Source organism: Stenotrophomonas sp. CC22-02 (assembly GCF_004365115.1).
Classification (GTDB): domain Bacteria; phylum Pseudomonadota; class Gammaproteobacteria; order Xanthomonadales; family Xanthomonadaceae; genus Stenotrophomonas; species Stenotrophomonas forensis.
This window is the reverse complement of sequence record NZ_SOCO01000001.1, coordinates 395,586-453,256: the sequence shown is the minus strand read 5'-3', so window position 1 is coordinate 453,256 and position 57,671 is coordinate 395,586. Positions and strand designations below refer to the sequence as shown.

The window sequence follows — 57,671 nt, the reverse complement described above, 5'->3', positions numbered from 1 at the left end:
ACATGGAGTGGTATGGCGCATTCGGCCTGATGGTGACCCTGGTCTGGCTGTACATCGAATTCCTGCGCCTGCTGTCGAAGATCCAGCAGCGCTGAGCCCCACCATGCCGTAAACGACAAAGGGCGCCCCGGTGGCGCCCTTTTCCTTTCACGCTTCAGCGCGCCAGCAGCGCTGGAAGCGACGAGGCCAGCAGCGCAATACCCGACGCGGTCAGCAGGCTCAGCACGACCTGGCGGAAGCGCGCCTCGCTGATGCCGATGTACACCCGCGCGCCCAGCAGGGCCGGCACCAGCATGGCCGGTGCCACGATGGCGAAGTACGGCAGCATCTGCCGGTTCACCAGACCACTGCCGACATAGGTGGCCATGGTCACCGCCAGCATCGCCAGGTTGAAGTTCTGGATCACCGCGCGCTGCTCATCCTTGCCGAAACCACGCAGCGTGCTCCACAAGGTCGGCACGGGCCCGGCGAAGCCTCCGATGCCGCTGAGCACCCCACCGGCCATGCCGGCGATCGCATCACCCAAGCGACCGCCGACGCGGATCGGCGGCAACGACCGCGCCATCAGCATCACCGGGCACCACAGCGCCAGGAAGCCCCCCAGCAGCGCCTTGAACCACTCCATGTCCAGCTGCGGCAGCACCATCACGCCCAGCGGAATGCCCGCAAGACCGCCCAGCACGAACGGCAGCAGCAGACGCAGGTTGAATCCGCGGCGCACGGTGAACACCGCGACCAGCTGGCCGACCAGTGCGCCGAACACCGACAGCGTCGCCGCCAGCCGTGGCTCCAGCCCCCACGCCCAGAACGACATCGCCACCATGCCGAACGCGAATCCCGACAGGCCCTGCACGAATCCGGCGACGATCGCGCCGAGCGCGACCAGCAGATAGACCGACTCCATCACCACCTCGGTTGCAGTTGCACGGCTACCCTGCCGCACCACTCTGCGCAGCGTAGTGCGCTGCGAGATGCTCGACCAGCGCACGCACCTTCGGCGCCAGTGCACGCGCATGCGGATACAGCGCGAAGTAGCGGCGCTGTCCGGCATGCCAGGCCGGCAGCACACGAATCAGCCGGCCGCTACGCAGGTCTTCCTGCACGGTCAGCGCAGTGAACAGACTGATACCCATGCCGGCCAGCGCGGCGGCGTACAGTGCCGGCGTGGCATCCACACGCAGGCGCTGCCCGGCCTCGATGCTCGCGGTGGCACCGCGCGGCCCGTGCAGCTGCCAGGGCGGCATCGCCGGTGTGGGACTGAAACCCAGCAGCAGGTGCTGCGCGAGATCCGACGCCTGCCGGGGCAGGCCGTGGCGCGCCAGGTAGCCAGGTGCGGCCACCAGGATGCGTGGGCAGCTGGCCAGCTCGCGCGCAACCAGCTGGCTGTCAGGCAATGACGGTGCGATGCGCAGTGCAAGATCGAACCCTCCGCCCACCACATCGACCAGCTGATCGTCGGCGGAAAGATCCAGCGCCACCTGCGGGTAGCGCTGCAGGAACGTCGGCAGCCAATGCGGCAGCTCCTGGCTGGCCACCACCTGCGGCACGCTGATCCGCACGGTGCCGCTGGGTTGGGCCTGTCCGGCACGCGCCTGCTCATCCGCTTCCTGCAGGCGATCGAGCAAGGATGCCGCCTCGCGGTAGTAGCCACGCCCGGCCTCGGTCAATGACAGGCGGCGGCTGTTGCGGTCCAGCAGGCGTACCTGCAGGTGTTCTTCCAGCTGCCGCAGTTGCCGCGACATGGCCGAATGGGTCGTCCCCAATCGCTCGGCGGCAGCGGTGAAGCTGCCCGCATCGACGATGGCACGCAGCGCGCGCAGGGCGGCGAATTGATCCATCGGCGGGCGGCTCCGGTTGGCAGGACCCGCGATGTGCGGGCCCTGCCAGCTTATCAAGCGCCGTCGCCGGCCTTGCGCACCGGCAGCGCCAGGATCGCGTCAGTGGTCATGACATCGCCGAAGGTGTCCTCGATCTGGGCAAGCGCGGCCTCATGCAGCGCGCGATGGCCGATGCGCTGGCCACCGGCCAGGTCCAGGTCGCGACTGGCCGTTGCATCGGACGACACGATCACCCGGTAGCCACGCGGTGCCGCTGCGGCATCGCGGGCGGCGCCGGCCACGCAGGCGTGGGTCTGCAGGCCGGTGACGATCAGGGTGTCGATGCCCGACTGCTTCAGCATCGTGTCGAGCACTGCAGCGGAGCCACCAGCGAACACGCTGACGTTGTCCTTCTGCACCACGGTCTCGCCGGCCCGCGGCTGCATGTCGCGATGGAAGGCGGCATTGACACTGCCCTGCGCGAACAGCGGCGCACCCGCCGGCAGCACATGCTGCACGTGGATGACGCGGATGCCATTGGCATCGGCGAAGTCGATCAGGCGGCGCGTCTGGCGCAGCGCGGCCACGCCCTCAGGGATGACCATGCGGCCACCGGCAAAGCCCGGCGCAGCCTTGGCATCGAAATATTCGTTCTGGAAGTCGATCACCAGCACGGCGGTCTTGGCCGCATCCAGTGAAGCGGCGACCGGGGCGCCAGCCATGTGGCGGATGGTGGGATGGGCCGGCTCGGCGGCAGCGACCGGGACGGTGCCGGCCATGCCGATCAGGCTGGCCAAGCCAAAGGCGGTGAGGTTCATGGTCGAATTCCTGTGCAGTGGATGTGGGGCACAGGATGCGGAGCCGATGGCGCACGAACCAGCCATGCAGAAGCACATGATCTGTGCAGATAACGCACAGACCGATGGCTCGACGCTACAGAAGCGCATAAACGCAACGGGGCGCCCGAAGGCGCCCCGCTGTGGGTCCAACCGAGGCTTGCCGGTCGCTTACAGGCGGCTGGCGATGGCCTGGGCGAAGCTCATGGTGGTACCGGTGCCACCCAGGTCGCCGGTCAGCGAGTCCTTGGCTTCCATGGTGGCCACGATGGCCTTGCGCAGGCGCTCGGCATTTTCCGGCTGGCCGACGTGGTCCAGCATCTGCGCGGCTGCCAGCAGCAGTGCGCACGGATTGGCCTTGCCCTGGCCGGCGATGTCCGGTGCAGTACCGTGCACGGCTTCGAAGATCGCCGCGTCCTTGCCGATGTTGGCACCCGGGGCCAGGCCCAGGCCGCCGACCAGGCCAGCGCACAGGTCGGAGATGATGTCGCCGAACAGGTTGGTGGTGACGATCACGTCGAACTGTTCCGGACGCATCACCAGCTGCATGCAGCAGTTGTCGACGATCATTTCCTGGAACTCGATCTCCGGATACTGCGCGGCCACTTCGCGGGCGACGTTCAGGAACAGGCCCGAGGTCGACTTGATGATATTGGCCTTGTGCACGGCGGTGACCTTCTTGCGGCCGGTGCTCTTGGCCAGCTCGAAGGCGTAGCGCACGATGCGCTCGGATCCCTTGCGGGTGATGCGGGTGCCGGAGAAGGCGGTCTCGCCATCGGCCGACACTTCCTGGCCTTCGGCCAGGTAGGCACCTTCGGTGTTCTCGCGAACGGTGATCAGGTCAACGTTGTCGAAACGCGACTTGGTGTTCGGGAAGGTGTGGGCCGGACGCACGTTGGCGTACAGGTCGAAGTGGCGGCGCAGGCTGACGTTGATCGAGGTGAAGCCACCACCGACCGGGGTGGTCAGCGGGCTCTTCAGCGCCACCTTGTTGCGCGCGATCGATTCCAGGGTCACCGCCGGCATCAGGTCACCGTGCTTTTCCAGGGCCACCAGGCCGGCATCGGCGTCTTCGTACTCCAGGCCAGTCTTGAGCTGGTCGAGCACGAACAGGGTGGCGTCCATGATTTCCGGGCCAATGCCGTCGCCGCGGATGACCGTAATTTTCTGCGTCATTGATCGATGTTCCGAACAGGGGGAAAAACGCCGTCCGGACGTGCCCGGAAACGCCGGCGCAAAGGAAGTTTCACCGGCAATTATGCCTGAGCCGGGGCCGAGGTCCCAAATAGACCATGGTCCCAGTGCCCGGCTCAGGCAGAATTGCCCGCGCATCCCACCTTATCCCCGCGCCTGTCGGCGCGCCCCCTTGAACAACAAGGGGGCTCCTGGGTTGTTGGATCGCGGGGAAGGCCCTTCGCGGGTGCGGTAGTGCCGGCCGCTGGCCGGCAACCCCGGCCATGTCGGGTTCAGGCGATGCCGGCCAGGGCCGGCACTTCCTCAGTGCTCGTGCGCTGCCGGGGCGGCGGCGCCGCCTTCGAGCTGGTCGAGGAAATCGACCGCGCGGCGCAGGTGCGGGATCACGATCGAGCCGCCCACCACCAGGCCGACCGAGAAGGTCTCGAAGAACTCCTCGCGGGTCACCCCGGCGTCCTTGCACTGGGCCACGTGGTAGCTGATGCAGTCGTCGCAGCGCAGCACCATCGAGGCCACCAGGCCCAGCAGCTCCTTGGTCTTCACGTCCAGCGCGCCGGCCTGGTAGGTCTGCGTGTCCAGCGCGAAGAAGCGGCGCACCACCTGGTTCGGTTCGCCCAGGATGCGCTCGTTCATGCGCTTGCGGAAGTCGGTGAACTCGGCGATGCGGTCCTTGCTGCCGTCGTCGGCCGCGCTCATGCCTGGCCCTGCCCGGCCAGCAGCGGCTCGAGCTTGCCTTCACGGTGCAGGGCCATCATGTCGTCGTAGCCGCCGACATGGACGTCGCCGACGAAGATCTGCGGCACGCTGGTGCGGCGGGTCAGCGCCACCATCTTCTCGCGCTCGGCCGGGTCCAGGTCGATGCGGACCTCGGTCCACTGCTGGCCCTTGCTCTTCAGGAAGTTCTTGGCGGCCACGCAGTACGGGCAGACGGCGGTGGAATAGATGGTGATGGCGGGGGCACCGCCGGCGGTCTGGGCTGTCACGGGAAACTCCACGATGGATCGACGGTCCATATATGGTACCGGTGCGCTGGAATTTCCACGCCACGGCCGCAACACTGTGGATTAACGAATGGTTGCCCCCTGCCCTGCCACGCTGGGCGCGCCCTGCCCGAGGACCACCTGCTTGCGAGCCCTGCTGCTGACTACCGCCATCACCCTGGCCCTGGCCATGCCGCTGGCCCAGGCCCAGGAGAAGCTGCCCGACATCGGCTCCTCGGCCGGCGAGCTGCTGACCCCGGCGCGCCAGGCCGAGTACGGCGCGATGATGCTGCGCGAGCTGCGCAACTACGGCTATCTGCTGGACGACCCGCTGGTCAACGACTGGCTGCAGACCATGGGCACCCGGCTCGGCTCGAACAGCGACCAGCCACGCCAGCCGTACACGTTCTTCGTGATGAAGGACCGCCAGATCAACGCCTTCGCCACGCTGGGCGGCTACATCGGGGTCAATGCCGGCCTGGTGCTGACCGCCGAGCGCGAAGACGAAGTGGCCGCGGTGCTGTCGCACGAAATCGCCCATGTCACCCAGCAGCACGTTCTGCGCGGGGTCGAGCGCGCCCAGCGCGACCAGATCCCGATCCTGCTGGGCATGCTGGCGGCGGTGGTGGCCGCCCAGGCCAGCAACAGCACGTCGTCGGGCAACGCGACCATGGCCGCGATCAGCTCGGGCATGGGCCTGATGCAGCAGCGGCAGATCAACTACACCCGGTCCAATGAATCCGAGGCCGACCGCCTTGGCATCCGCACCCTGGCCCGCAGCGGCTACGACGTGGACGCCATGGCCGGCTTCTTCGAGCGGATGGCGGCGGCGATGCGTGGCAACGAAGGCGGCTACAGCGTGCCGGAGTTCCTGCGTACCCACCCGGTCAACATCACCCGCATCAGCGAGGCCAAGGCCCGCGCCGAACAGATGAAGAAGGACACCGTACTTCTCACCACCAGCACCCCCAGCGGCGAACGCAGGGAGCGGGTGGACCCGGCCGACCCCAGCCTGGCCGAGCCGCTGCTGCGCGGCAACAACCCGCTGCTGCCCAGCAGCGTGCTGCGCATCCCGATGGGCCAGCTCAGCCGCGGTGCCAGCGGCGACTTCGACTGGGCACGCGAACGCCTGCGGGTGCTCAGCGCCGACTCCACCGCTGAGCTGGAGCGCGAATACGCCGACATGGCCAAGCGCCAGAAGGATGGCCTGAACGACGCCCAGCGCTATGGCCAGGCCCTGGCCGTCATGCGCGGTGGCCGCGCCGGTGCCGGGCAGGCCCGGCAGACCCTGGCCGCCCTGCTGCAGACCCGCCCGGACAACCTGTGGCTGGCGCTGGGGCTGGGCGAGGCCGAATCGCGCGCCGGCCAGGCCGCCCAGGCCAACAGCCGTTTCGAACAGTTGCTGCGCGAGCACCCCAACAGCCGCCCGGTGGCCCTGACCTATGCCGAGATCCTGAACGAACAGGGCAGCCGCGAGGCCGGCCAGCGCGCGCAGGCCATGCTGCGGCCGCTGCTGTCGCAAAGCGGTAACGATCCGGTCTTCCAGCAGCGATACGCCCGCGCCAGCGAGCTGGCCGGTGACAGCGTGCGCGCCAGTGAGGCCTATGCCGAGGCCGCCTTCCTCAGTGGCCGCCCCGAGCAGTCGCTGATGCAGCTGCAGGCCCTCAAGCGCAACCCGGCGCTGGACTATGTCGGCCGGGCACGGGTGGATGCGCGTATCGAGGCGATCACCCCCACCGTGCTGGAACTGCGCCGCCAGGGCGTGCAGGACCCGGACCTGGACCGCCGCTGAGCGCTGCATGACCGGCCGATGGCAATCCAGGCCGGTTCCGGCCAGGTAGTCACAAACATGTCATCAAACCGTAGTCTACTGGCACCACTCCAGTAACCGAGCCCTACGGTGTTCTCGTGCAGAAACGCATCCTGATCGTCGATGACGAGCCCGCGATCCGTGAAATGGTCGCCTTCGCCCTGCGCAAGGGCGATTACGAACCGGTCCACGCCGGCGATGCCCGCGAGGCGCAGACGGCCATCGCCGACCGCGTGCCGGACCTGATCCTGCTGGACTGGATGCTGCCCGGCACCAGCGGCCTGGATCTGGCCCGCCGCTGGCGCAAGGAAACGCTGACCCGCGAGGTGCCGATCATCATGCTGACCGCCCGCGGCGAAGAGAATGACCGCGTCGGTGGCCTTGAAGCCGGTGTCGACGACTACGTGGTCAAGCCGTTCTCGGCGCGCGAGCTGCTGGCCCGCATCCGTGCGGTGATGCGCCGCGCCCGCGAGGACGACGAGGACGGCAGCGTGGCGGTCGGCCCGATCCGCATCGATGGCGCCGCCCATCGCGTGTTCGCCAACGACCAGCCGGTGCCGATCGGCCCGACCGAATACCGCCTGCTGCACTTCTTCATGACCCACCCCGAGCGCGTCTACACCCGCGCCCAGCTGCTGGACCATGTCTGGGGCGGCAGCGTGTACGTGGAGGAGCGCACCATCGACGTGCACATCCGCCGCCTGCGCAAGACGCTGGAACCGTTCAACGCCGAGAACATGGTGCAGACCGTGCGCGGCGCCGGCTACCGCTTCTCTACCGCAACCTGAGTCTCGTCGTGCCGGCGCCGCGCACCCGCGGGTGCCGGTGCCGGCAACTCTGCTATAACCCTCGGTTCACCCCAGTGAACCGCCGCACCTCAACGACGAGATCGCAATGCCCCGCCACATCCGCTCTGCCTGGTTGAAGACCCTGGCCACCGTCGCCGCGGTACTGCTGTTCGCCGGATTGGTGGGGTGGTTCTCGGGCCATCTGTGGCTGTGCATCGCACTGGGCGCGCTGGCTACCCTGGCCTGGCATTACTGGCGCCTGCGCAGCGTGCTGCGCCGCCTGACCGCACGCCAGCGCTGGGACACCGCCGACGAAGGCACCGGCGTCTGGAACGAACTGGACCGCCTGCTGTACCGCAACCAGGTGGAAATGCGCGTACGCAAGCGCCGCCTGCTGGACATGCTGCGCAGTTACCGCGCTGCGGCCGCCGCACTGCCCGATGCGGTGGTGGTGCTGGACCGCAACAGCCAGCGCGTGCAGTGGTTCAACGAAGCCGCCACCGCCCTGCTTGGCCTGCACCACCCGGGTGACCTCGGCGAGGCGCTGGTCGAACGGCTGCAGCCGATGCCGCTGGCCCACTGGCTGGCCGGTGGCCGCAATGCCGAGCCGATCCTCGACGTACCTTCGCCGGTCGACCCGGCAATCCGCCTCAACCTGCGCCTGATTCCCTATTCGTCGGACTACTGGCTGCTGATCGCCCGCGACGTCAGCAAGCTGCTGCGCCTGGAACAGGTCCGCCGCGACTTCGTGGCCAACGTTTCACACGAACTGCGCACGCCGCTCACCGTGGTCCACGGCTATCTGGACATGATGGACCCGGACGATTTCCCCGGCACCGGGCCGATGCTGGAGGAAATGCGCAAGCAGAGCCAGCGCATGGCCCAGCTGGTGGAAGACCTGCTGACCCTGTCGCGGCTGGAATCGCAGGAACACAGCGAGGACGAGACCGTGGCCATGCAGCCGATGCTGGCCACCCTGCGCCGCGAAGCCGAAGCACACAGCCAGGGCCGCCACCAGATCAGTATCGATGACCTGGCTGGCGTGGACCTGCAGGGCTCGACCAAGGAACTGCACAGCGCGTTTTCCAACCTGGTCACCAATGCGGTGCGCTACACCCCGGCCGGTGGCCGCATCGCCGTCGAGTTCCGCCGCGAAGGCGATGGCGCGGTGCTGGCGGTGCGCGATTCCGGCTACGGCATCCCGGCCACGCATCTGCCGCGCCTGACCGAACGTTTCTACCGCGTCTCCAGCAGCCGCTCCCGCGAAAGCGGCGGCACCGGCCTGGGCCTGTCCATCGTCAAGCACATCCTCGGCCTGCACCACGCACGGCTGGAGATTGAAAGCGAGGTCGGCAAGGGCTCGGTGTTCTCCTGCCATTTCGATGCAGACCACGTGCGCCCGCGTGAGTCCGCCCCCCTGACTTCCATCGAAGAATGACGCCATGAGCAGCCTCGGATCCCTCCCCCTCCCCGTGAGCCCGGACAACGATCCGCTGCGTGATCCGGCGCTCTACATCAACCGCGAACTGTCGCAGCTGGATTTCAATTTCCGCGTGCTGGCGCAGGCCATGGACCCGCAGGTACCGCTGCTGGAGCGCCTGCGCTTCATGTGCATCTCCTGCACCAACCTCGATGAATTCTTCGAGATCCGCGCCGCTGCCGTGCGCCATGCGCAGGAGTTCGGCCTGCCGCCGGCGCCGGATGGCATGAGCCCGCAGACCATCCTCACCGCCATCCATGACCGCGCCGCCGAACTGGTGGACCAGCAGTACCGCTGCTGGAACCAGACCCTGCGCCCGGCGCTGGCGGAAGCCGGCATCGGCGTGCTCGGCCGCCACTCCTGGAACCACCGCCAGAAGCGCTGGCTGCGCGCGTACTTCCGCAACGAGATCATGCCGGTGCTGTCGCCGCTGGGCCTGGACCCGGTGCATCCGTTCCCGAAGATCCTCAACAAATCGCTGAACATCGTGGTGGTGCTGAAGGGCACCGATGCGTTCGGCCGCGCCGGCCACCTGGCCATCGTGCGCGCGCCGCGCTCGCTGCCGCGCATCATCCAGCTGCCCGAAAAGCTTGGCGGCCCGCAGAACTTCGTGTTCCTGTCCTCGGTGCTGTCGACCTTCGTCGATGAACTGTTCCCGGGCATGGAAGTGCTGGGTGCCTACCAGTTCCGCGTCACCCGCAATTCCGAGCTGGTGGTGGACGAGGAAGAGGTGGAGAACCTGGCGCTGGCACTGCGTGACGAGCTGGTCGACCGCGGCTACCGGCCGGCGGTGCGGCTGGAGATCGCCCATGACATGCCGCGCGACATCGTGCGCACCCTGCTGCAGAATTTCGGCTTGACCGAAAATGCCGTGTACCGCATTGATGGTCCGGTCAATCTGAACCGCATCATCCAGCTGTACGACCTGATCGCGCAGCCGGACCTGAAGTACCCGTCGATGACCCCGCGCACGCTGCGCGACAGCGATGGCATCTTCGAGACCGTCGCACGCCAGGACCTGCTGCTGCATCACCCCTTCGATGCCTTCACCGCGGTGCTGGACCTGATCCGGCAGGCGGCGGTGGATCCGAACGTGCTGGCGATCAAGCAGACCCTGTACCGCACCGGCAAGGATTCGCTGATCGTCGACGCACTGATCCAGGCCGCGCGCAACGGCAAGGATGTGACCGTGGTGGTCGAGCTGCGTGCGCGCTTCGACGAAGAGGCCAACCTGGGCCTGGCTGATCGCCTGCAGGAAGCCGGCGTGCAGGTGGTGTACGGCGTGGTCGGCTACAAGACCCACGCCAAGATGCTGCTGATCGTTCGCCGCGAGGGCCGCAAGCTGCGCCGCTATGTGCACCTGGGCACCGGCAACTACCACAGCGGCACCGCCCGTGCTTACACCGACATCAGCCTGATCACCGCCGATGCGGACATCGGCAACGATGTGCACCTGTTGTTCCAGCAGCTGTCCGGCCTGGCGTCGAAGATGAAGCTCAAGCGCCTGCTGCAGTCGCCCTTCACCCTGCACACCGGCATCCTCGGCCGTATCGAGCGCGAAACCCGCATCGCCGCCGCGGGCCGTCCGGCGCGGATCATCGCCAAGATGAACGCACTGAACGAACCGCAGGTGGTGCGCACGCTGTACGCCGCCTCGCAGGCCGGCGTGCAGATCGACCTGATCATCCGTGGCGCCTGCACCCTGCGCCCGGGCGTGCCGGGTGTCTCGGACAACATCCGCGTGCGCTCGATCGTCGGTCGATTCCTTGAACACAGCCGCGTCTACTGGTTCGGCAACGATGGTGCGCCGGAGATGTACTGCGCCAGCGCGGACTGGCTGGAACGCAACCTGCTGCGCCGGGTCGAGACCTGCTTCCCGATCCTCGATCCGGAACTGGCCAAGCGGGTGTACCGCGAAGTGCTGCAGAACTACCTGGATGACAACCTCAATGCCTGGGAACTGGACGCCGAGGGCATCTACCACAAGCGTGCACCGGCCCACGACGAAACCCCGCATTCTGCGCAGATGGCATTGATGCAGGGGCTGTAACCCGGTGTGTCGACCCAGGTCGACACCCACCAACAGCCGCAGAAATCTGTCGAAGGCGGGGTGGGTCCGGTTGAGGGGGTGTGAGCGGCATGGATGCCGCGACCAAGCCCCCAAGGACGGGTTTACGGCGTCCCCCTCAACCGGACCCACCCCGCCATCCCACGGATAGCCCGCTTTTGCTTTTGCTTTTGCTTTTGCTTTTGCCGTTAATTCGGCAGGTGAAGGGCCCAGCCCTGCCGCACTCCCCCCTACAAAATGTGAAGGCCGCGCGGTGACGAGCACACCGCCCCTTCGGCTAACATTCGTCCATGCCGCATACCACCACGACTCCGCCCGCATTGCAGGATGGCGACCTGCTGGCCGCCATCGACCTTGGCTCCAATAGTTTCCACATGGTCATCGCGCGCTACACGCTCGGCCAGCTGCGGGTGATCGACCGCCTGCGCGAGACGGTGCGGATGGCCGACGGGCTGGATGGCAAGGGCGGACTCTCCGCAGCGGCCCGCCAGCGTGCGCTGGAGTGCCTGGCCCGCTTCGGCCAGCGCATCCGCAACGTGCCACCGCACCGGGTGCGCGCACTGGCCACCAACACCGTGCGCCAGCTGCGCTCGCCGCAGTCGTTCCTGGTCCCGGCCGAGACCGCTTTGGGGCACGCCATCGAAGTGGTCAGCGGTCGCGAAGAAGCGCGCCTGATCTACCTCGGTGTCGCCCATGCACAACCGCCCAAGCCGGGCGAGCGCCGGCTGGTGATCGACATCGGCGGCGGTTCCACCGAGTTCATCATCGGCATGGGCATGCAGACCCTGGAGCGCGAAAGCCTGCAGGCCGGCTGCATCGCCAGCACCCGCCGATTTTTCCCCGGCGGCAAGCTGAGCAAGAAGCGCTGGAAGGACGCGCTGGCCGAGATCGGCCGCGAGTTCCAGCCCTTCGCCAGCAAGTACCGCGCGCTGGGCTGGCAGGAAGCATTGGGTTCTTCAGGCACGCACAAGGCGATCAGCGAGATCTGCGCGACGATGAAGCTGAGCAAGGGCGCGATCACCGCCGAAGCCCTGCCACAGCTGCGCGACGAACTGCTGAAAGCCAAGAAGATCGACGACATCCAGTTGCCGGGCCTGTCCAGCGACCGGCGCCCGATCATCGCCGGCGGCATCCTGGTGCTGGAAGCGGCCTTCCAGGCCCTGGGCCTGCAGAAGCTGCTGGTCAGCAAGGCGGCGATGCGCGAAGGCATCCTGTATGACATCGTCGGCCGTGCCGGCGAGAACGATCTGCGTGACGAGTCGGTGGCTGCGCTCAGCCAGCGCTATGGCATCGACATGGCGCAGGCCGACCGCGTGCAGGAGACCGCACTGTCACTGCTGGAGCAGGTGCAGGAGCAGTGGAAACTGGATGCCGACGATGCCCGCATGCTGGGCTGGGCCGCACGCCTGCACGAGCTGGGCCTGATGATCGCGCACAGCGGTTACCACGTGCACGGCAGCTACGTGCTGGAACACTCGGACATCGCTGGTTTCTCGCGGCAGGAACAGCAGATGCTGGCCGCGCTGGTGCGCAGCCACCGCCGCAGCATCACCAAGACCGCCTTCGATGCCCTGCCCGAGCGCCTGCTGCTGACCGCACGCCGGCTGGCCGCCCTGTTGCGCCTGGCGGTGCTGCTCAACCGCGCGCACGAGGACGCCCCGCTGCCAGCGCTGGAACTGACTGCCGACGACAACCGGCTGTCGCTGATCGTGCCGCAGGCATTCATCGATGCCCGCCCGTTGCTGCGCGCCGACCTGATCGGCGAGACCGACGGCATCGCCGGGCTGGGCATCCAGTTCCGTCCGTTCGTGGCCTGATCCCCCCGGGACGACGCTCGTCCCGCGCGCCAATTCGCGCTGCGTCGCAACATCGCATCCCCTGGATGCGACGGGTATTGCCGTCGCAAGTCCCGGTTTTTCCTCACATATCCGTCACGCCGATGACATGGGAGGAAATATTTCGACATAGACCCTTTACAACCTCTTAACTATCGAGACTAGTATCGGAACACCGGCGCAGTTCGGCTGGGCCATTGGATGCCTTCCTTGGGTATCTCCGTACGTCTTTGAGAGAGAGAGAACGTAATGACTTCACGTACCGTGTTGGGCAAGGCGATTGCCCACGCCCTGGTGACGACCACCGCTCTGGCCGCCGTGCCGGCGTTCGCCCAGGATGCCGGCAGCGCCTCGCCGACCAATCTGGATCGCATCGAGATCACCGGTTCGCGCATCCGCCAGGTCGATGTGGAAACCGCCCAGCCGGTGCTGGCGCTGACCCGCGTCGAGATCGAACGCCAGGGCTTCAGCTCGGTGGCCGACATCCTGCAGAACGTCACCGCGATGGGCAGCCCGGCCATCAGCCGCGCCAATGCGCTGAGCGCGGGCGAAAACACCGGCGGCACCTACATCGACATGCGCAACCTGGGCGCGCAGCGCACCCTGGTGCTGGTCAACGGCAAGCGTCTGGGCATCAGCACCTCGGGCCTGCAGGACGTGTCCTCGCTGCCGGTGTCGGCGGTGGAGCGCATCGAAGTGCTGAAGGATGGCGCTTCGGCCATCTACGGTTCCGACGCGATGGCCGGCGTGGTCAACATCATCACCCGTTCCAACGTCAACGGCGTGACCGCCAACGTCTACCACGGCCAGTACAGCGAAGGCGACGGCGCCCGTGACCGCTTCGACGTGGTCGGCGGCTGGAGCAATGATCGCGTGTCGCTGACCCTGGCACTGGAACACTCCGAGGAAAAGAGCGTCTGGGCCAAGGACCGCTGGTTCAGCAAGTACGGCGTGAGCGACCGCCACCCGAACGATCCCTCCAACTGGACCACGCTGAGCCAGTGGGGCCAGTTCACCGGCCTGAAGGGTGGCCCGGGCTGCACCAACACCAGCCAGGGTTGCGGCTACTCGCTCAACCGCGGCGCTGACCCGACCAACCCGGCCAACTACCACCTGACCGACGCGACCCCGTTCACCGGCGACGTCAGCAACGCCAACGAGCAGATGCACGTGATGTATCCGCTCAAGCGTGATTCGGTGTACTTCGACGGCCGCTTCAAGATTACCGACCAGGTCAACCTGCGCACCGAATTCGGCTACAACAAGCGTTCGGCCGAGCGCCAGATCGCAGGCTACCCCCTGCAGTCCAGCTCGGTGTCGATCTCGGGTGACCCGACCGCCACCGGCCTGATGTCCAAGGACAGCTATTTCAATCCGTTCGGCAACCAGCACGGTTATGCCAAGCCAACCGACGTGGCCTGGAACCGCCGTACCTGGGAAATCCCGCGTGTAAGCACCAGCGAACTGAAGACCTACCGTGCGGTCGTGTCGCTGGATGGCACCTTCGAGATCGGTCAGCGCTACTTCGACTGGGATGTGGGCTACCAGTACAACCGCAACGAGCTGACCGCCACCGCTACCGGCAACCTGCACAAGAAGCGCGTGCGTGACGCCGTGGGTCCGTCGTTCCTGGATCCGGCCACCGGCAAGGTGGTCTGTGGCCGTCCGGGTGCGGTGATCGACGGCTGCATGCCGTGGAACCCGCTGGTGCCGTACGGCAAGACCGATCCCAACGGACTGACCGGCAATGAAGCCCTGATGGCCTGGCTGTTCCCGGCCGAGCGGACCACCGGCCGGACCACCACCAAGAACGCATTCGCCAACCTGTCCGGCAGCATCATGACCCTGCCGGCCGGCGACCTGGGCTTCGCCTTCGGCGTGGAAAGCCGCAAGGAAGACGGGCGCTACACCCCCGACGCCCTGGCCCAGACCGGCGCCACCACCAACCTGGCCGCAGGCCCGACCGGTGGCAGCTACAACGTGAAGGAAGCCTACCTGGAACTCAGCGTGCCGGTGCTGGCCGATCTGCCCGGTGCGCGTGAGCTGAGCTTCAGTGCCGCCACCCGCTATTCCAAGTACAACACCTTCGGCAACACGCTCAACAGCAAGTTCGGCTTCAAGTGGAAGCCGATCGACCAGCTGCTGGTCCGCGGTACCTGGGCCGAAGGCTTCCGCGCACCGACCATCAACGACCTGTACGGTGGCGGTTCGGAAACCTTCGCGCAGTTCAGCGACCCGTGCGACACCGTGTTCGGCTCGGCCAAGGGCAGTGCTGAAGTCCGCTCGCGCTGTGCACGTGACATCGCCAATGCTGCCAACTTCCGCCAGCTGAAGCAGGGCAATGTCCCGGTGACCACGGCGCAGGATGCAACCCCGACGCCGTTCGTGTCCGGTTCCAATCCGCTGCTGGTTCCGGAAACCTCGACCAGCAAGACGCTGGGCCTGGTGTGGAGCCCGACCTTCATCAGCAACTTCAACGTCGCGCTGGACTGGTGGAAGATCCGCATCGACAACACCATCGTCGGTGACAGCCCGAACCAGATCCTGAAGGATTGCTACGAGCAGGGCATCGAAGCACGCTGCAGCCGCTTCACCCGCGACCCGTCCAACGGCATCGTCACCGGCCTGAAGTTCGGCAACCGCAACGCCGGCTTCGCCGAGACCGAAGGTTACGACCTGGATGTCAGCTACCGCGTCGACACCGGCTACGGCAAGCTGAGCGCTGGCTGGACCAGCACCTATGTAAGCAAGAACGTCTATCGCTCCACCAACGATGTCCGCGATGCGATCACGCCGATCAACGGCGTTGCAAACACCATCGGCACCGCCACCAGCCTCGCCTTCCGCGTGCGCTCGAACCTGGTGCTGGGCTGGGATGTGGGCGACTTCGGCGTCAGCTGGACGGCGCGCTACTACTCCGGGGTGAAGGAGCGCTGCGCCAATGCCAGCCTGTATCCGGACGAATGCTCGGATCCGACCTTCCTGGCGCCGTGGCTGAAGGCGCCGACCGCCTACAACGAGCGCGGTGCAGTGACCTTCCACGATGTGCAGTTCCGCTACAACCTGCCGTGGGACGCCACCGTGTCGGTGGGCGCCAACAACGTGTTCGGCAAGGAAGCCCCGGTGATGTACAGCAAGCCGAACTCGTCGTTCTCCTACTACGGTGGCTACGACATCGGACGCTTCATGTACATGAAGTACCAGCAGCGCTTCTGATCCATCGCGCTGTCATCTGCAACAGGAACCACGGCCCCTCGGGGCCGTGGTTTTTTCTTGCCCACGGGGGCCGGCACCGGCGTCATCTGGCGGTCGCAAAGCCGTCATGTCCACTACATCGCCATGGCCGAGCATGCCGGAAACCCGGAGGCCCGCCATGCGCTATGCCATCGTCACCGAGACCTATCCGCCGGAAGTGAACGGCGTTGCCCTCACCGTGCAGGGCCTGGAGCAGGGACTGCGTGATTCCGGGCATGAAATCGACCTGGTCCGGCCACGCCAGGCCAGCGAAGCACTGGACTCGGCACCGGGCACCCTGCTGGTGCCGGGCGCCGCGCTGCCCCGCTACCCCGGCCTGCGCTTTGGCCTGCCGGCGCCGATCCGGCTGGGCCGCCATTGGCAGCAACAGCGTCCAGACGCCGTCTACGTCGCTACCGAAGGCCCGCTGGGCTGGTCTGCACTGCGTACCGCACGCCGTCTCGGCATCCCGGTCGCCAGTGGCTTCCACACGCGCTTCGACGAGTACCTGCCCGACTACGGCGTGGCCTGGCTGCAGGCCGCCGCGATGCGCTGGATGCGTCGCTTCCACAATCAGGCCGATGCCACCCTGGTGCCCACCCGCGAGCTTCAGCAGTTCCTTGGCGAACAGGGTTTCGAGCGCGTGCGCCTGCTGGCGCGCGCGGTCGACAGCCAGCAGTTCGATCCAGGCAGGCGCGACCCGGCACTGCGCGAGGAATGGGGCGTGGACGGCAACGGCCTGGTGGCGATCTACGTTGGCCGCATCGCCGCGGAAAAGAACCTTGGCCTGGCTGTAAAAGCGTTCCGCAAGCTGCAGCAGATCCGGCCGAAGGCACGCTTCGTGTGGGTGGGCGATGGCCCTGCACGCGAGAAGCTGGCGCACGAGAATCCCGACTTCATCTTCTGCGGCATCCAGCGAGGCGAAGCGCTTGCACGGCATTTCGCCAGCGGTGACCTGTTCCTGTTCCCCAGCCGCAGCGAGACCTTCGGCAACGTGACTCTGGAAAGCATGGCCAGTGGTGTAGCCACCGTGGCCTTCGATTATGGCGCCGCGCGCGAGTACCTGCGCAACGGCGAGAATGGCGCTGCAGTGGACAATGACGAGCAGTTCATCGAGGCTGCCGTGCGGATGGCGGCCGATGATGCACAACGCCAGATGCTGGGCAGCACAGCCGCGCGCGCGATGAAGCGCCTGCATCCACAGCAGGTGGTCGCGGAATTCGATGCGCTGCTGGCCGAACTGGCCCACTCGCGGAGGAGCGGCCATGCGCACCACGCGGCTTGAACTGCTGGCCGACCGCGAAGCGCGCCTGTGCCGGCGCGCCAACCACTACTGCCGGCGCCGCCGCGTGCGTCGCCTGTTCTCGGTCATCAGCCGCCTCGGCGATGGCGTGTTCTGGTACGTGCTGATGGGCGCGCTGGTGCTGCTGGATGGCTTCGATGGCCTGCGCGCGTCGGTGCACATGGCGGCCACCGGGCTGGCCGCGCTGCTGCTGTACAAGGGCCTCAAGCGCTGGACCCGGCGCCCGCGCCCGTATGCGGCCGACCTGCGCATCCGCGCCTGGGTGGCGCCGCTGGACGAGTTCAGCTTCCCCTCCGGCCACACCCTGCACGCGGTGTCGTTCACCATTGTGGCGCTGGCCTACTACCCGTGGCTGGCGCCGCTGCTGGTGCCGTTCACCGCTGGCGTTGCGCTGTCGCGGGTGGTGCTCGGCCTGCATTACCCCAGCGACGTGCTGGCCGCGACGGGCATCGCAGTGCTGCTGGCGTCGGCCAGCCTGGCCTGGCTGCCGCTGCCGGTGTGACGGCCGCCGCCGGGCATGGCCCGGCGCTACCGTCATCGTGGATGGCCTAGAATGCAGGCATGACCACGCTGTTCATTTCCGACCTGCACCTGGACCCCAGCCGTCCGGAGATCACCGACCTGTTCCTGCGCTTCCTGCGCGAGCAGGCGCCCGGCGCTGATGCCCTGTACATCCTCGGCGACCTGTTCGAAGCCTGGATCGGCGACGACACGCCCTCGCCTGCCGCCGACGCGGTGGCCGATGCGCTGAAGGTGCTGTCCGACAGCGGCGTGCCGGTGTACTTCATCCGCGGCAACCGTGATTTCCTGCTCGGCGAGGACTACGCACGCCGTGCCGGCCTGCGCATCCTGCCCGACCCGTGCATGATCGAGCTGTACGGCCGCCCGGTGCTGCTGCAGCACGGTGATCTGCTGTGCACCGATGACATCCCCTACCAGCAATTCCGTGCGCAGACGCGCGACCCTGCCTTTCAGGCGCAGTTCCTGTCACAGCCGCTGGCGGCACGCATCGCTTTCGCGCAGAAGGCCCGCGACGCCAGCCAGGCGCGCCAGTCCGAGATGAAGCAGGACGACCGTGCGCAGTTCGAGTCGGTGACCGACGTGGCCCCTGCCGAAGTCGAGGCCACCTTCGTCCGCCACGGGGTGGACACCATGATCCATGGCCATACCCACCGCCCGGCAATCCACACGCTGCAGGCCGGTGGACGCGGCTGTACCCGCATCGTTCTGGGTGACTGGTACGAACAGGGTTCGGTGCTGCGCGTGGATGCCGACGGCTGGTCGCTGGATACCCTGGCGCGCGGCTGATAACCACGGCGCGGGAATCCGCGGCCGCGCAAGGCGACCGCGGACAGTACGGACTCAGCGGAAGGCCGCGATGGTGGCCTTGGTGTTGACCAGCACGCGCTGGTTGTCGGCGGTGCTGGCATTGCCCATCGGGATGCCGTTGTAGCTGATGTTGGGGTTGGACCAGTAGTTCAGGCGCGGGCAGCTGCGGGTGCAGTTGTAGGCCATGATCGTGCGCCAGCCGGTGCCGGTGGCCGGCTCGTAGCGGTAGCCGTGGCCATAGGCATAGGGCGAGGTGCTCGAGTCGGTGGCGATGTCATGCCGCGCACTCTGCAGATGGCCGATCTCGTGTGCGAACGAGTAGTAGCCGGTCGCGCAATCCCAGTACACCGCCGCGAACGCGGTCGATGCCGTCGAGCCGATACCCGAGGCCAGGCCGCAGTAGGCGGTGTTGTTGATCAGCAGCACGCCCACATCGGCGGCGGTGGTGTTGCGACTGGTGTGGATGCTGTCCATGTAGCCATCGCTGGTGCCACGGAAGCGCGCCAGGTCGGTATCAAAGCTGCCCGACTCGGTGTAGCTGGTGGTCTCGTAACCGGCCAGCTGCATGGTGATGCCGACGTTGCTGTTGACGTAGCCCTGGTTGGATTCGGCCACCGCCAGCTGCACCAGCGACTGCATGTTGCCGCCGTAGGCCGCCACCGCGGCATTGGTCGCCACCACCAGGACACGGATCGTCGCGGGACTACCGGACGAGGCCTGCGCGATGCCGATGCGATCGTTGTCGCCCATCGGGATCTTCGGCAGCTGATTGTAGTCAGCCGGATGATCGGCCGGCATCCGCGACTCATCCACCTCCACCAGCACATGGCGGTTGCCCAGCGGGCGCAACCGGTACAGCTTGCCGTCCTTGCGGATCGAACCGGTGATGGTGTTGCCCGAGCGCACCAGGATCAGCGAGTTGCCAGGATCGTCCTGTCCGTTGGAGGTCGCCGCGGTCAGCTTGTCCGAAGGCGAGCGGAACTGGCCGTACCAGATGCTGCCACCATCGGGCAGCGCCTCGAGCTTGCTGCGCACGGCCTGCACGCGCTGGCCAAGCAGCTCGAACTCCAGTTGCGGCTGCGCAGTGGCCGCTGCGTCGACACGGACTTCCTGCACCGTCGCAGTGGACGGGGTGGCCAGCAGCTTGCCCAGCGCGGGCTCACTGTTTGCCGATGCGCGGCTGATGACCGTCACCGGCTCGAACAACGGTGCCGCATGCGCGGCCGCTGCCACCGACAAACCCAACACCAGGCCACCTGCCGCTTTGCCAATCGATCTGGACAACATTGCGTCGCTCCTTGAATGATGTGAACAGCGTTGATGCAGCACGCCCGGGTTTGCCGGGTCTGGCCATATGGCCTGCGCGGGTCGTGTGAATTCAATAGTTGATGCGAATGAAAATCAGGAATTGTGATCAACCGCATCTGCGTTCAGTCAGGTCAAAAGCGTCACTGCACATCGTAAACACACTCTTTTCGCGCTACTTTGACGCAGCCACGACGGGGAATGCACATGGCACGATCGCAGGACACGGACGAAGATGTCGGCTTGCTGCGGATCGGCCTGTTCTTCGATGGCACCCGTAACAATGCTCACAACCTGGCCCGCGGCCGGCCGCAGCAACCGCATCCACGCCCGGTGCAGCTGCGCGCGGATGATGATTCGACCTACCAGAGCCGGCTGACCAGCAGCTACGACAACGGTGAGACCAACATCGCCCGGCTGCAGCAGCTGTATCCGGACAGCCGCCGCGATGCCGTGGCCATGCCCTCGCTGTCGATCTATGTGGAAGGGGTCGGCACCCGCGATGATGCCGATGACGATCTGATCGGGCTGGCCTTCGGCATCGGTGCCAGCGGCGTGCGTGCGAAGGTGCAGCGCGCGCTGCAGGTGCTGCTGCCGGCTGCGCTTGCCGGGCTGGCCGCGCGCTGGCGACAGCCGCTGCGCCGCGTGCAGCTGGATCTGTTCGGCTTTTCGCGGGGCGCTGCCGCGGCGCGTGATATCGCCAACCAGCTGCAGGGCTGGGACGGTTCACGCTGGCGCCAGCTGCTGCAGGGGGCGGGCCTGGCCTGTGCCGCCGACTTCGCCCCCGCGGTGCCGGTCGTGCGCTTCATCGGCCTGTTCGACACCGTGGTTGCGGTCAGTGGCGGCCGCGCCGATGAACAGCCACGCCTCGCTCTGCACAGTGGCATCGCCGCGCACGTCGTGCAGCTCACCGCGCGCGACGAACATCGCCAGCACTACCCGCTGACCAGCGTGGCACCGCCGTTCACCGAGATCGCCCTGCCCGGGGTGCATGCCAACATCGGTGGCGGTTACAACCAGCTCGAGGAAGGCCCCAAGCTGCTCAGCCGACCACGGCGGCAGCAGCTGCGTCGTCCCGCCGTTGCTGACTACCAGATACCGCCGCTGGCGATGCTGCAGGCCACCACCGCCTACGCTGAAACGCAGGCCGATGCCGAGCGCTGGCGACAGCAGCTCGGCGTCGGCGACAAGGAAATCTGGGTGGATGTCTGGCACCAATGGCAGCAGCAGCGCCGGGCCGGCAGCCGCAGCGTGCTGCTGTCCCCGGTGCTGTACGTCACCGCCGCCGTAGTGCTGCGCAGGCGCATCGACTGGCGCTACCAGCTGATCGCCCTGCAGGTGATGCAGCAGCATGCGATCGATGCCGGCGTGCAATGGCGTGCGCAGGCCGCTGCGGTCCAGGGCTGGGAACTTCCCTCCGCCCTGCAGCCGATCGCGCGTCGTCTGGTGGCCGGGCAGGCACTGACCCAGACCCAGGAAGCGCTGCTGCGCCGTCGCTACCTGATGCAGTCGGCACACTGGAATTTCGATGCCCTGGGCGATACCGCACTGACCTACGCCGCCGACGCCGGCGTCAGCGAACTGCCGTATCGACCGGGCCCCGGACTGTTCTACATCAACCGGCCGACCGTGGATGGCAAGCGCGTGGTGCTGCCGAACGCATGAAAAAGGGGACGGAGGGAATTAAGTCGCTTGTGCCATAAGCGACTTAATTCCCTCCGTCCCCTTTTTCTCAGCCGGCCTGCTCGACCAGGTTGGCGAGCTCGTCGGCATCGAAGCCGGCCAGCAGGCGTGCTTCGATGTTGAACGGCCCATGCAGGTAGCCGCCCGCGTACTCCAGCAGCAGCTCCTTGAAACGCGCGCGGCTCGACACCGGCGCGTTCGCAGTGCCAGCGATACCAGCGCGATCCGGCTGCGACATGCGCGACTTCCTCGCGCAGGATCACTTCCAGCACATCGGCGGTTTCGCCATCGCCGACATTACGCAGCTTTTCGATCATGCCCGGGGTCACGTCCAGGCCGCGCGCTTCCAGCACGCGCGGCACCAGCGCCATGCGTGCCAGGCCGTCATGCGCGGTCTTCTCGCACATTTCCCACAGGCCGTTGTGCGCAGGGAAGTCAGCGTAGTCATGACCGTGCACCTGCAGACGCCCACGCAGCAGCATGAAGTGCCGCGATTCGTCGTCGGCACAACTGACCCAGTCGGCGTGGAACGCCGGCGGCAGGCCGCGGAAGCGGTACACCGCATCCCAGGCCAGGTCGATCGCGTTGAGTTCGATGTGGGCAATGGCGTGGATGAAGGCGGCACGCCCCTCCACGCCGCCCAGTCCGCGCCGCGGCACTTCACGCGGATGCACCAGCCGCAGCTGCGCTGGCCGGCCCGGCATGCGGATCGGCTCCGGCGGCGGTGCATCAGCGGCCACCTTCAGGCGGCCGGCACGGAACGCGGCGGCACATGCCTGGGTCAGCGCGACCTTGCGCAGCGGATCGGCTTCGGCCAGGCACCGCTGCGCGGCGCGCAGCAGGTCGCCTCCAACGTCGGGCACGTCCATCACGCCTGGACCTCAGGCGCGGCGCTTGTGCTTGGCGTCGTCCGAACGCAGTTGCTGGATGCGCTCGAAATAGCCCGGTTCGATGCCGGTCGGGTAATGACCGTTGAAGCAGGACGAATCGAAGTTGCGCAGCGCCGGGTTGCCTTCGCTCACCGCCGCTTCCATGTCTTCCAGATCCTGGTAGATCAGCCAGTCACAGCCCAGGTGGGCTTCGATTTCTTCCACCGTGCGGTTGTGCGCGACCAGTTCTTCGGCGGCCGGCATGTCGATGCCGTAGATGTTCGGGAAACGCACCGGCGGCGCGGCGCTGGCCAGGTAGACCTTGCGTGCACCCGCATCGCGGGCCATCTGCACGATCTGCTGGCTGGTGGTGCCGCGCACGATCGAGTCGTCCACCAGCAGCACCACGCGGTTGCGGAACTCCAGGTGGATCGGGTTGAGCTTGCGGCGCACCGACTTCACCCGCTCGCCCTGCCCCGGCATGATGAAGGTACGGCCGATGTAGCGGTTCTTGATGAAGCCTTCGCGGTACTTCACCCCGAGCACGTTGGAGATCTCCAGCGCGGCATCGCGCGAGGTATCCGGGATCGGGATGATGGTGTCGATGTCGTGGTCCGGGCGCAGTCGCAGGATCTTCTCGCCCAGCTTGATGCCCATGCGCATGCGCGCCTTGTGCACCGAGACGTTGTCGATCATCGAATCCGGTCGCGCGAAGTACACGTATTCGAAGATGCACGGGGTGTGCTCGGCCGGCTCGGCACAGATTTCCGAGAACAGCTCGCCGCGCGCGGTAATCACCAGCGCCTCGCCCGGCTGCACGTCACGCACGCGCTGGAAGCCCAGCACGTCCAGCGCCGCGGACTCGGAAGCGACGATGTACTCATCGCCCTCGGCGTGGCTGCGCTTGCCCAGCACCAGCGGACGGATGCCATGCGGATCGCGGAAGGCGACCAGGCCCAGGCCGAGCACCACGCTGACCACCGCGTAGCCGCCCTTGCAGCGGCGGTGCACGCCGGCCACCGCGCGGATCGCGGCTTCCGGGCTGAGCTGGCGCTGCGCGTCCAGTTCGAACGCGAACACGTTCAGCAGTACTTCGCTGTCCGAATCGGTGTTGACGTTGCGGCGGTCCTGCTCGAACACCTGCTGGCGCAGCGCCTCGGTATTGATCAGGTTGCCGTTGTGGGCCAGCGCGATGCCGTAGGGCGAGTTGACGTAGAACGGCTGTGCCTCGTCCATGCCTTCCGAACCGGCAGTGGGGTAGCGCACATGCGCAATGCCAACACTGCCTTCCAGGGTCGACATGGTGCGCGCATCGAACACATCGCGGACCAGGCCGGTGGCCTTCTGCACGCGCAGGCGGCTGCCGCTGGCGGTGGCGATACCCGCCGCGTCCTGGCCACGGTGCTGGAGGACGGTCAACCCGTCATACAACTGCCCGGCGACGTTCTGGTTGCCGACGATTCCGACGATGCCACACATGGTGCGAGGTCTCCGCTGGGCTGTGCCCAGTTACAAGGAAGGTGGCCGTACCTGGCCGCGGTGGTCGCCGCGCCCGCGGTCGACATTGGCCGGATCGCCCGGCTCGATACTGTCCGGCAGTGCAGGAGCGTCCGGGCGCACTTCGGCCGGATCGTGGGAATCGCCCTGTTCCGCTTTCGCAGGCCGCAGCCATCCGCTGCCTGCCACTACCTGGTTGAGGATGCCATTATCGCCTGCCTCGCCCGGCTTTCCCAACCCGGCGCCGGCGTTCTTCCCCAACTCCATCAATGCAGATGGGGACAGCGCCTCGGTCGGCAAGGCCCTGGGCAGCAGATCGGCGCCCGGAACCTGCCAGTGCGGCAGCTTGCTGTTCATCCAGGCCACGGTCGGGTTCAGCAGCGGCCGGACCGCCGAGCGCTGCCAGGAGGGTTCGGCGGTCAGCGGGGTGAAGCCGCCCAGTAGCAGAAGGATCGCAGCGATCAGGCCGCCACGCACCACGCCCAGTACCCCACCCAGCAGGCGGTCCAGGCTGGTCAGCATGCTGCGCTGGACCAGGGCCTTGATGATCATGCCGATCACCGCCACCACGATCATCACGCCGATGCCGACCCCCAGGTAGCCGCCGACGAAGTGTTCGCCGCCCGGGGCGGCCGGCGCCGCCCACCAGTGGGCCGCGTCATTGCCGAAGGCAAAGGCGGCCCATGCGGCCAGCAGCCACGACAGGGTACCGATGACGATCCCGACGAAGCCGCGCAGCATCCCCAGCAGGGTCGAGGCGGCGATCACGATCAGCAGGACCACGTCGATCATGGCGCCCCGCTCCTTCGGCGGCGCTGGCAACGGGCCTGCGCGGGGGTCATGGGTGCGGTCGGACCATGCCCGCCACACCCACCTTGGCAGCGACCTGCGCCTTCAGCTGCTCGGCATCGGCGCGGTTGGCCACCGGCCCGACGCGGACGCGATGCAGGGTGCCCTTTTCGGTGCGCACCTGCTCGACGAAGGCACTGAAGCCGGCGGCGCGGACCTTGTCGCGCAGCGCGTTGGCATCGTTGGCCTGGCCGAACGCACCCAGCTGCACGGCAAAGCCGACGCCGCTGGCAGCAGGTGCCGCCGGTGTGGCCGGGGCTGTCGCCGGCTTGCTGGTCGTCGCCTCGGGCTTCGGCTCGGGTTTGGCTTCCGGCTTCGCCGCCTCGGGCTTCGGCGCCGGCTTCGGCGGTTCCGGCTTGGCTGCCGGAGTCGTGGTGGCGGTCGGCGTGCTCGGCGGCAGGCTCTCGCTGCGCACCGGGTTGCCATTGGCCGACGGCGCAGTGGCTGCGGCCGGTGTGCTGGCACTCGGTGCAACCGGGGCCGGGGTCGCGGCGATCGCGGCACTGTTGGCTGCAGGCGCATCCAGGGCAATGACTTCGGCCTTGACGTCGGCGCGGATCTTCACCGCCTGCAGGCGTGCCGCCTCGGCCTGGGCGCGGTCCGCATACGGCCCGACGCGCACGCGCCACGCCTGACGGCCGTTGATGGTGGCCGTCTCGGCGAAGCCCGGCAGCTGCGAGCGCTTCAGGTAGGCAATCACCGCATCGGCGTCGGCCTTGCTGCCGTAGGCGCCGAAGGTGACCGCATAGTTGCCGGCGGCAACCGTCGGCGAGGTGTCCACGGTCGGCGGTGACGCGGGCGTTGCAGCGTCCTGCAACGGCCTGGCCTGGCCGGTCTGCAGCCCGGTGGCGCCGCCTGCCGGAGCGACCAGCGGCAGCTCGCGGGTTTCGAACTGGCCATCGGCCGGCGCATTGGGCGCGGCGATCGGCACATTGGCGACACCGCTGTCAGGTGCCGGCCCCTTGACCAGCATCGGCAGGAAAATCACGGCCAGCGCCACCAGCACGATGGCACCAATCAGACGCTGTTTCAGGGGCGTATCCACGTGAGGCAGGCAACTGTCCGGAGATTGCCATGGATTATACGGGTGCCGGACCGGACGGCGTCGGCGTTGGCTGAACGCAGATCAGGCGTCGCTGTTCAACCAGTGCAGGGCGGCCGCAGCGGTATGGAAGGAGCCGAACACCAGCACGCGGTCGCCACGTCCGGCCTGCGCCAGCACCTGTGCCAGCGCCTGCTCGACGCTGCCGGCCCGTGCTGCCGTGGCGGCCACGGTACCGGCAAGGCGCGCCTGCAGCTGGGCAGCATCCTGCCCACGCGGGCCATCCAGCCCGGCCAGGGTCCACTCGCCCACCACGTCCTGCAGGGCCTGCACCACGCCCACTGCGTCCTTGTCCTGCAGCGCGGCGTATACCGCCAGGGTGCGCCCGGGGGATACCTCGGCCTTCAATGCGCGCGCCAACTGGCCCGCGGCCTGCGGGTTGTGGCCGACATCGACCCGGATCTGCACGCCATTCCGCTCGAAGGCCTGCATCCGGCCCGCGATGCGCGCCGCAGCGATACCGGCTGCCCAGGCGGCACGCGGCACCGGCTTGTCCAGCGCGCGCAGCGCGGCGATGGCGGCGCCGGCGTTGGCCAGCTGGATCGGGCCGGCCAGGGCCGGGGTCGGCAGTTCCATGCGCATGCCGACATCACGCCAGCGCCAGCGCTGGGCATCGATCGGTTCGTAGAAGTAGTCGCTGCCGCCGCGGATCGCATTGGCACCCACCAGATAGGCACGTGCGAGCACGCTCGACGGCGGGTCGGTCTCGCCCAGGATCACCGGCTTCCAGCCGCGGATGATGCCGGCCTTCTCTGCGCCGATCGCTTCGCGATCCTCGCCCAGCCACTCGGCATGGTCGATGTCCACGGTGGTGATCACCGCGACGTCGGCATCGACGATGTTGACCGCATCGAGACGGCCACCCAGGCCCACTTCCAGCACCGCCAGATCCAGCCCGGCAGCGGCGAACAGCCACAGTGCAGCCAGCGTGCCGTACTCGAAATAGGTCAGCGTGATGTCGCCGCGCGCCGCTTCAATGGCGTTGAACGCGGCGACCAGCGCCGCATCGTCCACGTCCTGGCCGTCGATGCGCACGCGCTCGTTGTAGCGCAGCAGGTGCGGCGAGGTGTACGCGCCGACCTTCCAGCCGGCGGCACGCGCGATGGCTTCGATGAAGGCCACGGTGGAACCCTTGCCATTGGTGCCACCGACCACGATGGTGCGCTTGGCCGGCGCGTCCAGTCCCATCGCCGTGGCCACGGCGCGCACGCGCTCCAGGCCCATGTCGATGGTCGCCGGATGCTGGCGTTCAATGTAGTCCAGCCAGTCGGCCAGGGTGGTCGGGGTGTTCGTCACGGCAGCAGTTCCAGCAGAAGCAGTTGATGCGAAAGGGTGGATCAGAGGGCGCGGTGCTTGGCTTCGCCGAAGAACGGCGTGTGATGGGCGCAGTCGTTCAGGCGCACCACTTCCAGGCTGTCCAGGTCGGCGCCTTCAAGCAGGTTGAGCGTGGTCGGGGCCTGGCGGAAGGTCCACAGGCGGGAGATCGGCAGGCCCAGCACCTTGCACAGGATCACGCGGTTGACTGCGTCATGGGCGACCACCAGCAGGGTGTCGTGCTCGCCGAGCCCTTCGGTGGCGCGGGCCAGGCCGCGCCAGCTGCGTTCCAGCACCAGCCGCAGCGATTCGCCGCCGGGCATCAGCACGGTATCCGGCTCCTCGCGCCAGGCCTGCAGGCGCGACGGGTCCTTTTCGTGGATCTCGCTGGCCAGCAGCCCTTCCCATTCGCCATGGGCGATTTCCTGCAGCTCCGGCTCGGTCAGCAGCATGTCGGCGCGGGCTGCGCCAAGCGCCAGCTGCGCGGTGCGCTGCGCGCGCGACAGCGGCGAGGCGACGGCACGGGTGATGTCCACCGAGGCCAGGCGGGCACCGAGTGCCTGGGCCTGGGCTTCACCGATCGGCGAAAGCGGAATGTCGATCTGGCCCTGGTAGCGGCCTTCGGCGTTCCACGGCGTTTCGCCGTGGCGGGCAAGCAGGATGCGCATGCGTGCAAGGGGTCCTGGGGGGAGGAGGTTCCCGCGCTTCGTTCACATCCTGTGAAGTACGCGGAACACGGATGATACCCGTTCGGCGCACCGGGCCGGGCCGGGCATGAAAAAACCCCGCGACGTGGGTCGCGGGGTTTCGATGTCTCCTGGCCATTCCCGCCGAGCATGGCTCGGCGCTACAACCGGCGGTCCCCGCTCGCGCGGGGACGGCGGATCTTATTTGGCCAGGTTCAGTTCCTTCAGCAGCTCCGGTGCCGGTGCCACTTCCTGCATGATCCACTGCATGTAGCGGCTGTCGACCGCGATCATGCGGGTCATCACCGGATCGAACACCCAGTTGGAGCTGACCGATTCCCAGTTGCCGTCGAAGGCCAGGCCGACCAGCTTGCCGTTCGCATCCAGCACCGGCGAGCCGGAGTTGCCGCCGGTGATGTCCAGGTTGGACAGGAAGTTCACCGGTACCGAGCCGACGCGCTTGTCTTCCAGGCCGCCGTAGCGCTTGGCCTTGACCGCGTCGAGCAGGGCCTTGGGCGCATCGAACGGATCCACGCCGGTGTCCTTGGCGACGATGCCTTCCAGTGTGGTGAACGGGGTGTAGGCCACGCCGTCCTTGGGCGCATAGCCCATCACGTTGCCGAAGGTGATGCGCAGCGACAGGTTGGCATCCGGGTAGACGAACTCGCCCTGGCTCTTCTTGTAGTCGGCCAGTGCCTGCAGGTACAACGGACGCGCGGTCAGCGATTCGCCTTCGCGGATCTTCTTCTGCTCTTCCTGCTTCAGCAGCGATGGCATGATCGCCACCGCGTACTGGATGGCCGGATCGGTGCTGGCTTCGAACGCGGCGCGGTCGGCCTTGAACCACTTCAGGCGCGCGTCCAGGCTGCCCAGCTCGGTGCCCGACAGCTTGCTCACCAGCGCCTTCACTGCGTTGGCATCGCTGCCGCCGAGCCAGGTGTTCAGCACGTCGTTGTTGCGCTGCGCGGCCGGCAGGGCGACGTACTGGTCCAGCCAGTAGGTCTGCAGCTGCTGGTCCATCTTCGCCACATAGCGGCGATCCATCTGCTTCAGGCCACCTTCCAGGGTCGGCAGGTCGCGCTGCTGGTAGCCGACTTCACGCTCGGCATCCGGCTTGGTGCGCTCGATCGACAGGCGGTACAGGCCGATGGCGGCGCTGACCGCCGAGGTGTTGTTGAACTGGCCGACGAACAGGTCACGCTCGCGGGTCGCCTTGCTGGCGTCCAGGTGCTTGATCAGCTGCGCGTGTGCGGCCAGGGCCGGCTTGCCGGCGGCGCCCTGCTTCTTCAGCCAGGCCAGCACGGCGGCTTCTTCAGCCTGCTTCTGGCCAGCGGCGTCGATGCGCTTGAAGCCTTCCAGCTGGCCGGCATAGTTCTTGGCCACGTTGTTCATGCTGGCCGCGGTGGCGGCGTACTTCACCTTGACGTCGGCGTCGGCCTTGCCGGCCTCGTCGATCATCTTCAGCACCGCGTTGTAGTGCCTGGCGATGGTCGGGTAGGTCCAGCTGGCGGTTTCGTTGAACTCACCGGCCAGCGCGTAGCGATTGGTGCGGCCCGGATAGCCGGCCACCATCACGAAGTCGCCGGCGCCCAGCGGCTGGTCGGTGAACTTCAGGAAGTGCTTGGGCTGGTACGGCACGTTGTCGGCCGAGAACGCGGCCGGCTTGCCGTCCTTGCCAACGTAGGCGCGGTAGAACGAGAAGTCGCCGGTGTGGCGCGGCCACATCCAGTTGTCGACGTCGCCGCCGTACTTGCCGACGCTGCCCGGGGGCGCGTAGACCAGGCGCACGTCCTTGATTTCCATGTTGCGGAACAGGCGGTAGGTGTTGCCACCGGAGAAGGTGTACAGGCGGCAGCGGAAGCCTTCCTCGGCTTCACAGGCGGCGACCTGGGCCTTGTCGAAGGCGTCCAGCGCGCGGCTGCGGGCCAGCGGATCGTTGCCGGCAGCGGCAATGGCGGCCTTGGCCTGGGCGGTGACGTCGGTGATCTGGTCGAGCACGTAGACACGCGCGTTCGGGCCGGCACTCAGCTCATCGCTGTGCTTCGGGGCGTTGAAGCCGTCCTTGATCAGGTTCTTCTGCGCGGTCGAGTTCAGCTGGATCGCGCCGTAGGCACAGTGGTGGTTGGTGACCACCAGGCCCTGCGGCGAAACGAAGCTGGCGGTGCAGCCGCCAAGCGCGACCACGGCGCCCATCGGGTCGCCGGTGAGATTGGACAGCTGCTCCGGGGACAGCTTCAGGCCGGCCTTCTGCAGCGGGCCGGCGATTTCCGGCAGCTGCTGCGGCACCCACATGCCTTCAGCGGCATGGGCGACCTGGACCAGCCCAAGGCTGGCGACGATGGAGAATGCAAGCAGGTTCGAGCGCATGGAGCGGCCCCTGGTAGTGGAACCCTCGATTGTAGCCCGCCCCCCTGCCCCGCCCCGAACCCCGGAAGTCATGGGCCGGGCGCACCGGCGCCCCGGCAGCAGCCAACCCTGGTTGGCACTCACGCATCCGCCGGGCCATATGCCCGGCGAGCACAGCGGCCACGTTCGAAATACCCCCCGGCGTACGCCTTTCGTTCCGCCATTGCACCCGCAGCGCAACATGGGAAATCCGCGCGGCGCCCTATAATCCGCGCTTTCCCCCTGACGAGTTCCACCCCGATGGCGCAGCAAACGATGAAGGCCCTGGTCAAGCGCGAAGCGGCCAAGGGCATCTGGCTGGAAGAGGTTCCGGTGCCGACCCCGGGCCCGAACGAGGTGCTGATCAAGCTGGAGAAGACCGCGATCTGCGGTACCGACCTGCACATCTACCTGTGGGACGAGTGGAGCCAGCGCACCATCAAGCCGGGCCTGACCATCGGCCACGAGTTCGTCGGCCGCATCGCCGCGCTCGGCTCGGCGGTGACCGGCTATGAAATCGGCCAGCGCGTCTCGGCCGAAGGCCACATTGTCTGCGGCCACTGCCGCAACTGCCGTGGCGGTCGCCCGCACCTGTGCCCGAACACCGTCGGCATCGGCGTCAACGTCAACGGCGCCTTCGCCGAATACATGGTGATGCCGGCCAGCAACCTGTGGCCGATCCCCGACCAGATCCCGTCGGAACTGGCCGCGTTCTTCGACCCGTATGGCAACGCCGCGCACTGCGCACTGGAATTCAACGTGATCGGTGAGGACGTGCTGATCACCGGCGCGGGCCCGATCGGCATCATCGCCGCCGGCATCTGCAAGCACATCGGTGCACGCAACGTGGTGGTGACCGACGTCAACGACTTCCGCCTGAAGCTGGCCGCCGACATGGGCGCGACGCGCGTGGTCAACGTCGCCAACCAGTCGCTGAAGGACGTGATGAAGGAACTGCACATGGAGGGCTTCGACGTGGGCCTGGAAATGAGCGGCAACCCGCGTGCGTTCAACGACATGCTCGACTGCATGTACCACGGCGGCAAGATCGCCATGCTCGGCATCATGCCCAAGGGCGCCGGCTGCGACTGGGACAAGATCATCTTCAAGGGCCTGACCGTGCAGGGCATCTACGGCCGCAAGATGTACGAGACCTGGTACAAGATGACCCAGCTGGTGCTGTCCGGCTTCCCGCTCGGCAAGGTGATGACCCACCAGCTGCCGATCGACGACTTCCAGAAGGGCTTCGACCTGATGGAGCAAGGCAAGGCCGGCAAGGTGGTATTGAGCTGGAACTGATCCATCGTGCCTTCGGCACGTTGAATCAGTCCGCGCATGTTTCCTTATCCCCGCGCCGTTGGCGCGCCCCCTTGAACAACAAGGGGGCTCTCCCCCAGCCGGGATCAGGAACACTGCGGAACTGAAAAAGGCGCCCGATGGGCGCCTTTTTCGCAAAGCGTGCCAGGCAAGCCTGGCACCTACCGTAACGCCTGCGGCGTTACTTGCCGACCGCCACGGTCAGCAGCACGCGGCTGTGTGCGAGCTTGCCGGAGTTGTCGCGGCCATTGCCGTCGGTGCCGTAGTAGCCCAGGCCGACATTGAACAGGCCGAACTGGCGGCTGACGCCGACGTTCCAGTCGGTGTAGTCCTTGGCCAGGCCCTTCTCGAAGCTGCTGCGGCCGACATTGGCGTTCAGCGTGAAGTCCTGCGGCAGGCCCCACTGGCCACCGACACCGTAGTACCAGCCGTCGGTGCCGCTGTTCCACTGGTCGTTGGTGTAGGCCACGGTCAGCTTGTAGGTCTCGTCCAGCGTGGTGGTGGTGACCAGCTCGTTGTAGTTCTGGCTGCTGGCGCCGAGGTAGGTGTAGCGGTTCAGCAGCACGTCGAAGTTGACGCGCGGGGTGACGTCCACGCCGTAGCCGATCTGGTAGTCGATCTCGGTGTTCGGGTCGCCCGGTCCGAAGTCCACGCCCGAACCCCAGACACCGGCGTACAGGCCGACCGGCGAGGTGTAGGTGAAGCCCGCCTGCAGGGTCGGCTTTTCGTCGGTCTGCGACACGCCGCGGAACAGGTAGTCCGACACCGCCGTGACATTCCAGCTGTAGGGCGATTCGTTGTCCTGGGCGCTGGCGGCGAACGGCGCGAGGGTCAGGGCGGCGGCAATGGCGAGGCAGGCACGGGCGTGCTTCATGGGCGTCTCCGAGGGTGGCGGGGGCGGGAAGGGGGAGGAGGCAACCGGCGCCAGACAGGCGTGGTTCACGAATTTTTAACCCGTTTGCTATTGCGATGCAACATGTGCCGGCCGTGGCGGTGCCCTGCCCGGCCCGGTCGATGGCCATCGTTGCCCGGTAGAATCGGCGGTTTCCCCGTGCTGAGCCGTGCCCACGCCATGACCGACGCCTCCTCCGCCCTGACCCGCCACTACGCCGAGGAACTGGACGCCATCCGCGCCCAGGGCCTGTTCAAGTCCGAGCGGATCATCACCAGCCCGCAGTCGGCCGAGATCACCCTCGACGACGGCCGCAAGGTGCTGAACTTCTGCGCCAACAACTACCTGGGCCTGGCCGACCATCCGGACCTGATCCAGGCCGCCAAGGATGCACTGGATACCCACGGCTTCGGCATGGCCTCGGTGCGCTTCATCTGTGGCACCCAGGACCTGCACAAGCAGCTGGAGAAGCAGATCGCCGACTTCTTCGGCAAGCAGGACACCATCCTGTATGCGGCCTGCTTCGACGCCAACGGTGGCCTGTTCGAGCCGCTGCTCGGCGAGAACGACGCGATCATCTCCGACTCGCTGAACCATGCTTCGATCATCGACGGCGTGCGCCTGTGCAAGGCCAAGCGCTTCCGCTACGCCAACTGTGACATGGCCGACCTGGAAGCCCAGCTGCAGGCCGCCGATGCCGCCGGCTGCAAGACCAAGCTGATCACCACCGATGGTGTGTTCTCGATGGACGGCTTCATCGCGCCGCTGGACGAGATCACCGCGCTGGCGAAGAAGTACAACGCACTGGTGCACATCGACGAATGCCATGCCACCGGCTTCCTCGGCGCCACCGGCCGTGGCTCGGCCGAGGTCAAGGGCGTGCTGGAGAAGATCGACATCATCACCGGCACCCTGGGCAAGGCCATGGGCGGTGCACTGGGCGGCTTCACCTGCGCCAGCGCCGAGGTGATCGAACTGCTGCGCCAGCGCTCGCGCCCGTACCTGTTCTCCAATTCGCTGCCACCGCACGTGGTCGCCGCCGGCATCAAGGCGTTCGAGATGCTGGCCGCCGCTGACGACCTGCGCGGCACGCTGGCCGAGAACACCGCCTACTTCCGCGAGAAGATGACCGCCGCCGGCTTCGACGTGAAGCCGGGCGTGCATCCGATCAGCCCGGTGATGCTGTACGACGCGCCACTGGCACAGAAGTTCGCCGAGCGCCTGCTCGAAGAAGGCATCTATGCGATCGGCTTCTTCTTCCCGGTAGTGCCCAAGGGCCAGGCCCGCATCCGCACCCAGATCAGTGCGGCACACAGCCGCGAGCACCTGGACCGCGCGATCGATGCCTTCACCCGCATCGGCGTCGAGCTGGGCGTGATCAGGGGCTGATCATGGCCGGGGTCGGATCCCTTTCCTGCGGAAAGGGTTCCGCCCCAATCAGAGCGTGCCGACCAAGGTCGGCACCCACCGGGGCTTGAGGGCGTGCCGACCAGGGTCGGCACCCGCAGGCGTTATTTCTTTTTCTTCTTGTCCTTGGGCTGATCCTTGCTGGCCACCACCACCGGCTTGGCGGCGGCGTCCTGGCCATTGCCCTTGGCAACACGGATGCCGTTGGCCTTCATCCAAGCATCGAACTCGTCGGCGGTCATCTTCCTGTCGCCGTCGCTCATCAGGAAGCGGTAGCTGCCGCGGCCATCCAGCTCCGGGGTCTTCACTTCCACCACCGGGGTCTCGGCCGGCGTTTCCGCCTTGGCCACCTTCTTGTGGCCGCCACAGGCGGTCAGCAGCACCATCGGCAGCAGCAGGCCTGCACAGCGCAGGGTTTGGTTGAGGGTCAGGTGGTACATGGGCAGGCTCCGTTCGGGAAATTCAACAACCAGGCGCCCCCTACGCCTGGAACGGTGGCCGGCAACCGCCGGCCGCGGGCGATGGTCAGCCCGGCGCAGCGGCCCCCAGCCGCTGCTGGTCGCTGACCTCCAGAAGCCGCCATTGGCCCTTGCCGAGATCGCCGAGCACCAGCCCACCGATCGCGACCCGGACCAGGCGCAGCACCTGCAGGTCGAAGGCCGCCAACAGGCGGCGGATATGGCGGTTGCGGCCCTCGTCGAGGACCACCTCCAGCCATGCGGTCTTGTCGCCACTGCGCAGCACACGCACGGCCTGGGCGGCGAGGAACTCGCCTTCGTCCTCCACGCCTGCCTGCAGTGCCGCCAGGGTGGCGTGATCGGGCATGCCATCCACCTGCACGTGGTAGGTCTTGTCCGGCCCGCTCTGCGGGTCGGTCAGGCGCGCAGCCCACTGCGGATCATTGCTGAACAGCAGCAGCCCTTCGCTGGCCTTGTCCAACCGCCCGACCGGTGCGATCCATGGCAGGCCGGCACCATCAAAGCAGCGATACACGGTGTCGCGGCCGCGCTCATCCTGCACGGTGGTCACCACCCCGCGCGGCTTGTTGAGCATCAGGTACAGGCGTTGCGGCGCTGCCAGCGGCTGGCCGTCGACCTCGATCGGTGGCGCCGGCTGGCCAATCGGAAATTCCGGATCGCGGACGATGCGGCCGGACACCCGAACGCGGCCTTCGGCGATCCAGCGCGCGGCCTCGCTGCGCGAGCACACGCCGGCCTTGGACAGCACGCGCGCCAGGCCATGGCGCACGCCACTGGAGACATTCGGAACCGCACGCCCACGCGGTGCGTGGGAGCGGGCGGCGGGGGCGGCAGGTGGGCGGCGCGTGCGCAAGCCTCTGCTCCCCGCGGCGCTTACTTCTTGTCGACCGGCTTGGTCTCAGCCGGTGCTTCGGCCGCAGCCGGGGTGGCGGCCGGAGCCGGACGCGCCTTGACCACGCGAACACCACGCGCCTTCATCCAGGCGTCGAATTCTTCGGCGGTCATGCGCTTGCCGTTCTGGCTCATGTCGAAGCGCCACGGCGTGTTGTCGAACTCGGTCTGCGGCTTGTAGGCCGCCGGATCGTTCGGCTTCACCGCCGGCGCGCTCGGAATGGCCTTGGCGATGTTCTGGCAGCCATCGATGCGCAGACGCTGCAGCACCTGGTCCAGCGACTGCGACGGGTCGTAATTGCCGCTGAGCACGCCAGCCGGCATGCCCAGCTGGTTGCCACGGATGTACAGCTCGTCGGCCACCGGTGCGATGGTCGTGGCCGGCAGCGGCAGCGGCGAGGCGCTGGTGTTGACCGAGCAATCGACCGCAGCGTGGGCGGCGGGAACCAGGGCCAGTGCCAGGACGGCGGCCGATGCAGAGCGCAGCATGAGGGACATCCACGGAAGGAAGTGACGCGGCGAGTTTAGCAATGCCGCGTCATCTTTCAAGCGCCACTTTCAATGAATACGGCAACTCATTGGTTTTACGAACAAAATACCGACGAACGGTCGTCATCGCGGAGGAAAAGCCGGATTCCGGGCCGCAGAAACAACAAGACCCGGCCGAAGCCGGGTCCTGCTGTGTCCTACTTGCAGAGCGTCAGAACTTAGTTCTGGACGTTCAGCTCGGTACGACGGTTCTTGGCGCGACCTTCCGGGTTGTCCGAACCATCCGGGTTGGTGTTCGGAGCAATCGGACGGCTCTCGCCGTAGCCGATCGGGCCGACCAGGCGACCGGCGTCAACGCCGTTCTTGGTCAGGTAGTTGTACACGGCGGTGGCGCGACGCTCCGACAGCTTCTGGTTGTAGGCGTCGGTACCCTTCGAGTCGGTGTGACCGGCAACTTCAACGCGCAGATCCGGGTAACGCTTCAGGATCTCGGTGGCTTCGCTCAGGATCGCCACGGCGTCCGGACGCAGGTTCGACTTGTCGAAGTCGAAGTTGACGCCCTTCAGGTCGATGGAGACCGGCACCGGGCAACCGTCCGGACCGATGGTCTGACCCGGCTGCGAGTTCGGGCACTTGTCGTCGCAGTTGTTGACGCCGTCACCGTCGTCATCCAGGTCGGCGCAGCTCGGGGCAACCGGAGCCGGAGCCGGAGCAGCCGCGACCGGAGCCGGGCCCAGCGGGATCACGACGCCGACCGAAGCCAGCACGTCGCCGAACCAGCTTTCGTCGCGTGCGGCGATGCTCTGGTCGTCGAAGTCAGCGCGGTAGGCAACTTCGGCGCGGACAGCAACGCGCTTCTCGAAGGTGGTCTGCAGACCAACGCCGACCTTGGCGGCGAAGTTGCCGTCCTTACGCTTGCGCGGGCCGTTGTTGTCCAGGGCCGGGTACTGCTCTTCCGACTTCTGGTAGCCCAGGCCACCCAGGATGTACGGGTTCCAGCCGCGGCCTTCCTTGATGAAGTGGCGACGCAGGTCCAGCGAGGCGCCGTACTGCGACCAGTTCAGGTCCTTGTTCGAATCGAAGTTCGGGTTCTGATAGTTCAGCTCACCGTCCAGCGACCAGTTCGGGCTGATGAACTTACCCAGGCCCAGGGTCACGAACGGAGCGTCATTGGTCAGACGGTCGTTGTCCTGGAAGTTGAAGCCGGCCGAACCGGTCAGGTACCAGCGGTCATCGAACTCCTGCGCCGATGCAGCCTGGGCGAAAGCCAGACCACCCAGCAGCGCGGCAGTAAGGATCTTCTTGTTCATTGAGTACAGCTCCTATTTCGGGGGTATGAAACCGGTAGAGGCATGGGCCAGCACTAGTGCGTCGATGTACGACAGCCGATTCAGCACGCCACCGCCGCGAACATTATGCTCAGGCGGGTGAAGGTCATGTTAACAGTCCCGTAACATGTGAAGTATCGCGCCCGACCCTCCACCGGTCCGACGTTGAAACCCTATACAGGATGATGAAAATCCGCAAGACCCGCACGCTGCAAGGGTTTGACGGGGTTTAAGTGGCAAAAACGACATACTGTGCAAGCGGACGCGCCGCGTGGTTCAGCGCACTTGCTGAAAGGTGAGGAACCTTATGATGGGACCACGAACCCAGCCGGAGCCGAGATGAAAGCCGTCGCCCTGAGTCGTGAATCCGCCCCTTCGCTGTGCGATGTCCGCCTGCCACCACCGCTGCCTCCGCGTGGCCGCGATCTGCTGGTCCGGGTCGAAGCGGTCTCGGTCAACCCTGTCGACGGCAAGCAGCGTGCCGCCACCGATCCGGCCACGCTCGCAACGCCCCGCGTACTGGGCTGGGATGCCGCCGGCGTGGTCGAGGCGATCGGTGACGAGGCCAGCCTGTTCGCCTCCGGTGACGAGGTCTACTACGCCGGTGATGTCACTCGCCCGGGCTGCAACGCCCAGTACCAGTGGGTGGATGAACGCCTGGTCGCACGCAAACCGACCACGCTGGATTTCGCCGAAGCCGCGGCCCTGCCACTGACCACGCTCACCGCCTGGGAGTTGCTGTTCCAGCGCATGCCATTGCAGTTGGATGACCGCCGTCATGCCGGCCAGCACCTGCTGGTGATCGGCGGCGCAGGCGGCGTCGGCTCGATGGCGATCCAGCTGGCCCGCCACGCAGGCTTCGAGGTGATCGCCACAGCGTCCCGCGAAAGCTCGGTTGACTGGTGCCGGCAGATGGGCGCCCGGCATGTGATCGACCACCGGCAGGCGCTGCTCCCGCAGCTGCAGGCCTTGGGCATCGATGCGGTACAGGTCGCGCTCAACCTGGCCGACACCGACCACTACTGGGATGAGCTGGGCCAGCTGCTGGCACCGCAGGGCCACGTCGGCCTGATCGTCGAACCGCGCGGCGCGCTGCGCATCGGCGATCCCTACAAGGCCAAGTGCATCGGCATCCACTGGGAGTTCATGTTCGCGCGCGCGCGCTTCGCCACCTCCGACCGCATCGAACAGCATCGGATACTCAGCCGTGCGGCCAGCATGATCGACGCCGGTCAGCTGCGCGGCACCCTCAGCGAAACGCTGGGCAGGATAAATGCAGCCAACCTGGACAGCGCGCATCAACGCCTGGCCAGCGGGCGCACGGTGGGCAAGCTGGCGCTGGCAGGCTGGGACGACTGACGCAGGCGCGACGCATCCACCTGTGCGGTCGGATTGGCCGCCATCTGTATCTATGGAAGCGACTGAATCGAGCTTACGGTGGAGACAGATCCTCCTCCCCGAGCCCCGTCATGCCCTCCGCCCTGCCCCTGCGCCTGCTGCAACTGATCGTCGGCCTGTTCCTGTACGGCTTTGGCGCCTCGTTGATGATCCGTGCCGCGATCGGAGTCGCCCCCTGGGATGTGTTGTCACAGGGCATCGCCGCACAGACTCCGCTTTCGTTCGGCCTCGCCACCAACGTGATCGGTGCTCTGGTGCTGCTGCTGTGGTGGCCGCTGCGGCAGAAGCCGGGCGTCGGCACGGTGCTCAATGTGCTGCTGATCGGCCCGTCCGCGCAGTTCGGGCTGTGGCTGCTGCCGCCGGCCGTCGGCCTTGGCTGGCAGCTGGCGATGTTCTGCGCCGGCATGCTGCTGGTCGCGCTGGCCACCGGCCTGTACATCGGCGCCAAGCTGGGCCCGGGCCCACGCGATGGCCTGATGACCGGCCTGCATGCCCGCACCGGCTGGCCGATCTGGAAGGTGCGCAGCCTGATCGAGGGCAGCGTGTTGTTGCTGGGCTGGTGGCTGGGCGGCAACGTCGGCCTCGGCACCCTGGCCTTCGCGCTGCTGATCGGCCCGCTGTGCGGAGTGACGCTGGGCTGGTTCGGCATTGGCCGGCCGTCGCCGGTCGTGCCGGCCGCTGGCCGGCAACCGCAATCGCCCTGAGCCGATCGGGATGCCGGCCAGCGGCCTGCACTACCGCCCCCGGAGTTCGGGGGCAGCGCCGCAGGCGCGGGGGCGTGGAGGCCGGTAAGTGGGGCCCGCGGTTCGCGCAGCGAATTGCGGGAGCGACAGCACGCATGTGCCGAGCGTACCCGGCCAGCGGCCGGCACTACCGCCCCCGGAGTTCGGGGGCAGCGCCGCAGGCGCGGCGGCGTGGAGGCCGGTAAGTGGGGCCCGCGGTTCGCGCAGCGAATTGCGGGAGCGACAGCACGCATGTGCCGAGCGTACCCGGCCAGCGGCCGGCACTACCGCCCCCGGAGTTCGGGGGCAGCGCCGCAGGCGCGGGGGCGTGGAGGCCCGTAAGTGGGGCCCGCGGTTCGCGCAGCGAATTGCGGGAGCGACAGCACGCATGTGCCGAGCGTACCCGGCCAGCGGCCGGCACTACCAGACCGTCAGACAGCGGCCGGCACTATCCAGCGAAGCAACCCTTGCCCCAGCCGCCGTTTCACGGCACGCTGCGCGCTTCCGTACGCAAGCGTATCGACCATGTCGCCAGCCAACGAAAGCGCCTATCCCCACCTGTTCGCCCCGCTGGACCTGGGCTTTACCCAGCTGCGCAACCGCGTACTGATGGGTTCGATGCACACCGGCCTGGAGGATCGCGCGCGCGACTTCCCGCGGCTGGCGGCCTACTTCGCCGAACGCGCCGAAGGCGGGGTCGGCCTGATCGTCACCGGTGGCTTCGCACCAAACGTGGTCGGCTGGCTGAAACCGTTCGGCGGCAAGCTGTCCTGGCCCTGGGAGGTGCGCCCGCACCGGCAGCTCACCGCCGCGGCGCACCAGCACGGCGCGAAGATCTGCCTGCAGCTGCTGCATGCCGGCCGTTACGCCTACCACCCGTTGTCGGTGGCACCGTCGAAGCTGAAGGCACCGATCAACCCGTTCACGCCGCGCGCGCTGTCGGCCAACGGCGTCGAACGGCATATCGCCGACTACGCGCGCAGCGCGAAGCTGGCCCGCGAGGCCGGCTACGACGGCGTGGAAGTGATGGGCTCGGAGGGCTACCTCATCAACGAGTTCATCGCGCCGCGCACCAACACGCGCAGCGACCACTGGGGCGGCGACGCCAGCCAGCGCATGCGCTTCGCGGTGGAGATCGTGCGCCGCATCCGTGAAGCCTGCGGTCCGGACTTCATCATCATCTACCGCCTGTCGCTGGTGGACCTGGTCGAGGACGGCAGCAACTGGCAGGAGATCGTGCAGCAGGCACAGGCCATCGAGGCCGCAGGCGCGACGATCATCAATTCCGGCATCGGCTGGCATGAAGCGCGCATTCCAACCATTGCCACTTCCGTGCCGCGTGCGGCCTTTGCCGGCGTCACCGCCAAGCTCAAGCCGCACGTGACGCTGCCGCTGGTAGCCACCAACCGCATCAACATGCCCGACGTTGCCGAACGCATCCTGGCCGATGGCGGCGCCGACATGGTGTCGCTGGCGCGCCCGCTGCTGGCCGACCCGCAATGGGCCAACAAGGCCCGCGCCGGCCGTGCCGAGGCGATCAACACCTGCATCGCCTGCAACCAGGCCTGCCTGGACCACGTGTTCGAGAACAAGCTGGCCAGCTGCCTGGTCAACCCGCGTGCGGCCCACGAGACCGAGCTGGTCTACCGCCCGACCACCACGCCGAAGAAGGTGGCCGTGGTCGGTGCTGGCCCGGCCGGGCTGGCCTGTGCCACCGTCGCCGCCGAGCGCGGCCATCAGGTCACCCTGTTCGATGCCAATGAGGAGATCGGCGGCCAGTTCAACGTGGCCAAGCGTATTCCGGGCAAGGAAGAGTTCTACGAGACCCTGCGCTACTTCCGGCACAAACTGGCCGAAACCGGCGTGCAGCTGCGCCTGGGCACCCGTGCCGACGCCGCGCAGCTGGCCGGCTTCGACGAGGTGGTGCTGGCCACCGGCATCACCCCACGCAAGGTCGATTTCCCCGGTGCCGACCACGCCAAGGTGGTCAGCTACCTGGACGTGCTGCTGGGCCGGGTCGAGGTCGGCGCCAATGCGGCCATCATCGGTGCCGGTGGCATTGGCTTCGATGTCGGCGAGTTCCTCAGCCATGCCGGTGAATCGCCGTCGCTGGACCCGCAGCGCTGGATGGCCGAGTGGGGCGTGGATGCCACCTTCGAGGCCCGCGGCGCGTTGGCCACGCCACAGGTGGAAGCGTCGCCACGTCGCCTCTGGCTGCTGCAGCGGAGCGCCGGCAAACCGGGGGCGAGGCTGGGCAAGACCACCGGCTGGATCCACCGCGCCACGTTGAAGGCCAAGGGCGTACGCATGCTGGGGGGAGTCGAGTACCTCGGCGTGGACGACGAGGGCCTGCACATCCGCGTCGAAGGCAGCGAGCAGCTGCTGCCAGTCGATCATGTCGTGATCTGCGCCGGGCAGGAACCGAACCGCGCACTGCAGGCCGAACTGCAGGCCGCCGGCATCAGCGCACAGCTGATTGGCGGCGCCGACGTGGCCGCCGAACTGGACGCGAAGCGGGCCATCGACCAGGGCAGCCGGGTCGCCGCCGCGCTTTGATGCGCGCCTGAATGGGGGGCGGAATGTGATTTCTGTCACCCCGGCCGAACCTGAATGTCAAGCCGGGCGATTCATGATGCGTTCGGCTATGCCCCCCTACCTTGCGCCATCTTTCCGCTCACCAGCCAGTTTCCGGTGAGCCGGCGCGGCCCCCTCGATCGGTATTGATCGTTTCTTTTGGGGCCGCCCACGGGGCGGCCCCGATGGCCGCCTCCCCATGACGCCAAGTCGTACCCCGGCCCGCAGCCCCCGCTGCGGGAACCGGGAGGTGCGGCCCATACGGAGCAAGGAGTTATATGAAACTGGCCTGGATTCTCTGGCTGTCGCAGTTGTTGCCGCAGCCGGCCGCTGATTCATTGTGTTTGAGCACCACCGTGTACCTGGAAGCCCGCGACCAGACCCTGCGCGGCCAGCAGGCCGTCGCCGAGGTTGCCCTGCGCCGCCTCGACAGTGGCCTGTGGGGTGACTCGATGTGCCAGGTGGTCACCGCACGCAAGCAGTTCGCACCGACCATCGTTTCCCCCGGCACCCAGCTGGGCAATGACGCCGCATGGAGCGAGGCGATGAACGTCGCCTTCGACGCCGAGCGCAACTGGGCGCTGCCGGCCGGCGAGCGCCGCGAGATCGTGCCGGGTGCCAGCCACTTCGCCGCGCTGTCGATCGCCAGCCCGAACTGGCGCAATGCCTACCAGGTGGCCACGATCGGCGATCACACCTTCTATAAGGTGCAGAACCTCAAGCCACGGCAGTCGTAACGATCCGTGCTGGCGGCAGCGTTGCCGCCCGCCGGCAGGCTCTGGGATAGTGGGCGCTTCCCGCCCGCATCACCTGGAGTTCCCATGAAGCTGTACAGCAAGCCCGGTGCCTGTTCCACCGCCGACCACATCGCCCTGCAGTGGACCGGCCAGCCGTTCGAGGTTGAACTGCTGAACAAGGACACCCTCAAGGGTCCGGAATTCCTCAAGATCAATCCGGCCGGTGCGGTACCCGCGCTGGTCGACGGCGACTTCGTGCTGCTGCAGAACGCCGCCATCATGGGCTATATCGCCGACAGCTACCCGCAGGCCGGCCTTGGCGGTGACGGCAGCCCGCGCCAGCGCGCCGAAGCCACCCGCTGGCTGGCCTTCGTCAATTCGGACGTGCATCCGGCCTTCTCGCCGCTGTTCGCACCGGGCAAGTTCATCGCCGACGAAAGCCAGTTCGACGCCATCCGCGCCGCTGCGCACAAGCGCCTGCGTGGCCTGTTCGAGACCGCTGACAAGCAGCTGGCCGACAAGCCGTGGCTGGCCGGTTTCCGCAGTTACGCCGATCCGTACTTCTACATCACCCTGCGCTGGGCCGCTGGCACCAAGGTCGATCTGTCCGGCCTGGACAACCTGGCCGCCTACAAGGCGCGCATGGACGCCGACGCCGGCGTGCAGGCCGCACTGAAGGCCGAGGGCCTGGCCTGACCCTGCATGAGGGGGGAGCCGCTCGCGATGCGAGCGGCTCCGAACTGACTCGGGGGGGGAACGGGATCTCAGCCGATCTGGCGGATCACCTCACCCTTGGCGTCGCGCAGATAGGTCGGCACGACTTCAATGCGCAGCACGCCTGTCAGCGGATAGATCCCGCGTTCGGCACGCACGCTCGCCAACGCCTGCAATCCGGTCGCATCCAGCGCCCAGCGCGCGCTGTCGGCAGACACCTCGCCGGCTTCACCGCCCCCGGCCGCAATGAACTCCCACTGCCGTTCGCGGCTGACCAGTTCCAGCGATTTGCCATGGCGCAGGCGCAGCGGCAGCAGTTCGCACACGCTGGCGACCTGGCCGGCGCCCAGCACCAGGGTGGTGATGCCAGCCTCCTGCCGCCAATCAAGGGTTTCGATGAACAGCATGCCGGTGCTGGAGCCCTCGCGCTCGCTGCCGGCCTGCACCTGCGCGGCCAGCGCCGGATCGTCCAGCAGATTGCCGCGCTGCAGGTCACTGATCCACAGCGGCATCGCCGGCTGCAGCGCCTGCAGCACGCCACGCGTGGACCAGCGCTTGACGGCCTCCATCTCTTCATCGGTCAACCCGACCAGCTGCAGGAACTGCAGGTTCCCGTTGGCAGTCGCGCGCGCCGGCAACTGTGGATCGGCAATGAAGGCCAGGTGACACAGCCGGGTGCCGGTCTCCAGCGCGATCGGACCGTTGGCGTTGAGGTGGTGACCATCCTCGAATACGTTGCCGCTACCGAACACATAGCGCGCCAGGTTCTGCAGCAGGTTCATCGGCCACGCCGGCGGCGTGCTGCCTGCGCTCTCACCGTCTACGGCCGCCAGGCGGAAGGTGAGCTCGAAACCGTAGCCACTGGCGTCGGCATCGCTGCTCTCCTTGGCGTACAACTCGGAAAAGCCATAGGTGATGTAGTGCCAGTGCGGCACCGGCGCATCCGCCCAGTACACACTGATGCCATCCAGCGGATCCTGCCCACCCAGCGTGTACGGCAGCGCAGTGCCGTAATGACGCGGTTCCTGGCCTGCATACAACGGCGCCAGCGCGGCGTTGATCGCGTCCCAGCCAGGGGTGTCGGTGTCATCGTGGTCGTCCTGCACGCGGGACTCCTTGTGGGGTAAGTGAACCGATCACTTTACGCGGTGGCTCAGGCCTGCACGACCTCATTGCCACCATTCATCAACGCCGCCTGGGTTTCCTGCCACCAGCGCTGTGCCAGCGCCGGGCTGCGCGCCTTGCCCACCGCAGCCAGCAGTTCCGGGCACAGGCGTTCCAGCGCCAGCGCATCGGTGCAGCGTTCGATCTTCAACTGGATGAAGTAACCCTTCAGGCCCAGATGCCGACGCACTGCTTCGCTCATCGCGTCGTACAGCTGCTGGTACAACGCCGGGTCCTGCTCGCGGCCGCTGCTGATGCCGCGCGTCGGTGTTGCCTCGGCACTGCCACCGATGGCTTCGATCAGGCCCTGCGCGACCAGCTGTTCCAGTGCATCCGGTGGTGCGCGCAGGCCTTCGAACAAGCCACGCAGTTCGCTGTCATCGCGATGGCCATCGACCATCAACAGGATCGAACGCAGTGCCGCCGGCAGGCGCCGGCCGCGGTCTTCGATTTCCTGACGGCCAGCGGCCGTCTTGGCGTGCAGCAATGCCATGCATCCCCCCAATCCTCGATGCGCAATGCCAGCGCGCCCGTGCCGGGCACGCCCCCTGGTTGCCACCGTCGAAGCCTGCGCAGCTTCCCCGAAGCGCAGGCTCTGTTGCAGACCGATGACACAGCGAGCTTAGCGCAAGTCCTGGCAGGCTTGGGTAGTGCCGGCCGCTGGCCGGCAACCTCGAGGCAGATGGCGCTGCCGGCCAGCGGCCGGCACTACCCGGTCAGCGTCCCAGCGCCCGGCGGATCTCCTCCAGCGCACCGGGGTCGTCCAGCGTCGACAGGTCACCCGGGTCGCGCTGCTCGGCCAGCGCCTGCAACGAGCGCCGCAGCAGCTTGCCGGAGCGGGTCTTGGGCAATGCGTTGACCACGTGCACGTGCGCCGGGCGCGCCACCGCACCCAGTGATGTGGTCACCGTCGCCATCATCTCGGCCACCACCGGCGCCGGATCCTCGCCATCGAGCCCCTGCTTGAGGGTGACGAACACCAGCGGCACCTGCCCCTTCAGTTCATCCTTGACCCCGATCACGGCCGCCTCGGCCACCCGCGGATGACTGGAGATGGCCTCCTCGATCTCGCGCGTGCCCAAGCGATGCCCGGCCACGTTGATCACATCGTCGGTGCGCCCGAGGATGAAGGTGTAACCATCGTCATCACGGATCGCCCAGTCCAGCGAGCTGTACAGCAGCTCCCTGAAGTGGCTGAAGTAGCTCTGCAGGAAACGACCGTCGTCGTTCCACACCGTGCTCATGCAGCCTGGCGGCAATGGCGGGGTCATCACCAGTACGCCTTTCTGCCCCGGCGCCACTTCCTCGCCGGTGTTCTCGTCGATCACCTTCATGCGGTAGCCGAGATTGGGGAAGCCCGGCGAGCCGAAGCGCACCGGTTTCATCTCCAGCCCCGGCAGCAGGGTCAGCGCCGGCCAACCGGTTTCGGTCTGCCAGTAGTTATCGATGATCGGCTTGCCCAGCGCTTCGCTGATCCAGTGCGCAGTCGGCTCGTCCAGCGGCTCACCGGCCAGGAACAGGTACTTCAGTGCGCGCAGATCGTGGCGATGGATGAAGTCTGCATTGTGCTTCTTCAGCACGCGGATGGCGGTGGGCGAGGAGAACATCGTGCGCACGTTGTACTGCTCGCACAGCGCCCACCAGATGCCCGGGTCCGGGTTGGTCGGCAATCCTTCGTACAACAGCGAGGTGCAGCCGCCGATCAGCGGGCCGTACACGTTGTAGGAATGGCCGACCGCCCAACCGACATCGGAGGTGGAAAACATCACCTGGCCCGGCTTGCAGTCGAACACGGTCTCCATCGACTGTGCCATCGCCACCGCGTAACCACCCACGTCGCGCTGCACGCCTTTCGGCTTGCCGGTGGTGCCGGAGGTGTACAGCAGATAGCTCGGCTCGCTCGCCTCCAGCCACTGCACCGGCACGTCAACCTCGCCGATCTGCGCGCGTAGGGTGGCGTATTCCACATCGCGGCCCGGTACCCGCGGTTCGGCGGCATCCAGCCCGCGCGACACGATCAGCACATGCGGTGGCGGTGCACTGGCCTCGGCGCAGGCCGCATCGACCATCGCCTTGTACGGAATCAGCTTGCCGCCGCGCATGCCGGCATCGGCGGCAATCAGCAGTTTCGGTTTCGCATCGTCGATGCGCAGCGCCAGGTTGTGCGCTGCAAAGCCGCCGAACACCACCGAGTGCACCGCACCGATGCGCGCGCAGGCCAGCATCGCGAACACGGCTTCGGCCATGTTCGGCATGTAGATCACCACGCGGTCACCATGACCGACGCCGAGGTGCCTGAGCACGGCAGCGAAGTCATTTACCTCGCGATACAGCTGGCGATAGGTGATCTCGCGGGTGCTGTTGGTTTCGGTGGAAATGGCCACCAGTGCGAGCTGGTCGGCGCGCTCGGCCAGGTGCCGATCAACGGCGTTGTAGCAGAGATTGGTTTCGCCGCCGACGAACCAGCGCCGGAACGGCGGGTTGCTGTAATCGAGCACCTGCTGCGGCGGTTTGTGCCAATGGATGCGTTTGGCTTCTTCGCCCCAGAAGGCCTCCGGCTCGTCGATCGAGCGACGGTAGGTTTCCTCGTAGTTCATGACGCAGCCCTCCCAGACAAAGTCATGGGTTCGAGGATAGTCCGGCGCTGCCGCGCGGGCCGCCCTACCTTGGTAGGGGGTGGGGTTTTGTCCTGCAGGGCTTGCAGCCCTGCACCCGCAGAATCAACGTCAACGTCAACGTCAAAAGCCGGGCTACTGGGGGATGGCGGAGTGGGTCCGGTTGCGGGAGACGCCGTAAACCCGTCCTTGGGGGCTTGGCCGCGGCATCCATGCCGCGGACACTCCCGCAACCGGACCCACCCCGCCTTCGACAGTTTCCTGCGATCTGTCGGAACGGCAAACTGCTCTGGTGGGTGTCGACCTTGGTCGACACAGTAGATCCACGCCATGCGTGGATGAATCATTCGATATCTGACAGATGTGTCGACCAAGGTCGACACCTACCAACAGCCGCGCGGAACAACGGCCACCGCTACCAACAGCCGAGTGAACCTGTCAAAGGTGGGGCGGTGTCGGAGTGCGGGGTGTCAGCCGCATGGATGCGGCTGCCAAGCCTACACGGACGTACTTGCGGCGTCCCCGTACTCCGACACCGTCCCGCCAACCCACGGATAGCCCGCTTTTGACGTTGACGTTGATTCTGCAGGTGCAGGGCTGCAAGCCCTGCCGCCCCACTTAGAACGGAGTCGCGGACTCGAACGCGAGCGCCTCGCCTGTCACCGGATGGATCAACCGCAGGCTGCACGCATGCAGATGCACCCGCTGCGCCGGCGCGGCGTCATACAGCACGTCACCGACGATGGGATGGCCAAGACTGGCCATGTGCAACCGCAACTGATGGCTGCGACCGGTGATCGGCTCCAACACCACGCGCGTGCGCTGCGCTTCAACATCACGCGTCATTACGCGCCAGCGCGTCAGCGCCGGCTTGCCGCGTTCGTGATCGACCATCTGCTTCGGCCGGTTCGGCCAGTCCACGATCAACGGCAGGTCCACTTCGCCGGCCTCGCCTTCGAGCAGCCCCTGGACCACCGCTTCATACCGCTTGCCGATCTGGCGCTGCTCGAACTGCCTCGACAACACCGCCTGCATGTCCTTGCCGCGCGCATGCAGCAGCAGGCCGGAGGTCACCTGGTCCAGCCGATGCACGGTCAGCGCATCCGGGTACAGCGCCTGCAGCCGCGCGACCACGCAGTCCTGGTTCTCGGCGCTGCGGCCGGGCACGGACAGCAGGCCGGCCGGCTTCTCGGCCACCAGCAGCGCGTCATCGATGTAGTGCAGGTGGATCATGGGGTTCCGTATCCGTCCAAACAAAAACGGGGAAGCCGAAGCTTCCCCGTCTTCTGCGTACCGACCGGAGCCGGTACCGCCTGCATCAGCCCAGCAGGTGGGCGACGCCGGCGCGCTCTTCTTCCAGCTCGGCCAGGGTCTTGTCGATGTACTTCTGGCTGAAGTCGTCGATCGGCAGATCCTTCACCAGGGTGTACTTGCCGTTCTCGGTGGTCACCGCGAAGCCGAAGATCACGCCTTCCGGAATGCCATAGGAACCGTCGGACGGCACGCCCATGGTGACCCACTTGCCGTTGCTGCCCAGCACCCAGTCACGCACGTGGTCGATGGCAGCGTTGGCGGCCGAAGCAGCCGAGGACGAGCCGCGGGCTTCGATGATCGCCGCGCCGCGCTTGCCGACGGTCGGGATGAAGGTGTTGGCGTTCCACTCCTGGTCGTTGATCGCATCGGCGATCGACGCACCATCGGCGGTGGCGAAGCGGTAGTCCGGGTACATGGTCGGGCTGTGGTTGCCCCACACGACCAGCTTCTCCATGCCACCGACCGGCTTGCCGAGCTTGGTCGACAGCTGGCTCAGCGCGCGGTTGTGGTCCAGGCGCAGCATGGCGGTGAAGTTCTCCGGCTTCAGGTCCGGGGCCGACTTCATGGCGATGTAGGCATTGGTGTTGGCCGGGTTGCCGACCACCAGCACCTTCACGTCACGGCTGGCCACCTTGTTCAGCGCCGCGCCCTGGGCGGTGAAGATCTTGGCGTTTTCCAGCAGCAGGTCCTTGCGCTCCATGCCCGGGCCGCGCGGACGCGCGCCGACCAGCAGGGCGATGTCGGCGTCCTTGAACGCGACTTCGGCGTCGTCGGTGCCGACCATGCCGGCCAGCAGCGGGAACGCGCAGTCTTCCAGTTCCATCATCACGCCCTTCAGGGCGGCCTGGGCCTTGTCGACCGGCAGTTCCAGCAGCTGCAGGATGACCGGCTGGTCCTTGCCCAGCATCTCGCCGGAGGCGATGCGGAACAGCAGGGCATAACCGATCTGGCCGGCGGCGCCGGTCACGGCAACACGAACGGGTGCTTTCATGGGGGTTTCCTCTTGCTTGCAAGCGTTTGATGGGACGCCGCGGGCGTGGCCACGCAGGCCTGGCGGGCGGCGGGGAACAGGGAAACGGCCACCCGAGGGTGGCCGTTTCGAAGGGGGATCAGGCGGCGAAGTGCTTGTTCCACTCCGCGACGCGCTCGGCCTGGGCGGCCAGCACGGCGTCGACGTCGCCTTCCAGGGTGATCGAATGGATCACGTCGCCCTGCTTGACCGAATCGACGATGGCCTGGCCTTCCAGGACCTTGCCGAACACGGTGTGGCGGCCGTCCAGCCAATCGGTCTTGATGTGGGTGATGAAGAACTGGCTGCCGTTGGTATTCGGGCCGGCGTTGGCCATCGACAGCGAGCCGACCTCGTGCTTCACGCCGTTCTTCTCGTCTTCGAACTTGTAGCCCGGGCCACCGGTGCCACGCCCCTGCGGGCAGCCGCCCTGGATCATGAAGTCGGCGATCACGCGGTGGAAGATCAGGCCGTCATAGAAACCGTGCTTGACCAGGTTCACGAAGTTGGCGACGGTCAGCGGCGCCTTGTCGGCGAACAGCTCGACCTTGATCGGGCCCTGGGTGGTGTCGAAAGTGGCGATGAGGGACATGAAGATCCTTGATGCAGAGGGGAACGCGTCTAGCCACCTAGTTTACACCTGCCTCGTGGCGGCGGCGGCTTCGACCATCGGCGGAGAGCCCCGCTTCAGCCGCCGGATGGGCAGCCCAGCCACCGGCGCCAGGCAGCCTCGTCCCGGCGGCCGGGACCCAGCTGAATGGGCCCCATGACGGGCGTGAAATCCACCTTTTCGCGAATCGTCAAGTTCGACGTATAATGTTGGACTTCTTTTTCCAAATCCGGCGCCGACTGGCCCCCTTTCGTATGTCCATCGAAAATCTTCGCAACATCGCCATCGTCGCCCACGTCGACCATGGCAAGACCACCCTGGTCGACCAGCTGCTGAAGCAGTCCGGCACCCTGTCCGAGCGCACCGTCCTCGCCGAGCGCGTGATGGACAGCAACGACCAGGAAAAGGAACGCGGCATCACCATCCTGGCCAAGAACACCGCCATCACCTGGGAAGACAAGAAGACCGGCATCAAGAACCGGATCAACATCGTCGACACCCCCGGCCACGCCGACTTCGGTGGTGAGGTCGAGCGCGTGCTGTCGATGGTCGACACCGTGCTGATCCTGGTCGACGCGATGGACGGCCCGATGCCGCAGACCCGCTTCGTGACCCAGAAGGCCTTCGCGATGGGCTTCAAGCCGATCGTCGTGGTCAACAAGGTCGACCGCCCGGGCTCGCGTCCGGAGTGGGTGATCGACCAGGTCTTCGACCTGTTCGACAAGCTCGGCGCCACCAATGAGCAGCTGGACTTCCCGATCGTCTACGCCTCTGCCCTGAACGGCTATGCCGGCCTGGAAGACACCGTGCGCGACGGCGACATGACCCCGCTGTACGAAGCCATCATGCAGCACGCGCCGAAGCCGGAAGTCGATCCGGAAGGCGCCTTCCAGATGCGCATCAGCCAGCTGGACTACAACAACTTCGTGGGCGTGATCGGCATCGGCCGCATCCAGCGCGGCACCCTGAAGAAGAACATGCAGGTCGCGGTGATCGACCGCGAAGGCAAGAAGCGCAACGGCAAGGTCGCGCAGGTGCTGGGCTTCCTGGGCCTGGAGCGCATCGAGCAGGACACCGCCGAAGCCGGTGACATCGTCGCCATCTCCGGTATTCCGGAACTGACCATCTCCGACACCCTGTGCCATCCGGACACCCCGGAAGCGCTGCCGGCACTGACCGTCGACGAGCCGACCATCTCGATGACCTTCCAGGTCAACAACTCGCCGTTCGCCGGCAACAAGGACCTGTCCGGTGGCAAGTTCCTGACCAGCCGCCAGATCAAGGACCGCCTGGACCGTGAAAAGGTCCACAACGTGGCCCTGAAGGTCGAACAGCTGGAAGATGCCGACAAGTTCCTGGTCTCCGGCCGTGGCGAACTGCACCTGTCGGTGCTGATCGAGAACATGCGTCGCGAAGGCTACGAGCTGGCCGTGTCGCGCCCGGAAGTGATCATCAAGGAAATCGACGGCCAGATGATGGAGCCGATCGAGCAGCTGGTGGTGGACATCGAAGAAATCCACCAGGGCGGCGTGATGGAAAAGCTGGGCACCCGCAAGGGCCAGCTGAAGAACATGGAGCCGGACGGCAAGGGCCGCGTGCGCCTGGAATACTCGATCCCGGCCCGTGGCCTGATCGGTTTCCAGAACGAGTTCAAGACCCTCACCCAGGGTTCGGGCCTGCTGTTCCACGTGTTCGACCATTACGGTCCGAAGGAACAGGGCGCGATTGCCAAGCGCATCAACGGCGTGATGATCGCCAATGCGCCGGGCACCACGCCGGCCTACTCGCTGGGCCCGCTGCAGGAACGCGGCAAGCTGTTCGCTGCTGAAGGCGACAACGTGTATGAAGGTCAGCTGGTCGGCATCCACTCCAAGGACAACGACCTGACCGTCAACGCGATCAAGACCAAGCCGCTGACCAACATGCGCGCTTCGGGCAAGGACGATGCGATCCAGCTGACCCCGGCGATCAAGTACTCGCTGGAGCAGGCCCTGGACTTCATCGAGGACGACGAGCTGGTCGAGATCACCCCGAAGGAGATCCGTCTGCGCAAGAAGTTCCTGACCGAAAGCGACCGCAAGAAGGCTTCGCGCGGCGGCTGAGCCAGCACCCCGTGAACCAGAGCGGCTACAACCCGGATCCACACCGGCATCCGGGCCTCCACGTCATCGCCCTGCTCGAAGCGAGCAAGGCGATGCTGGCGCTGTTGGCCGCCACCGGGCTGGAAGTGCTCGGACCGCAGCCGCTGCGGCACGGCATCATGGTCCTGATCCGGCGTTTCAGCCTGGATCCGGACCATGGCACCCTGCCCTCGCTGCTGCACATGATCAGCCCCGACGCGGTGCACCTGGCCGCGGCGGGGATGATCGGCTACGGCCTGCTGCACCTGGTCGAAGCCTGGGGACTGTGGCGGGCCAAGGCCTGGGCCTCCTGGCTGGGCTGCCTGACCGCCTCCCTGTACCTGCCCTTCGACATCTTCGCGATCATCCGGCACCCGGGCTGGCCGTCGTGGACGATCCTGGCGATCAACCTGATCGTGGTCTACGTCCTCGCCCGCGACCTGCGCAAGCGCCATCGCTGAGCAGCGGCTACACTGGGGATTGGAGCCGACCAAGCCGCCCCATGCGCCCGTCCTTGCCGCCTCTGCTGACCTGCCTGCTTGCCGCGCTGCCTGCGCTGCTTTCGGCTGGCTGCAGCCCGGCCACGTCCAGCGCGCATGCGGCCGAACCTGCGAGCCGCAACGTGCCGTTCCCGTACGCCGAAACCGATGTCGCCGATCTGCAGGCGCGGATGACCGCCGGTGAGCTGGACAGCACCACCCTGACCCAGGCCTACCTGCAGCGCATTGCGGCCCTGGATCGCACCGGGCCGCGCCTGCGCGCGGTGATCGAGCTCAACCCGGATGCACTGAAGGAAGCCGCAGCGCGCGACCGCGAGCGCCGCGAGGGCCGCCTGCGCGGGCCCCTGCATGGCATTCCGCTGCTGCTGAAGGACAACATCAACGCCGCGCCGATGGCCACCAGTGCCGGCTCGCTGGCCCTGCAGGGCTTCCGCCCGGACGACGCCTACCTGGTGCGCCGGCTGCGCGACGCCGGCGCGGTGGTGCTGGGCAAGACCAACCTCAGCGAATGGGCCAACTTCCGTGGCAACGACTCGATCTCGGGCTGGAGCGCGCGCGGTGGCCAGACCCGCAATCCCTATCGGCTCAGCCACTCGCCCTGCGGCTCCAGCAGCGGCAGTGCGGTGGCCGTGGCCGCCAACCTGGCCAGCGTGGCCATCGGCACCGAGACCGACGGCAGCATCGTCTGCCCGGCGGCGATCAACGGTGTGGTCGGCCTGAAGCCGACGGTTGGACTGGTCAGCCGCGATGGCATCATCCCGATCTCGTTCAGCCAGGACACCGCCGGGCCGATGGCACGCAGTGTCGCCGATGCGGCGGCCGTGCTGACCGCGATCGCCGGCCGCGACGACGCCGACCCGGCCACTGCGACCATGCCCGGCCGCGCGGTCTATGACTACACCGCGCGGCTGGACCCGCAGGGCCTGCGCGGCAAGCGCATCGGCCTGCTGCAGACGCCCCTGCTGAAATACCGCGGCATGCCGCCGCTGATCGACCAGGCAGCGACCGAGCTGCGTCGCGCCGGTGCCGTTGTGGTGCCGGTGGAGCTGCCCAACCAGGGCGCCTGGGCCGAGGCCGAACGCCTCGTGCTGCTGTACGAATTCAAGGCAGGGCTGGAGCGCTACTTCAGCACCCACCGCGCGCCGCTGCGCAGCCTTGCCGAACTGATCGCCTTCAACCAGGCGCATGCCAGTCAGGAACTGGGCCTGTTCGGCCAGGAGCTGCTGGTGGAAGCCGACGCTACCGCCGGGCTGGCCGACCCGGCCTATATCCGTGCACGCAGCGATGCGCGCCGGCTGGCCGGCCCGGAGGGCATCGATGCCGCCCTCGCCGCCCAGCAACTCGATGCCCTGGTAGCACCGACCACCGGCGTGGCCTGGCCGATCCGCAGTGAGGGGGACGACTTCCCCGGCGAGAGCTACAGTGCTGCGGCCGTAGCCGGCTATCCCAGCCTCAGCGTACCGATGGGACAGATCGACGGCCTGCCGGTCGGCCTGCTGTTCATGGGCACCGCCTGGAGCGAGCCCAAGCTGATCGAGATGGCCTACGCCTACGAACAGCGCACCCGCGCGCGGCGGCCACCACACTTCGATACCGACGCGCTGATCGACGCCGGCGAGCCGTGATCCGGTCGTGCCGGCCGCTGGCCGGCAATCCATCATCCCGCAGATGCCGGCCGGCGGCCGGCACTACCGGTCCTCGGATTCCATCGGCACGATCGCCGCCTCGCCATCTTCCGCACCCGGCGAACGCACATCCGCAGTGCGCGTACGCGGTGCTCGTGGCATGTCCAACTCATCATCGTGCTGTACACGTGCGCGCACCTGCGGCAACGACTGCGGGTGTTCGCGCGCGAGGAAATCGAGCATGCGTTCGCGCACCAGGCAGCGCAGGTCGAAGGCATCGCCGGAGCTGCGCGCGCTGACCAGCAGCCGCACCTGGATCGCACGCTCGCTGGTCTCGGTCACCTGGGTCACGCAGACACGGCCATCCCACAGTGCTTCACCGCGGCAGATGCGCTCCAGCTCGGCGCGGATCGCAGCGATCGGCGCCCGGTAGTCCAGCCACAGGAAGGCCGTGCCAAGCAGGTCGGCGCTGCGCCGTGTCCAGTTCTGGAACGGGTTCTCGATGAACCAGGTCAGCGGCACCACCATCCGTCGCTCATCCCAGATGCGCACCACCACATAGCTGCTGCCGATCTCCTCGATGCGGCCCCATTCGCCTTCAACGATCACCACGTCGTCCAGCCGGATCGGCTGCGTCACCGCGATCTGCAGGCCGGCAATCAGGTTGCCGAACACCGGCTTGGCGGCGATACCCGCAACCAGGCCGATCAGGCCGGCCGAGGCCAGCAAAGCAGTGCCGATCTTCTGCACCATCGGGAACGTGAGCAGCACCAGCGATGCCCCCAGCACGATGATGCCGCCCATCAGCACGCGGCTGAGCACCCGCGTCTGGGTCTGGATGCGGCGCGCCTCGAGGTTGTCGGAAACATCGATGGGGTGACTGCGCAGGATCGCGCGCTCGCCCGCGGCCACCGCCCGCACCAGCAACCAGATGAAGCACGCGGTCAGCGCGATATGCAGCACATGCTGCAGGTTGCCCAGCAGCGGGTCCTGCAGCGGCGTGGCCTGCAGCGCGGGAATCAACAGCAGCAGCGGCCAGGCGGTGGCCATCGGCAGCCCGAGCACGCGACCGATGCGTGCACGCCGCCGATCGCGCCCTTTCAGCCGGTGATGGATCCACAGGATCAACCACGCGCCAATGCCACCCACCAGCACCGCCGCCCCCAACGGCCATGCATAGGCCTGTGCGCTTTCCCAGTGCACGGTTGCCACCTCCACTCGAACAGCAAGCGGACAGCCTCGCGCATGGCGCATGAGCGTCACGTCAGTCGTTCGTAAGGAGGGTGTTGATCGGCAGGGCTTGCAGCCCTGCACCTGCTACAAGCCGAAGCAACAGCAACAGCCGAAGCAGAAGCGGGTTTCCTGTGGGATGGCGGGATGGATCCGGTTGCGGGGGGCGCCGTAAATCCGTCCATGGAGGCTCGGTCGCCGCATCCATGCGGCTCACGCCCCCGCAACCGGCCCCACCCCGCCTTCGACAGATTTCCGCGATCTGCTGGAACAGATCTGACCGCATTTGTGTGTATCGATATCTGACAGATGTGCCGACCAACGGTCGGCACCCACCGACAGATCGCAGCAATCTGTCAGAGGTGGGGCGGTGTCGGAGTGCGGGGTGTCAGCCGCATGGATGCGGCTGCCAAGCCCCCAGGGATGGGTTCACGGCGTCCCCGCACTCCGACACCGCCCCACCAAACCACGGAATGCCCGCTTTTGACGTTGACGTTGATTGCAGCAGGTGCAGGGCTGCAAGCCCTGCCGCAACCCCCTTACCGCACCTGCTCCTGCTTGCGCACGATCGCCATCGCGATCTCCAGCGACTGCTCGTAGTTCAACCGCGGGTCCACCGTCGAACGATACGCACGCTCCAGATCGCGCTCGGTCAACTCGCGCGCGCCACCGGTGCACTCGGTTACATCCTCGCCGGTCAGCTCCAGATGCACGCCGCCCAGGCGCGTGCCTGCAGCCGCATGCAGGTCGAACGACATCTCCACTTCGCCGCGCACGTTGTCGAAGCGACGCGTCTTGAAACCATTGGCCGTGCTCTCGGTATTGCCATGCATCGCATCGCATACCCACAGCACACGGCGACCGTCACGCTTGACCGCGTCCAGCAGCGGCGGCAGCTTCTCGGCAATCTGCGCCGCACCCATCCGATGGATGAAGCTCAGGCGGCCGGGTTCATCATGCGGGTTCAGCACATCGATCAGGCGCAGCAGCTGGTCCGGCGTCACCGACGGGCCCACCTTGATCGCGATCGGGTTGCGCACGCCGCGCAGGTACTCCACGTGCGCGCCATCGAGCGCAGCGGTGCGCATGCCGATCCACGGGTAATGCGTGCTCAGGTTCAACCAGCCCTGCTGGCGCGGCACCTGGCGCGTCAGCGCCTGTTCGTAGGGCAGCAGCAGCGCTTCGTGCGAGGTGTAGAAATCGATGCGATTGAGGTTGTGCACGCGGGCCCCGGCCAGGGTCTCCATGAAGTGCACCGCATCGCCAATCGAGGCCACCATTTTCTGGTACTCGGCGGCCAGCGGCGAGTGGCTTACCCACTCCAGGTTCCAGTACTCGGGGTGATGCAGGTCGGCGAAACCACCGTCAATCAGCGCCCGCACGAAGTTCATCGTCATCGCCGAATGCGCGTGGGCCTGCAGCATCCGCTTCGGGTCCGGCAGGCGCGCCGCTTCGGTGAACGCCGGCGCATTGATCACGTCGCCACGGTAGCTGGGCAGCGTCACGCCATCGCGGGTTTCGGTGTCGGCCGAACGCGGCTTGGCGTACTGGCCGGCGAAGCGGCCGACGCGGATCACCGGCTGGCGCAGGCCGTGTACCAGCACCAGGCTCATCTGCAGCAGCACCTTCAACCGGTTGGAAATGGTGCCCGATTCGCAGTCGCTGAAATTCTCGGCGCAGTCGCCCCCCTGCAACAGGAAGCGCTTGCCCTCCTGCGCCTCGGCCAGCTGCTGCTTCAACGCCAGGATTTCCCACGAGGTGACCAGCGGCGGCAGTCGCTTCAGCTCATGCAGGGCCGCATCCAGCGCCACCGGGTCCGGGTAGGTCGGCATCTGCAGCGCGGTCTTGCCACGCCAGCTCTCCGGCGACCAGGCAGCGCCAGCGGCGGTCGCGGCAGGATCGGGAACGGGCGAAACGGCGGACAGGCTCATTGCAGACTTCCGGAGGTGGGGGACGTTCATGGTCGCAGAGCCGACCGCTGTCGCAAAGGGCCGGGCGCTCTCTGCACATGTCTGAACGCCGGGGAAAGGGCATCGCGATCGGCCAAATACCGCATGGCCGCGGCCACCCGGACAGGCGCATGATTCGCCACGAACTGTTACGAAATAACACTCCACAGACCCCGACCGGCCCCTTCCACAGCCCATCGCCATGAAGCCCTCCCTGCTCGCT

At 67.0% G+C, this 57,671-nt stretch carries 48 protein-coding genes and 1 pseudogene (2 of these 49 cut by a window edge); 22 read left to right on the top strand and 27 right to left on the bottom strand.

Annotated features, from left to right (window positions below; all coding sequences use genetic code 11):
- On the top strand, window positions 1-95 hold the 3' portion of the coding sequence (locus tag N440_RS02090) for a Bax inhibitor-1/YccA family protein (protein WP_133933926.1). 664 nt of this gene lie to the left of the window's left edge; the window shows 95 of its 759 coding nt (coding positions 665-759); its start codon lies beyond the left edge, outside the window; the stop codon is at window positions 93-95.
- A gap of 59 nt (window positions 96-154) precedes the next feature.
- Here the strand turns inward: N440_RS02090 and N440_RS02085 are convergent, their stop codons facing one another.
- From N440_RS02085 to grxC, 6 genes are all read right to left on the bottom strand, one after another.
- Entirely contained in the window at window positions 155-904 is a 750-nt protein-coding gene (locus N440_RS02085; RefSeq protein WP_133933925.1) for a sulfite exporter TauE/SafE family protein, read from the bottom strand.
- Window positions 905-929: 25 nt separating this feature from the next.
- The gene (locus N440_RS02080) at window positions 930-1,838 is read right to left on the bottom strand and encodes a LysR family transcriptional regulator (protein WP_049456182.1); all 909 of its coding nucleotides are present in this window, start codon (window positions 1,836-1,838) and stop codon (window positions 930-932) included.
- Between the two features lie 53 nt (window positions 1,839-1,891).
- Window positions 1,892-2,635 (bottom strand): cysteine hydrolase, encoded by a 744-nt coding sequence (locus tag N440_RS02075; protein ID WP_133933924.1) that lies wholly within the window; start codon window positions 2,633-2,635, stop codon window positions 1,892-1,894.
- Between the two features lie 189 nt (window positions 2,636-2,824).
- Entirely contained in the window at window positions 2,825-3,829 is a 1,005-nt protein-coding gene (locus N440_RS02070) for an isocitrate dehydrogenase (protein WP_014036138.1), read from the bottom strand.
- A gap of 321 nt (window positions 3,830-4,150) precedes the next feature.
- On the bottom strand, window positions 4,151-4,543 hold the full coding sequence (locus N440_RS02065; protein ID WP_005408260.1) for a carboxymuconolactone decarboxylase family protein: 393 nt from the start codon (window positions 4,541-4,543) through the stop codon (window positions 4,151-4,153).
- Window positions 4,540-4,830 (bottom strand): glutaredoxin 3, encoded by a 291-nt coding sequence (gene grxC, locus N440_RS02060; protein ID WP_133933923.1) that lies wholly within the window; start codon window positions 4,828-4,830, stop codon window positions 4,540-4,542. The genes N440_RS02065 and grxC overlap by 4 nt, the downstream gene beginning before the upstream one ends.
- Window positions 4,831-4,918: 88 nt before the next feature.
- Between grxC and N440_RS02055 the strand changes: the two genes are divergently transcribed.
- The 9 genes from N440_RS02055 (at window position 4,919) to lpxH (ending at window position 18,653) form a co-directional block, all read left to right on the top strand.
- Window positions 4,919-6,619 carry a M48 family metalloprotease gene (locus tag N440_RS02055; RefSeq protein ID WP_208322776.1) on the top strand — a complete coding sequence of 567 codons (1,701 nt, stop codon included), beginning with the start codon at window positions 4,919-4,921 and terminating at the stop codon, window positions 6,617-6,619.
- A 116-nt stretch (window positions 6,620-6,735) separates the two neighbouring features.
- On the top strand, window positions 6,736-7,425 hold the full coding sequence (gene phoB / locus N440_RS02050; RefSeq protein ID WP_005408258.1) for a phosphate regulon transcriptional regulator PhoB: 690 nt from the start codon (window positions 6,736-6,738) through the stop codon (window positions 7,423-7,425).
- Window positions 7,426-7,531: 106 nt separating this feature from the next.
- Window positions 7,532-8,863 (top strand): phosphate regulon sensor histidine kinase PhoR, encoded by a 1,332-nt coding sequence (gene phoR / locus N440_RS02045; RefSeq protein WP_008267063.1) that lies wholly within the window; start codon window positions 7,532-7,534, stop codon window positions 8,861-8,863.
- A 4-nt stretch (window positions 8,864-8,867) separates the two neighbouring features.
- Complete coding sequence (ppk1, locus tag N440_RS02040; protein ID WP_133933921.1) at window positions 8,868-10,955, top strand: polyphosphate kinase 1; 2,088 nt, start codon at window positions 8,868-8,870, stop codon at window positions 10,953-10,955.
- Window positions 10,956-11,263: 308 nt separating this feature from the next.
- Complete coding sequence (gene ppx / locus N440_RS02035; RefSeq protein ID WP_133933920.1) at window positions 11,264-12,790, top strand: exopolyphosphatase; 1,527 nt, start codon at window positions 11,264-11,266, stop codon at window positions 12,788-12,790.
- 267 nt (window positions 12,791-13,057) lie between these two features.
- On the top strand, window positions 13,058-16,024 hold the full coding sequence (locus N440_RS02030; protein ID WP_133933919.1) for a TonB-dependent receptor: 2,967 nt from the start codon (window positions 13,058-13,060) through the stop codon (window positions 16,022-16,024).
- A 157-nt stretch (window positions 16,025-16,181) separates the two neighbouring features.
- Complete coding sequence (locus N440_RS02025) at window positions 16,182-17,327, top strand: glycosyltransferase family 1 protein (protein ID WP_133933918.1); 1,146 nt, start codon at window positions 16,182-16,184, stop codon at window positions 17,325-17,327.
- Window positions 17,308-17,847, top strand: a complete 540-nt coding sequence (locus N440_RS02020) for a phosphatase PAP2 family protein (RefSeq protein ID WP_004154533.1) — start codon at window positions 17,308-17,310, stop codon at window positions 17,845-17,847. The genes N440_RS02025 and N440_RS02020 overlap by 20 nt, the downstream gene beginning before the upstream one ends.
- A 59-nt stretch (window positions 17,848-17,906) precedes the next feature.
- Complete coding sequence (gene lpxH, locus N440_RS02015) at window positions 17,907-18,653, top strand: UDP-2,3-diacylglucosamine diphosphatase (protein WP_049457311.1); 747 nt, start codon at window positions 17,907-17,909, stop codon at window positions 18,651-18,653.
- 54 nt (window positions 18,654-18,707) lie between these two features.
- Here the strand turns inward: lpxH and N440_RS02010 are convergent, their stop codons facing one another.
- Window positions 18,708-19,961, bottom strand: coding sequence for a M12 family metallo-peptidase (locus N440_RS02010; RefSeq protein ID WP_133933917.1), 1,254 nt, complete (start codon window positions 19,959-19,961; stop codon window positions 18,708-18,710).
- Between the two features lie 225 nt (window positions 19,962-20,186).
- Between N440_RS02010 and N440_RS02005 the strand changes: the two genes are divergently transcribed.
- Window positions 20,187-21,644, top strand: coding sequence for a DUF2235 domain-containing protein (locus tag N440_RS02005; RefSeq protein ID WP_133933916.1), 1,458 nt, complete (start codon window positions 20,187-20,189; stop codon window positions 21,642-21,644).
- A 67-nt stretch (window positions 21,645-21,711) separates the two neighbouring features.
- Here N440_RS02005 and N440_RS02000 read toward each other — a convergent pair.
- The 7 genes and pseudogenes from N440_RS02000 to N440_RS01970 all read right to left on the bottom strand — a co-directional run bounded on the left by N440_RS02000 (window position 21,712) and on the right by N440_RS01970 (window position 30,346).
- Window positions 21,712-22,531: pseudogene (locus tag N440_RS02000) on the bottom strand (ferritin-like domain-containing protein).
- Window positions 22,532-22,543: 12 nt separating this feature from the next.
- Window positions 22,544-24,010, bottom strand: a complete 1,467-nt coding sequence (gene purF, locus N440_RS01995) for an amidophosphoribosyltransferase (protein ID WP_008265108.1) — start codon at window positions 24,008-24,010, stop codon at window positions 22,544-22,546.
- Window positions 24,011-24,040: 30 nt separating this feature from the next.
- Complete coding sequence (locus N440_RS01990) at window positions 24,041-24,820, bottom strand: CvpA family protein (protein ID WP_133933915.1); 780 nt, start codon at window positions 24,818-24,820, stop codon at window positions 24,041-24,043.
- A 46-nt stretch (window positions 24,821-24,866) separates the two neighbouring features.
- On the bottom strand, window positions 24,867-25,922 hold the full coding sequence (locus tag N440_RS01985) for an SPOR domain-containing protein (RefSeq protein WP_133933914.1): 1,056 nt from the start codon (window positions 25,920-25,922) through the stop codon (window positions 24,867-24,869).
- An 81-nt stretch (window positions 25,923-26,003) separates the two neighbouring features.
- Window positions 26,004-27,275 (bottom strand): bifunctional tetrahydrofolate synthase/dihydrofolate synthase, encoded by a 1,272-nt coding sequence (gene folC, locus N440_RS01980; protein ID WP_133933913.1) that lies wholly within the window; start codon window positions 27,273-27,275, stop codon window positions 26,004-26,006.
- 41 nt (window positions 27,276-27,316) lie between these two features.
- Window positions 27,317-27,961, bottom strand: a complete 645-nt coding sequence (locus tag N440_RS01975; protein ID WP_008268389.1) for a histidine phosphatase family protein — start codon at window positions 27,959-27,961, stop codon at window positions 27,317-27,319.
- A gap of 219 nt (window positions 27,962-28,180) precedes the next feature.
- Entirely contained in the window at window positions 28,181-30,346 is a 2,166-nt protein-coding gene (locus N440_RS01970) for a S46 family peptidase (protein WP_133933912.1), read from the bottom strand.
- A gap of 294 nt (window positions 30,347-30,640) precedes the next feature.
- Here N440_RS01970 and tdh point away from each other — a divergent pair, with 294 nt between their 5' ends.
- On the top strand, window positions 30,641-31,663 hold the full coding sequence (gene tdh, locus N440_RS01965; protein ID WP_008267065.1) for an L-threonine 3-dehydrogenase: 1,023 nt from the start codon (window positions 30,641-30,643) through the stop codon (window positions 31,661-31,663).
- Between the two features lie 199 nt (window positions 31,664-31,862).
- Here the strand turns inward: tdh and N440_RS01960 are convergent, their stop codons facing one another.
- Window positions 31,863-32,555, bottom strand: a complete 693-nt coding sequence (locus N440_RS01960) for a TorF family putative porin (RefSeq protein ID WP_133933911.1) — start codon at window positions 32,553-32,555, stop codon at window positions 31,863-31,865.
- A 198-nt stretch (window positions 32,556-32,753) separates the two neighbouring features.
- Here N440_RS01960 and kbl point away from each other — a divergent pair, with 198 nt between their 5' ends.
- Entirely contained in the window at window positions 32,754-33,962 is a 1,209-nt protein-coding gene (gene kbl / locus N440_RS01955) for a glycine C-acetyltransferase (protein ID WP_133933910.1), read from the top strand.
- A gap of 122 nt (window positions 33,963-34,084) precedes the next feature.
- On the opposite strand, the gene N440_RS01950 is transcribed toward kbl, so the two are convergent.
- The 4 genes from N440_RS01950 to N440_RS01935 form a co-directional block, all read right to left on the bottom strand.
- Window positions 34,085-34,420: a hypothetical protein gene (locus tag N440_RS01950; RefSeq protein ID WP_049457302.1), complete on the bottom strand. Its 336-nt coding sequence runs from the start codon at window positions 34,418-34,420 to the stop codon at window positions 34,085-34,087.
- A gap of 85 nt (window positions 34,421-34,505) precedes the next feature.
- Entirely contained in the window at window positions 34,506-35,312 is an 807-nt protein-coding gene (locus N440_RS01945) for a pseudouridine synthase (RefSeq protein WP_243831274.1), read from the bottom strand.
- Between the two features lie 20 nt (window positions 35,313-35,332).
- Window positions 35,333-35,839, bottom strand: coding sequence for a hypothetical protein (locus N440_RS01940; protein ID WP_008267393.1), 507 nt, complete (start codon window positions 35,837-35,839; stop codon window positions 35,333-35,335).
- 218 nt (window positions 35,840-36,057) lie between these two features.
- A complete protein-coding gene (locus tag N440_RS01935; RefSeq protein WP_004154519.1) occupies window positions 36,058-37,149 on the bottom strand; it encodes an OmpA family protein in 1,092 nt (363 codons plus the stop codon).
- A 357-nt stretch (window positions 37,150-37,506) separates the two neighbouring features.
- Here N440_RS01935 and N440_RS01930 point away from each other — a divergent pair, with 357 nt between their 5' ends.
- From N440_RS01930 to N440_RS01910, 5 genes are all read left to right on the top strand, one after another.
- Window positions 37,507-38,526: a zinc-binding alcohol dehydrogenase family protein gene (locus tag N440_RS01930; RefSeq protein WP_133933909.1), complete on the top strand. Its 1,020-nt coding sequence runs from the start codon at window positions 37,507-37,509 to the stop codon at window positions 38,524-38,526.
- 110 nt (window positions 38,527-38,636) lie between these two features.
- Window positions 38,637-39,269 carry a hypothetical protein gene (locus N440_RS01925; protein ID WP_133933908.1) on the top strand — a complete coding sequence of 211 codons (633 nt, stop codon included), beginning with the start codon at window positions 38,637-38,639 and terminating at the stop codon, window positions 39,267-39,269.
- Between the two features lie 543 nt (window positions 39,270-39,812).
- Complete coding sequence (locus tag N440_RS01920; RefSeq protein WP_133933907.1) at window positions 39,813-41,843, top strand: NADPH-dependent 2,4-dienoyl-CoA reductase; 2,031 nt, start codon at window positions 39,813-39,815, stop codon at window positions 41,841-41,843.
- A gap of 296 nt (window positions 41,844-42,139) precedes the next feature.
- Window positions 42,140-42,598 carry a cell wall hydrolase gene (locus N440_RS01915; RefSeq protein ID WP_004154513.1) on the top strand — a complete coding sequence of 153 codons (459 nt, stop codon included), beginning with the start codon at window positions 42,140-42,142 and terminating at the stop codon, window positions 42,596-42,598.
- 84 nt (window positions 42,599-42,682) lie between these two features.
- Complete coding sequence (locus tag N440_RS01910; protein ID WP_004154511.1) at window positions 42,683-43,294, top strand: glutathione S-transferase N-terminal domain-containing protein; 612 nt, start codon at window positions 42,683-42,685, stop codon at window positions 43,292-43,294.
- A gap of 68 nt (window positions 43,295-43,362) precedes the next feature.
- Here N440_RS01910 and N440_RS01905 read toward each other — a convergent pair whose 3' ends face one another.
- From N440_RS01905 to N440_RS01880, 6 genes are all read right to left on the bottom strand, one after another.
- On the bottom strand, window positions 43,363-44,418 hold the full coding sequence (locus N440_RS01905; protein ID WP_133933906.1) for a suppressor of fused domain protein: 1,056 nt from the start codon (window positions 44,416-44,418) through the stop codon (window positions 43,363-43,365).
- A 47-nt stretch (window positions 44,419-44,465) separates the two neighbouring features.
- Entirely contained in the window at window positions 44,466-44,969 is a 504-nt protein-coding gene (locus N440_RS01900) for a hypothetical protein (protein WP_133933905.1), read from the bottom strand.
- Between the two features lie 223 nt (window positions 44,970-45,192).
- Window positions 45,193-47,073 carry a propionate--CoA ligase gene (gene prpE / locus N440_RS01895; protein WP_133933904.1) on the bottom strand — a complete coding sequence of 627 codons (1,881 nt, stop codon included), beginning with the start codon at window positions 47,071-47,073 and terminating at the stop codon, window positions 45,193-45,195.
- A 636-nt stretch (window positions 47,074-47,709) separates the two neighbouring features.
- Complete coding sequence (locus N440_RS01890) at window positions 47,710-48,324, bottom strand: RluA family pseudouridine synthase (protein ID WP_133933903.1); 615 nt, start codon at window positions 48,322-48,324, stop codon at window positions 47,710-47,712.
- 85 nt (window positions 48,325-48,409) lie between these two features.
- The gene (locus N440_RS01885) at window positions 48,410-49,396 is read right to left on the bottom strand and encodes a malate dehydrogenase (RefSeq protein ID WP_004153634.1); all 987 of its coding nucleotides are present in this window, start codon (window positions 49,394-49,396) and stop codon (window positions 48,410-48,412) included.
- A gap of 118 nt (window positions 49,397-49,514) precedes the next feature.
- Window positions 49,515-50,006 carry a peptidylprolyl isomerase gene (locus tag N440_RS01880; protein ID WP_133933902.1) on the bottom strand — a complete coding sequence of 164 codons (492 nt, stop codon included), beginning with the start codon at window positions 50,004-50,006 and terminating at the stop codon, window positions 49,515-49,517.
- Window positions 50,007-50,278: 272 nt separating this feature from the next.
- On the opposite strand from N440_RS01880, the gene typA reads away from it, so the two are divergent.
- Genes typA through N440_RS01865 form a run of 3 tightly spaced genes read left to right on the top strand, consistent with a single transcriptional unit; the run spans window position 50,279 to window position 54,269 of the window.
- Window positions 50,279-52,126, top strand: a complete 1,848-nt coding sequence (gene typA, locus N440_RS01875) for a translational GTPase TypA (protein WP_049456418.1) — start codon at window positions 50,279-50,281, stop codon at window positions 52,124-52,126.
- A gap of 11 nt (window positions 52,127-52,137) precedes the next feature.
- Window positions 52,138-52,605 (top strand): DUF2127 domain-containing protein, encoded by a 468-nt coding sequence (locus tag N440_RS01870; protein ID WP_005415426.1) that lies wholly within the window; start codon window positions 52,138-52,140, stop codon window positions 52,603-52,605.
- Window positions 52,606-52,646: 41 nt separating this feature from the next.
- Entirely contained in the window at window positions 52,647-54,269 is a 1,623-nt protein-coding gene (locus N440_RS01865; RefSeq protein ID WP_133933901.1) for an amidase, read from the top strand.
- Between the two features lie 63 nt (window positions 54,270-54,332).
- Here N440_RS01865 and N440_RS01860 read toward each other — a convergent pair whose 3' ends face one another.
- Together N440_RS01860 and N440_RS01850 are read right to left on the bottom strand one after the other, a co-directional pair.
- Window positions 54,333-55,472: a mechanosensitive ion channel family protein gene (locus tag N440_RS01860; RefSeq protein WP_133935956.1), complete on the bottom strand. Its 1,140-nt coding sequence runs from the start codon at window positions 55,470-55,472 to the stop codon at window positions 54,333-54,335.
- 566 nt (window positions 55,473-56,038) lie between these two features.
- Window positions 56,039-57,430 (bottom strand): 3-deoxy-7-phosphoheptulonate synthase class II, encoded by a 1,392-nt coding sequence (locus N440_RS01850; protein ID WP_008265113.1) that lies wholly within the window; start codon window positions 57,428-57,430, stop codon window positions 56,039-56,041.
- Window positions 57,431-57,650: 220 nt separating this feature from the next.
- Here N440_RS01850 and N440_RS01845 point away from each other — a divergent pair, with 220 nt between their 5' ends.
- Window positions 57,651-57,671: the start of a TonB-dependent receptor gene (locus N440_RS01845; protein WP_133933900.1), read on the top strand. 2,106 nt of this gene lie beyond the right edge of the window; 21 of the gene's 2,127 nt are visible here — the first part of the coding sequence; its start codon is at window positions 57,651-57,653; its stop codon lies beyond the right edge, outside the window.

What these genes read in the sequence shown, in the direction of transcription:
- N440_RS02005 (WP_133933916.1), top strand. Translation starts at nt 20,187, where the DNA reads ATGGCACGATCGCAGGACACGGACGAAGATGTCGGCTTGCTGCGGATC.
- N440_RS02010 (WP_133933917.1), bottom strand. Translation starts at nt 19,961, where the DNA reads ATGTTGTCCAGATCGATTGGCAAAGCGGCAGGTGGCCTGGTGTTGGGT.
- lpxH (WP_049457311.1), top strand. Translation starts at nt 17,907, where the DNA reads ATGACCACGCTGTTCATTTCCGACCTGCACCTGGACCCCAGCCGTCCG.
- N440_RS01890 (WP_133933903.1), bottom strand. Translation starts at nt 48,324, where the DNA reads ATGATCCACCTGCACTACATCGATGACGCGCTGCTGGTGGCCGAGAAG.
- N440_RS02080 (WP_049456182.1), bottom strand. Translation starts at nt 1,838, where the DNA reads ATGGATCAATTCGCCGCCCTGCGCGCGCTGCGTGCCATCGTCGATGCG.
- N440_RS01925 (WP_133933908.1), top strand. Translation starts at nt 38,637, where the DNA reads ATGCCCTCCGCCCTGCCCCTGCGCCTGCTGCAACTGATCGTCGGCCTG.
- N440_RS02025 (WP_133933918.1), top strand. Translation starts at nt 16,182, where the DNA reads ATGCGCTATGCCATCGTCACCGAGACCTATCCGCCGGAAGTGAACGGC.
- N440_RS01960 (WP_133933911.1), bottom strand. Translation starts at nt 32,555, where the DNA reads ATGAAGCACGCCCGTGCCTGCCTCGCCATTGCCGCCGCCCTGACCCTC.
- N440_RS02030 (WP_133933919.1), top strand. Translation starts at nt 13,058, where the DNA reads ATGACTTCACGTACCGTGTTGGGCAAGGCGATTGCCCACGCCCTGGTG.
- N440_RS01970 (WP_133933912.1), bottom strand. Translation starts at nt 30,346, where the DNA reads ATGCGCTCGAACCTGCTTGCATTCTCCATCGTCGCCAGCCTTGGGCTG.
- phoR (WP_008267063.1), top strand. Translation starts at nt 7,532, where the DNA reads ATGCCCCGCCACATCCGCTCTGCCTGGTTGAAGACCCTGGCCACCGTC.
- N440_RS01935 (WP_004154519.1), bottom strand. Translation starts at nt 37,149, where the DNA reads ATGAACAAGAAGATCCTTACTGCCGCGCTGCTGGGTGGTCTGGCTTTC.
- ppk1 (WP_133933921.1), top strand. Translation starts at nt 8,868, where the DNA reads ATGAGCAGCCTCGGATCCCTCCCCCTCCCCGTGAGCCCGGACAACGAT.
- kbl (WP_133933910.1), top strand. Translation starts at nt 32,754, where the DNA reads ATGACCGACGCCTCCTCCGCCCTGACCCGCCACTACGCCGAGGAACTG.
- N440_RS01880 (WP_133933902.1), bottom strand. Translation starts at nt 50,006, where the DNA reads ATGTCCCTCATCGCCACTTTCGACACCACCCAGGGCCCGATCAAGGTC.
- N440_RS02085 (WP_133933925.1), bottom strand. Translation starts at nt 904, where the DNA reads ATGGAGTCGGTCTATCTGCTGGTCGCGCTCGGCGCGATCGTCGCCGGA.
- N440_RS01885 (WP_004153634.1), bottom strand. Translation starts at nt 49,396, where the DNA reads ATGAAAGCACCCGTTCGTGTTGCCGTGACCGGCGCCGCCGGCCAGATC.
- typA (WP_049456418.1), top strand. Translation starts at nt 50,279, where the DNA reads ATGTCCATCGAAAATCTTCGCAACATCGCCATCGTCGCCCACGTCGAC.
- N440_RS02075 (WP_133933924.1), bottom strand. Translation starts at nt 2,635, where the DNA reads ATGAACCTCACCGCCTTTGGCTTGGCCAGCCTGATCGGCATGGCCGGC.
- prpE (WP_133933904.1), bottom strand. Translation starts at nt 47,073, where the DNA reads ATGAACTACGAGGAAACCTACCGTCGCTCGATCGACGAGCCGGAGGCC.
- N440_RS01920 (WP_133933907.1), top strand. Translation starts at nt 39,813, where the DNA reads ATGTCGCCAGCCAACGAAAGCGCCTATCCCCACCTGTTCGCCCCGCTG.
- ppx (WP_133933920.1), top strand. Translation starts at nt 11,264, where the DNA reads ATGCCGCATACCACCACGACTCCGCCCGCATTGCAGGATGGCGACCTG.
- N440_RS02020 (WP_004154533.1), top strand. Translation starts at nt 17,308, where the DNA reads ATGCGCACCACGCGGCTTGAACTGCTGGCCGACCGCGAAGCGCGCCTG.
- N440_RS01975 (WP_008268389.1), bottom strand. Translation starts at nt 27,961, where the DNA reads ATGCGCATCCTGCTTGCCCGCCACGGCGAAACGCCGTGGAACGCCGAA.
- N440_RS01910 (WP_004154511.1), top strand. Translation starts at nt 42,683, where the DNA reads ATGAAGCTGTACAGCAAGCCCGGTGCCTGTTCCACCGCCGACCACATC.
- purF (WP_008265108.1), bottom strand. Translation starts at nt 24,010, where the DNA reads ATGTGTGGCATCGTCGGAATCGTCGGCAACCAGAACGTCGCCGGGCAG.
- N440_RS01990 (WP_133933915.1), bottom strand. Translation starts at nt 24,820, where the DNA reads ATGATCGACGTGGTCCTGCTGATCGTGATCGCCGCCTCGACCCTGCTG.
- N440_RS01900 (WP_133933905.1), bottom strand. Translation starts at nt 44,969, where the DNA reads ATGGCATTGCTGCACGCCAAGACGGCCGCTGGCCGTCAGGAAATCGAA.
- N440_RS02070 (WP_014036138.1), bottom strand. Translation starts at nt 3,829, where the DNA reads ATGACGCAGAAAATTACGGTCATCCGCGGCGACGGCATTGGCCCGGAA.
- N440_RS01865 (WP_133933901.1), top strand. Translation starts at nt 52,647, where the DNA reads ATGCGCCCGTCCTTGCCGCCTCTGCTGACCTGCCTGCTTGCCGCGCTG.
- N440_RS02065 (WP_005408260.1), bottom strand. Translation starts at nt 4,543, where the DNA reads ATGAGCGCGGCCGACGACGGCAGCAAGGACCGCATCGCCGAGTTCACC.
- N440_RS02055 (WP_208322776.1), top strand. Translation starts at nt 4,919, where the DNA reads ATGGTTGCCCCCTGCCCTGCCACGCTGGGCGCGCCCTGCCCGAGGACC.
- N440_RS01950 (WP_049457302.1), bottom strand. Translation starts at nt 34,420, where the DNA reads ATGTACCACCTGACCCTCAACCAAACCCTGCGCTGTGCAGGCCTGCTG.
- N440_RS01940 (WP_008267393.1), bottom strand. Translation starts at nt 35,839, where the DNA reads ATGCTGCGCTCTGCATCGGCCGCCGTCCTGGCACTGGCCCTGGTTCCC.
- N440_RS01915 (WP_004154513.1), top strand. Translation starts at nt 42,140, where the DNA reads ATGAAACTGGCCTGGATTCTCTGGCTGTCGCAGTTGTTGCCGCAGCCG.
- N440_RS01930 (WP_133933909.1), top strand. Translation starts at nt 37,507, where the DNA reads ATGAAAGCCGTCGCCCTGAGTCGTGAATCCGCCCCTTCGCTGTGCGAT.
- N440_RS01850 (WP_008265113.1), bottom strand. Translation starts at nt 57,430, where the DNA reads ATGAGCCTGTCCGCCGTTTCGCCCGTTCCCGATCCTGCCGCGACCGCC.
- tdh (WP_008267065.1), top strand. Translation starts at nt 30,641, where the DNA reads ATGAAGGCCCTGGTCAAGCGCGAAGCGGCCAAGGGCATCTGGCTGGAA.